51 protein-coding genes (1 of these 51 running past the window's edge) are annotated in these 57,671 nt (G+C 67.8%); 24 read left to right on the top strand and 27 right to left on the bottom strand.

From position 1 onward, the window contains the following. Positions 1 to 38 precede the first annotated feature (38 nt). Positions 39 to 752 (bottom strand): PIG-L deacetylase family protein, encoded by a 714-nt coding sequence (locus RIF23_RS07070; RefSeq protein ID WP_310911600.1) that lies wholly within the window; start codon positions 750 to 752, stop codon positions 39 to 41. A gap of 4 nt (positions 753 to 756) precedes the next feature. Further along, positions 757 to 1,542, bottom strand: coding sequence for a WbqC family protein (locus tag RIF23_RS07075; RefSeq protein WP_310911601.1), 786 nt, complete (start codon positions 1,540 to 1,542; stop codon positions 757 to 759). 351 nt (positions 1,543 to 1,893) lie between these two features. On the opposite strand from RIF23_RS07075, the gene RIF23_RS07080 reads away from it, so the two are divergent. Then, positions 1,894 to 3,561 (top strand): glycosyltransferase, encoded by a 1,668-nt coding sequence (locus tag RIF23_RS07080; RefSeq protein WP_407659438.1) that lies wholly within the window; start codon positions 1,894 to 1,896, stop codon positions 3,559 to 3,561. A 156-nt stretch (positions 3,562 to 3,717) separates the two neighbouring features. Then, complete coding sequence (locus RIF23_RS07085; protein ID WP_310911603.1) at positions 3,718 to 4,179, top strand: DUF3817 domain-containing protein; 462 nt, start codon at positions 3,718 to 3,720, stop codon at positions 4,177 to 4,179. Between the two features lie 20 nt (positions 4,180 to 4,199). Here the strand turns inward: RIF23_RS07085 and RIF23_RS07090 are convergent, their stop codons facing one another. Continuing rightward, positions 4,200 to 5,030: an SURF1 family protein gene (locus RIF23_RS07090; RefSeq protein ID WP_310911604.1), complete on the bottom strand. Its 831-nt coding sequence runs from the start codon at positions 5,028 to 5,030 to the stop codon at positions 4,200 to 4,202. Between the two features lie 422 nt (positions 5,031 to 5,452). On the opposite strand from RIF23_RS07090, the gene RIF23_RS07095 reads away from it, so the two are divergent. The 11 genes from RIF23_RS07095 to RIF23_RS07145 all read left to right on the top strand — a co-directional run bounded on the left by RIF23_RS07095 (position 5,453) and on the right by RIF23_RS07145 (position 17,632). After that, on the top strand, positions 5,453 to 6,220 hold the full coding sequence (locus RIF23_RS07095) for an alpha/beta fold hydrolase (protein WP_310911605.1): 768 nt from the start codon (positions 5,453 to 5,455) through the stop codon (positions 6,218 to 6,220). Positions 6,221 to 6,274: 54 nt separating this feature from the next. Continuing rightward, positions 6,275 to 6,826, top strand: a complete 552-nt coding sequence (locus RIF23_RS07100; RefSeq protein WP_310911606.1) for a fluoride efflux transporter FluC — start codon at positions 6,275 to 6,277, stop codon at positions 6,824 to 6,826. Next, positions 6,823 to 7,179 carry a fluoride efflux transporter FluC gene (locus RIF23_RS07105; RefSeq protein WP_310911607.1) on the top strand — a complete coding sequence of 119 codons (357 nt, stop codon included), beginning with the start codon at positions 6,823 to 6,825 and terminating at the stop codon, positions 7,177 to 7,179. Before RIF23_RS07100 ends, RIF23_RS07105 begins: the two co-directional genes overlap by 4 nt. A 514-nt stretch (positions 7,180 to 7,693) precedes the next feature. Then, positions 7,694 to 8,686, top strand: a complete 993-nt coding sequence (locus tag RIF23_RS07110) for an ABC transporter ATP-binding protein (protein WP_310911608.1) — start codon at positions 7,694 to 7,696, stop codon at positions 8,684 to 8,686. Beyond that, entirely contained in the window at positions 8,683 to 9,531 is an 849-nt protein-coding gene (locus tag RIF23_RS07115) for an ABC transporter permease (protein WP_310911609.1), read from the top strand. The genes RIF23_RS07110 and RIF23_RS07115 overlap by 4 nt, the downstream gene beginning before the upstream one ends. A 70-nt stretch (positions 9,532 to 9,601) precedes the next feature. Then, complete coding sequence (locus RIF23_RS07120) at positions 9,602 to 9,826, top strand: helix-turn-helix transcriptional regulator (RefSeq protein WP_310912080.1); 225 nt, start codon at positions 9,602 to 9,604, stop codon at positions 9,824 to 9,826. A gap of 520 nt (positions 9,827 to 10,346) precedes the next feature. Further along, the gene (locus RIF23_RS07125) at positions 10,347 to 11,885 is read left to right on the top strand and encodes an aldehyde dehydrogenase family protein (RefSeq protein WP_310911610.1); all 1,539 of its coding nucleotides are present in this window, start codon (positions 10,347 to 10,349) and stop codon (positions 11,883 to 11,885) included. A 14-nt stretch (positions 11,886 to 11,899) separates the two neighbouring features. After that, entirely contained in the window at positions 11,900 to 13,444 is a 1,545-nt protein-coding gene (locus tag RIF23_RS07130) for a GMC family oxidoreductase (RefSeq protein ID WP_310911611.1), read from the top strand. 73 nt (positions 13,445 to 13,517) lie between these two features. Further along, the gene (locus tag RIF23_RS07135) at positions 13,518 to 14,681 is read left to right on the top strand and encodes a quaternary amine ABC transporter ATP-binding protein (protein ID WP_310911612.1); all 1,164 of its coding nucleotides are present in this window, start codon (positions 13,518 to 13,520) and stop codon (positions 14,679 to 14,681) included. A gap of 1 nt (position 14,682) precedes the next feature. Further along, on the top strand, positions 14,683 to 16,653 hold the full coding sequence (locus RIF23_RS07140; protein ID WP_310911613.1) for an ABC transporter permease: 1,971 nt from the start codon (positions 14,683 to 14,685) through the stop codon (positions 16,651 to 16,653). Then, positions 16,646 to 17,632 carry an ABC transporter substrate-binding protein gene (locus RIF23_RS07145; RefSeq protein ID WP_310911614.1) on the top strand — a complete coding sequence of 329 codons (987 nt, stop codon included), beginning with the start codon at positions 16,646 to 16,648 and terminating at the stop codon, positions 17,630 to 17,632. Before RIF23_RS07140 ends, RIF23_RS07145 begins: the two co-directional genes overlap by 8 nt. A 49-nt stretch (positions 17,633 to 17,681) precedes the next feature. Here RIF23_RS07145 and RIF23_RS07150 read toward each other — a convergent pair whose 3' ends face one another. The 6 genes from RIF23_RS07150 to purS all read right to left on the bottom strand — a co-directional run bounded on the left by RIF23_RS07150 (position 17,682) and on the right by purS (position 22,538). Then, a complete protein-coding gene (locus RIF23_RS07150) occupies positions 17,682 to 17,915 on the bottom strand; it encodes a hypothetical protein (RefSeq protein WP_310911615.1) in 234 nt (77 codons plus the stop codon). Positions 17,916 to 18,001: 86 nt separating this feature from the next. Beyond that, the gene (gene purL / locus RIF23_RS07155; protein ID WP_310911616.1) at positions 18,002 to 20,302 is read right to left on the bottom strand and encodes a phosphoribosylformylglycinamidine synthase subunit PurL; all 2,301 of its coding nucleotides are present in this window, start codon (positions 20,300 to 20,302) and stop codon (positions 18,002 to 18,004) included. Positions 20,303 to 20,334: 32 nt separating this feature from the next. Next, positions 20,335 to 20,910 (bottom strand): hypothetical protein, encoded by a 576-nt coding sequence (locus RIF23_RS07160; protein WP_310911617.1) that lies wholly within the window; start codon positions 20,908 to 20,910, stop codon positions 20,335 to 20,337. Then, on the bottom strand, positions 20,907 to 21,617 hold the full coding sequence (gene purQ, locus RIF23_RS07165) for a phosphoribosylformylglycinamidine synthase subunit PurQ (RefSeq protein ID WP_310911618.1): 711 nt from the start codon (positions 21,615 to 21,617) through the stop codon (positions 20,907 to 20,909). Before purQ ends, RIF23_RS07160 begins: the two co-directional genes overlap by 4 nt. 71 nt (positions 21,618 to 21,688) lie before the next feature. Continuing rightward, entirely contained in the window at positions 21,689 to 22,204 is a 516-nt protein-coding gene (locus RIF23_RS07170; RefSeq protein ID WP_310911619.1) for an ATP-binding protein, read from the bottom strand. Positions 22,205 to 22,295: 91 nt separating this feature from the next. Further along, the gene (purS, locus tag RIF23_RS07175) at positions 22,296 to 22,538 is read right to left on the bottom strand and encodes a phosphoribosylformylglycinamidine synthase subunit PurS (RefSeq protein WP_310911620.1); all 243 of its coding nucleotides are present in this window, start codon (positions 22,536 to 22,538) and stop codon (positions 22,296 to 22,298) included. A 284-nt stretch (positions 22,539 to 22,822) separates the two neighbouring features. Here purS and RIF23_RS07180 point away from each other — a divergent pair, with 284 nt between their 5' ends. The 5 genes from RIF23_RS07180 to RIF23_RS07200 all read left to right on the top strand — a co-directional run bounded on the left by RIF23_RS07180 (position 22,823) and on the right by RIF23_RS07200 (position 29,169). Next, positions 22,823 to 23,422, top strand: coding sequence for a sigma-70 family RNA polymerase sigma factor (locus RIF23_RS07180; protein WP_310911621.1), 600 nt, complete (start codon positions 22,823 to 22,825; stop codon positions 23,420 to 23,422). 379 nt (positions 23,423 to 23,801) lie between these two features. Further along, entirely contained in the window at positions 23,802 to 24,875 is a 1,074-nt protein-coding gene (gene pdhA, locus RIF23_RS07185; RefSeq protein WP_310912081.1) for a pyruvate dehydrogenase (acetyl-transferring) E1 component subunit alpha, read from the top strand. 4 nt (positions 24,876 to 24,879) lie between these two features. Then, complete coding sequence (locus RIF23_RS07190) at positions 24,880 to 25,872, top strand: alpha-ketoacid dehydrogenase subunit beta (protein WP_310911622.1); 993 nt, start codon at positions 24,880 to 24,882, stop codon at positions 25,870 to 25,872. A gap of 11 nt (positions 25,873 to 25,883) precedes the next feature. Beyond that, complete coding sequence (locus RIF23_RS07195; RefSeq protein ID WP_310911623.1) at positions 25,884 to 27,338, top strand: dihydrolipoamide acetyltransferase family protein; 1,455 nt, start codon at positions 25,884 to 25,886, stop codon at positions 27,336 to 27,338. Between the two features lie 196 nt (positions 27,339 to 27,534). Further along, a complete protein-coding gene (locus tag RIF23_RS07200) occupies positions 27,535 to 29,169 on the top strand; it encodes an OmpA family protein (RefSeq protein ID WP_310911624.1) in 1,635 nt (544 codons plus the stop codon). Between the two features lie 191 nt (positions 29,170 to 29,360). On the opposite strand, the gene RIF23_RS07205 is transcribed toward RIF23_RS07200, so the two are convergent. From RIF23_RS07205 to dnaK, 8 genes are all read right to left on the bottom strand, one after another. Further along, positions 29,361 to 29,723: a hypothetical protein gene (locus RIF23_RS07205; protein WP_310911625.1), complete on the bottom strand. Its 363-nt coding sequence runs from the start codon at positions 29,721 to 29,723 to the stop codon at positions 29,361 to 29,363. A 593-nt stretch (positions 29,724 to 30,316) separates the two neighbouring features. Further along, positions 30,317 to 30,532, bottom strand: coding sequence for a DUF6458 family protein (locus RIF23_RS07210; protein ID WP_310911626.1), 216 nt, complete (start codon positions 30,530 to 30,532; stop codon positions 30,317 to 30,319). Between the two features lie 331 nt (positions 30,533 to 30,863). Next, on the bottom strand, positions 30,864 to 32,687 hold the full coding sequence (locus RIF23_RS07215; protein ID WP_310911627.1) for an acyl-CoA dehydrogenase: 1,824 nt from the start codon (positions 32,685 to 32,687) through the stop codon (positions 30,864 to 30,866). Positions 32,688 to 33,045: 358 nt separating this feature from the next. After that, positions 33,046 to 35,655, bottom strand: a complete 2,610-nt coding sequence (gene clpB, locus RIF23_RS07220; protein WP_310911628.1) for an ATP-dependent chaperone ClpB — start codon at positions 35,653 to 35,655, stop codon at positions 33,046 to 33,048. A 26-nt stretch (positions 35,656 to 35,681) separates the two neighbouring features. Then, positions 35,682 to 36,113 carry a heat shock protein transcriptional repressor HspR gene (locus RIF23_RS07225; RefSeq protein ID WP_310911629.1) on the bottom strand — a complete coding sequence of 144 codons (432 nt, stop codon included), beginning with the start codon at positions 36,111 to 36,113 and terminating at the stop codon, positions 35,682 to 35,684. Between the two features lie 6 nt (positions 36,114 to 36,119). Continuing rightward, the gene (dnaJ, locus tag RIF23_RS07230) at positions 36,120 to 37,280 is read right to left on the bottom strand and encodes a molecular chaperone DnaJ (RefSeq protein WP_310911630.1); all 1,161 of its coding nucleotides are present in this window, start codon (positions 37,278 to 37,280) and stop codon (positions 36,120 to 36,122) included. A 94-nt stretch (positions 37,281 to 37,374) separates the two neighbouring features. Beyond that, positions 37,375 to 38,172, bottom strand: coding sequence for a nucleotide exchange factor GrpE (grpE, locus tag RIF23_RS07235; RefSeq protein ID WP_310911631.1), 798 nt, complete (start codon positions 38,170 to 38,172; stop codon positions 37,375 to 37,377). Positions 38,173 to 38,204: 32 nt separating this feature from the next. Next, positions 38,205 to 40,061, bottom strand: a complete 1,857-nt coding sequence (gene dnaK, locus RIF23_RS07240; RefSeq protein WP_310911632.1) for a molecular chaperone DnaK — start codon at positions 40,059 to 40,061, stop codon at positions 38,205 to 38,207. 386 nt (positions 40,062 to 40,447) lie between these two features. Between dnaK and RIF23_RS07245 the strand changes: the two genes are divergently transcribed. Then, entirely contained in the window at positions 40,448 to 42,685 is a 2,238-nt protein-coding gene (locus RIF23_RS07245; protein WP_310911633.1) for a (Fe-S)-binding protein, read from the top strand. 187 nt (positions 42,686 to 42,872) lie between these two features. Here RIF23_RS07245 and RIF23_RS07250 read toward each other — a convergent pair whose 3' ends face one another. After that, complete coding sequence (locus tag RIF23_RS07250; protein WP_310911634.1) at positions 42,873 to 43,079, bottom strand: hypothetical protein; 207 nt, start codon at positions 43,077 to 43,079, stop codon at positions 42,873 to 42,875. A gap of 159 nt (positions 43,080 to 43,238) precedes the next feature. Next, positions 43,239 to 43,799 carry a gamma carbonic anhydrase family protein gene (locus RIF23_RS07255; RefSeq protein ID WP_310912082.1) on the bottom strand — a complete coding sequence of 187 codons (561 nt, stop codon included), beginning with the start codon at positions 43,797 to 43,799 and terminating at the stop codon, positions 43,239 to 43,241. 485 nt (positions 43,800 to 44,284) lie between these two features. On the opposite strand from RIF23_RS07255, the gene RIF23_RS07260 reads away from it, so the two are divergent. The 3 genes from RIF23_RS07260 (at position 44,285) to RIF23_RS07270 (ending at position 46,883) form a co-directional block, all read left to right on the top strand. After that, entirely contained in the window at positions 44,285 to 45,649 is a 1,365-nt protein-coding gene (locus tag RIF23_RS07260) for a DivIVA domain-containing protein (protein WP_310911635.1), read from the top strand. A gap of 116 nt (positions 45,650 to 45,765) precedes the next feature. Further along, complete coding sequence (locus tag RIF23_RS07265; RefSeq protein WP_310912083.1) at positions 45,766 to 46,215, top strand: GNAT family N-acetyltransferase; 450 nt, start codon at positions 45,766 to 45,768, stop codon at positions 46,213 to 46,215. A 137-nt stretch (positions 46,216 to 46,352) separates the two neighbouring features. Beyond that, positions 46,353 to 46,883: a C40 family peptidase gene (locus RIF23_RS07270; RefSeq protein ID WP_310911636.1), complete on the top strand. Its 531-nt coding sequence runs from the start codon at positions 46,353 to 46,355 to the stop codon at positions 46,881 to 46,883. 138 nt (positions 46,884 to 47,021) lie between these two features. Here RIF23_RS07270 and RIF23_RS07275 read toward each other — a convergent pair whose 3' ends face one another. From RIF23_RS07275 to RIF23_RS07305, 7 genes are all read right to left on the bottom strand, one after another. Continuing rightward, positions 47,022 to 47,399, bottom strand: coding sequence for a RidA family protein (locus RIF23_RS07275; RefSeq protein ID WP_310911637.1), 378 nt, complete (start codon positions 47,397 to 47,399; stop codon positions 47,022 to 47,024). A gap of 187 nt (positions 47,400 to 47,586) precedes the next feature. Further along, the gene (locus RIF23_RS07280; RefSeq protein WP_310911638.1) at positions 47,587 to 47,910 is read right to left on the bottom strand and encodes a hypothetical protein; all 324 of its coding nucleotides are present in this window, start codon (positions 47,908 to 47,910) and stop codon (positions 47,587 to 47,589) included. Positions 47,911 to 48,027: 117 nt separating this feature from the next. Then, a complete protein-coding gene (locus RIF23_RS07285) occupies positions 48,028 to 48,606 on the bottom strand; it encodes a superoxide dismutase family protein (RefSeq protein ID WP_310911639.1) in 579 nt (192 codons plus the stop codon). 87 nt (positions 48,607 to 48,693) lie between these two features. Next, complete coding sequence (locus RIF23_RS07290; RefSeq protein ID WP_310911640.1) at positions 48,694 to 49,065, bottom strand: STAS domain-containing protein; 372 nt, start codon at positions 49,063 to 49,065, stop codon at positions 48,694 to 48,696. 364 nt (positions 49,066 to 49,429) lie between these two features. Beyond that, the gene (gene meaB / locus RIF23_RS07295; RefSeq protein ID WP_310911641.1) at positions 49,430 to 50,434 is read right to left on the bottom strand and encodes a methylmalonyl Co-A mutase-associated GTPase MeaB; all 1,005 of its coding nucleotides are present in this window, start codon (positions 50,432 to 50,434) and stop codon (positions 49,430 to 49,432) included. Further along, positions 50,431 to 52,797 (bottom strand): methylmalonyl-CoA mutase, encoded by a 2,367-nt coding sequence (gene scpA, locus RIF23_RS07300; RefSeq protein ID WP_310911642.1) that lies wholly within the window; start codon positions 52,795 to 52,797, stop codon positions 50,431 to 50,433. The genes meaB and scpA overlap by 4 nt, the downstream gene beginning before the upstream one ends. Then, entirely contained in the window at positions 52,794 to 54,683 is a 1,890-nt protein-coding gene (locus RIF23_RS07305; protein ID WP_310911643.1) for a methylmalonyl-CoA mutase family protein, read from the bottom strand. The genes scpA and RIF23_RS07305 overlap by 4 nt, the downstream gene beginning before the upstream one ends. Positions 54,684 to 54,876: 193 nt before the next feature. Between RIF23_RS07305 and RIF23_RS07310 the strand changes: the two genes are divergently transcribed. Both RIF23_RS07310 and RIF23_RS07315 read left to right on the top strand, forming a co-directional pair. Continuing rightward, a complete protein-coding gene (locus RIF23_RS07310) occupies positions 54,877 to 56,433 on the top strand; it encodes a sensor histidine kinase (protein WP_310911644.1) in 1,557 nt (518 codons plus the stop codon). Between the two features lie 32 nt (positions 56,434 to 56,465). Beyond that, positions 56,466 to 57,149: a response regulator transcription factor gene (locus tag RIF23_RS07315; RefSeq protein WP_310911645.1), complete on the top strand. Its 684-nt coding sequence runs from the start codon at positions 56,466 to 56,468 to the stop codon at positions 57,147 to 57,149. A gap of 170 nt (positions 57,150 to 57,319) precedes the next feature. Here RIF23_RS07315 and RIF23_RS07320 read toward each other — a convergent pair whose 3' ends face one another. Then, a protein-coding gene (locus RIF23_RS07320; protein ID WP_310911646.1) for an amidohydrolase crosses the window boundary here: on the bottom strand, positions 57,320 to 57,671 show its 3' portion. The gene runs 842 nt beyond the window's last position; the window shows 352 of its 1,194 coding nt (coding positions 843–1,194); its start codon lies off the right edge, out of view — the gene reads right to left on this strand; it ends in the stop codon at positions 57,320 to 57,322.

Consider the following 57,671-nt stretch of genomic DNA (forward strand, 5'->3'; position numbering starts at 1 on the left):
CACCGAAACCGCAGAACCGACCGGTACGGCTGCCGGTCTCAGACCAGCAGGCGCATGACGTGGAACCCTTCGGCCAGTGCGACCCCACCCTGCATTCCGCGCAGGGTCGCCAGGCTGCGCAGGGTCGGTTCGGATCGCGTGTGGGGATGTTGGTGCATCTGTGTTCCATACAGACGCATTGCCGAGATCTTGGCGTCGAGGTCGGCGTCGCTCAGCTCCACGAGCAGACTGGGAGCGGGACAGCTGTCATACCGCCACTGGTCGGCCGCCTCCTCGTAGGACAACACCAGCCGGGGATGGTGCCGCAGCCGGGTGTTGGACGGCCGTAGGGCCGTATGCGCGGCCTCCGCCGTGACCTGGTGGTCCTGGTTGTAGCTGGTCCGGTGTGGCGCGACCACGATCGTGGGTTCCAGTTCGGCGACGGACAGCGAGCTGTACCGTTCGATGACACCGGCGAGGTCCACCCGGGCCACGGTGTCCAGGCGGAGGTGGTAGTCGTCGCCGGGAAAGGCGATGTCCCAGCTGTCCCAACCGAAATGGTCGGCCACCCGTTTGATTTCCCCGTATCGTTCTTCGGCGGTGGACAGGCCCGCCGGGGAGAAGTCTCTGGTGTCGCCGACGGTCAGGAACTGGACGTGCACGTCGGCCCCGGCCCGTTTGGCCTTGTTGATCAATCCCCCGCAGCCGAGGGTTTCGTCGTCCGGATGTGGGGCGAGGATGAGGATCCGTTCCTGGGACCAGTCGATGGTCATGAGTTCAGTCCTTCGTTCGGGGGATCCGATACTGGTCCGGACCGACGCCACTCGGCCCGGGGGACGGGTGCGTGGCGGGCGCCTGGGCACTATGGCGGGCAGCCCGCAGGATGTCGAGGGCGGCGGGACCTTCGTTGAAGAGCAGGTCCACCGCCGCCAGGCGGGGTCGGAACTCCGTGGACGGATTCCAGAACTGGGTGTAGCGCGGGTGGGCGAAGTTCTGCCACTCGACCGAAACGCCGTAGCGCGCGAACACCTCCTCGTCGACGTAGCCGCGGGCGCCATCTCCGGAGAGCATGGTGGTGGCTCCGACCTTGGCCGTGATCTGGGCCAGTAGCTCACTCTTCTGCCCGGGGAAGTCCCCCAGCTCGCTGGCGCGCACGACCGGGGTGGTGATGCCGAAGCAGCGCAGCAGTGCGTTGGTCGTGGCCAGGGCGAGCTCGTCCAGACGGTGCCACTCCCGGTCGTAGATCGCAGTGAACTCCGATCCGAACTCGTCCCAGAACGGAGCGTTCGAGTAGCAGTGATCTGCCATGCTCCGTCGGTGTTTGAGTCGCCACTGTTGGGAGTTGTCGATGTGTTTGTCCAGAATTCGTTCGTCTCGGCTGCGCTGCACAACCGGGACCGTGAGGAGGACCGGCCCGTTCTTGGATCCGAGGTAGTTGCGGTTCTGCCAGCCTTTCCGCTCGTACTGCACATGATCGAGGACGACGAACAGGTCGCAGCGATCAATCTTGTCGAGGTACCCCAGCCAGGGCAGGTAGTGCGGCTGGTGCATGGCGACGCGCACGGACGTTCTCCTCTGCGGCGCTTGGGACGGCAGGTCGTTCCGGGATGCCTGTTCGTCCGGTGGGCCAAGGCGTCACCAGAGTGACAGCTGATTCATTGATATGTCTGGGATTCCATTGAATTGAAGTGTTATCTGTGTCTTGGGATGCTGACTCCTTGAGTCACGCCACTATGTCCCCAATAGTGCCAACATCATCCGCCCGTCGGCATAGGATTCTGGTGGCCTATGTAGGCCGTCGGTTGGTGTGAACTGACTCCCTCGGTGACGCGTCAAATCAGGAGACCGTTTTGTCTGGATCGAGGGGCAACGCCCGCTACGTCCCGCGGAGGCTGTGTGCGTACCGCACGTTTCATCGGAGGCCTGACCACGGTCGTCCTCGCCCTGTCCCTGGCCGGTGGGCTGTTCACGCAGTGGATCCAGTTCGCGCTCGGGCTGGCGGGGAGCACCGTCCCGGCCGCGCTGTTCCTGTGGTTGGTCTTCGGAGTGAACCTCACCGTCTGGTTCCTGATCGGCCTCGTGCGCGCCGGTGACGACGGTGCGCGCAGCCTCGCCCGGCGACGACGGATCGCCGCGGCACGCCAACCGTCCGCCGTGACCGGGGCCTCCAGGATCCGCCAGCGGGCCGTACCCGCCACCGGGGCGGAGCGCACGTCGGGGGCGCCGCGTGTCCCGACTCCGACGCTGGGATATGCGCGTGGGTCCGCCCCCGGAGGCACGGGCGGAGACGATGTACACACCCCTTCGACGGCCCTGGCGCTGGCCCGCGCCGCCGGCGACGTGGGGCTGGGGCATTCACCCGCCGTGGACGATACCCGCGCGGCCCCGGCGGATACGCGTGCCGAGCGGCGAACACCGGCTGCGGCCGGACCGGACGAGGCGGATGCTGCACCCGCGCGGATCGCGGTGGTCATTCCGGCGCACAACGAGGAACCGGTGATCGGCGCCGCGGTGCGCTCCGCGCTGCGTCTGTTTCACCGGTGGGACATCTACGTCGTGTCCGACTCCTCGCGGGATGCCACCGCGGACATCGCTGCGGACACGGGCGTGAACGTGCTGGAGCTGCTCACGAACCGGGGCAAGGCGGGGGCCCTCGAAGCGGTGATCTCCGAGTTCGACCTGGTGAACAATTACGACGCCGTGGTCATTCTGGACGCCGATACCGAGCTGGACGAACACTACCTCCAGGGTGTGCGCCGGCAGATGGAGGATCCGCGGGTGGCTGCGGTCGCCGGGCTGGTTGTTGCCGAGTGGAAGCCCTGGGAACGCACCCTGCTGGGGCGGTTGATCTCCGCGTATCGGGACCGTCTGTATGTGATGTTGCAGTACCTGATGCGGTTCGGCCAGACCTGGCGCCACACCAGTACCACCTTCATCGTTCCGGGGTTCGCCAGCGCGTACCGCACCCGGGTGTTGCGCGAGGTGGACATCAATCCCAAGGGGTTGGTGATCGAGGACTTCAATATGACGTTCGAGGTCCATCGTCGGCGCCTGGGCCGTATCTCCATGGCACCGAACGCGCGCGCCGTGTGTCAGGATCCGTTCACCCTCGGCGACTACGTCCGTCAGGTGCGACGTTGGACTCTCGGGTTCTGGCAGACGGTTCGGCTGCACGGGATCTGGCCCAGCCTGTTCTGGTTCGCGCTCCTGTGCTACCTGGTCGAGGTGATGTTCGTCTCCGTGGTGCTACTGAGTGCCGCCGCTCTCGCCGTGTTCACCGCACTGCCCCTGGTGGTTGGGGATGTGGTGCTGGAGGTGGGGGCCTACGCGAGTGTCTACGAGTCGGTGACGGCGGTACTTCCGCTGCCGGTGCTGCTGGTGGGGTTGCTGGTTCCGGACTACGTGTTGACCTGCGTGTTGGCTGCACTTCGGCGTCGTCCGAGTTACCTGATCTACGGGTTGTTCTTTCTTCCCCTGCGGCTCATCGACTCCTACCTGATTCTGCGTACCCTGCCGCAGGCCTGGCGGGCGCGCTCGGACGGCCGGTGGAACAGCCCGGGCCGGAAGGCCGCGCGGCTCTGAGGGGTGCCCGTATGCACGGTTCCCGGCTCCGAGGCGGGTAGTCGGTTCCGGCCCCCACGAGCAGCAGGTCACGGTGCGGGCTTAGGCTCGGGGACAGGCCGGGTCTACGGGGGTTCTCCCGGTCGGTTGTTGTCTATCAGGGCGAGGTTTGCCGGCGTGTCCCAGAGAAGTGGCTCGATCAACTTCACCGTGTACCGGGTTCTGGCGTTCTTGGCGAGTGGCTGGCTGCTGCTGCTGACCTTCGTCGCGATGCCCGCGAAGTACCTGGTCGGGGCGGACGCGGCCTTTCCGCTGGTGCACCCGCCCGCGGCCGCGGCGGGATGGTTCGGTGACGACAGCCTGCTGATGACTCTGATCGCCGTGCCCCACGGCTACATCTATCTCGCCTACGTGCTGGCGGTGTTGTGGCTGGCCGTGGATCGGCGTTGGGGCGTCTGGGGCACGGTCAGCACGATGCTGGCTGGCACGATTCCGTTTCTCGGCTTCGTTGTGGAGCACCGCCTTGCCGTGAGGGAGCGGGAGCGGCTGCGTGGAACCGAGGGCGGTGCGGTTGCCAACGGTGACGAAGCTGGCGACGGGGGGCAGGCCGCGATGGTGTCCGGATCCGGCGGGGCGTAGCGGGCGCCGGCCGGCCCGGGTCAGGGCATCGGCGTGGGCGGGTTCGGGGCCGGGGTGTCGGGCCGCCCGTCCTGGTCGGCCGCGTCGTGTTGGAGGGCCGTGTCCCGTGCCTCGCGTCGGATCAGTGATCCCCAGAAGGCCAGCGCCACCACGGCGAACAGTCCCCACTGTCCCGCGTAGCTGAGATTGCGCAGGTTCCACTCGTACTTCTCCGGGGTCTCCACCGGTGGGGAGGTTTCCAGCTGTGGCGTGTCGGGTTCCGTCTGGGTGATCGAACCCTCGAAGAGCTGGTAGGGCCATTCGTTGATAAGGACGGCGGGAGAGACGCGCTCCACGTGTCCCTCGGGAATGTCCACCGGCGTGAATCCCTCGGTGGGTTCCTGCTGTGGTGGGGTCAGCCACCCCAGGACGGTTACCTCTCCCTCGGGTGGGGGTGGGGCATCGGCGCCGGAGGCGACCTCCTCGTCGGACAGCCAGCCCCGGATGACCGCGACCGCCGTGTCCGTTTCCGGGGCGGGTGCATCGGGAGGTGGGTCGACCACCACGGGCGCGACCACGTGGAACCCGGGCTCACCGGTTGTGGAGAGTCCGGGCGTGAGCCGTTGGTGATCCGCGTCGTAACGACCGGTGACCTGCACCGGCTGGTTCGCCCTGTCGGTGGGCAGGTACTCACCGGGAGACGTCACCGTGGCGACCTCCACGGGGTCGGCAAAGTTCTCCGCCATGGGCAGGGCGTCTCGTTCCGGTTCCTTGGCCGCGGCGTACTGCCAGTAGGCCCCCAGGGCGCAGCCCGCCACCACGAGCACCATGGCCAGGTGGATGCCAAGCCACCGGGGGGACAGAAGTCGCATAAGCACGGTTCCAGGCTATGTCGACCTGGGGCGATGCTGGCGCCACCCCCCGTGAGGCGGGCGGTTGGCCCCGACTTGGTCCGATCCAGAACTGAACCTGGTAGTTACTTTAAGTAATTATTAGTCACAGAGGGTTGTCCGAGTAGGTGGGGATGAGTACTCTGGTTATCAGCGAGCTGGAGATGAGCCCAGCAGCGACACGAAGCCACGGTGAGGTCGCGACTTCTGGGGGGAGGAGTAACGCGACCGTTCCCAAGGCGAGGGTCGCCTCCGTACTTTGAGGGGGGATGCGGAGGCGACCCTCGCGTTTTCGTGCGCTCCGGCCGCTCGTGCCAGCATCAGGCACCGATGTTGTGGAATCACCCACTGTGGACAGCGGCAGCCGGTACGCTTTTTCTCCCGCTGTCTCCGGGAGGTCACCAATGGCCGCCGTTCCCCTCGATTACCGGTTTGACGGGCCACGGTCCGCGCCGGTGGTACTCCTGCTGGGCGCGCTCGGCCCACAGTGGACCATGTGGGAACCACAACTGCCGGAGCTGACCCGGACCGCACGTGTCCTGCAAATCCACCATCGTGGGAGTGGGGCGTCGCCGGCCCCGCCGGGGGACTACACCCTGGAGGAACTGGCCGTGGACGTACGCGCGGTACTGGACCGCTGCGCCATCGACACGGTCAGTGTGGTGGGATGCGGATTCGGGGGCATGGTCGCGGTTCAGTTGGCCGTGTCCCAGCCGGAACGGGTGCGCCGGCTGGCTCTGGTATCGGCGAGCGCGCGGGTCACCGCCGGGCGTCAGTGGTGGCAGTACAGTGCCCAGGTGCGCGCCTCCGGAACCTCCAGCGTGGTCCCCGCACTGACCAAGCACTGGTTCACTCCCGCGTTCGACATGCAGCGCCCCGAGATCATCGACCGCCTCACCCGGGAGTGTGCAGCGATGCACGCCAACGGGTTGGCGGGCTGCCTGGCCGCGATGGCTGCCGCGGACCAGCGCTCGCTGCTGGCCAGAGTGCACATACCGGTTGTTGTCGTCGCAGCCGCGCACGACACCCTGACCCCGCCCGCACACGGCAAACGCCTCGCTTCGATGCTGCCGCGTGCCCGGTACGAGCGCATCCCCGGTGGGGCCCACCTGGTCAACATCGAACGCTCCGCGGCGGTCAACGAGGCGATGGTTCCGCATGTCGTCCGGTAGGGGACGGCGGTAGGCTGACCGCAGCTCAGCCCCAGGTCAGTCGAGGAGTCGCAGGTGAGTCACCGGGATCCCAACCGTCCGGGAGTCCCCGAGAACGGCCCTCGTCCGCAGGAGCCGATCGATTCCGACGTGGATCTGCACATCCCGCAGCATGTGCGGGAACTGCGCCGGACCCCCGGGGCGGTACTGGCCGCGATCGCGGTGGGGGGAGCCTGCGGGGCTGTGGCTCGGCATGGGATGGATGTGTGGTTTTCTCGTGATCCGGGTGATTTTGCTTGGGCGACGTTCCTGGTCAACCTGTCGGGATGCCTCCTGATCGGGGTGTTGATGGTGGTGGTCACCCAGGTGGTTCCGCATTCCCGATTGCTGCGTCCCTTCCTGGGGGTCGGTCTGCTCGGGGGCTACACCACCTTTTCCACGCACATCGTGGATGCCCAACTCATGTTGACGGCCGCTGAACCGGATGCGGCCGGGGCACTGCTGTTCCTGGCGGCCAATGTGGTGGGTGGCCTGGCGGCTGCCTGGATCGGTGTTGCCCTCACGGAACGCGTCCTGCGCCGGCCGATCGCCGCCGTAGCGGCACGTCAGCGTGGGGGCCAGACATGATGGTGGTGCTGATCGCTCTTGGCGGTGCTGTGGGGGCGGTCGCGCGTTACCTCGTCGACCGTTTCGTCCAGGCCAGGCACGACTCGGTGTTTCCGTGGGGAACCCATGTGGCCAATGTCCTGGCCTGCCTGCTGTTCGGATTCGTGGCGGCGCTCGGTCTGCCGCCGTGGCTGTTCACACTGTTGGCTGTTGGTTTCCTCGGGGCGCTGTCCACCTACTCCACCTTCGCCTACGAGACACTGCGGCTTGCGCAGAATCGCGCACGGCTGCTGGCACTCGCGAATGTCGCAGCCTCGGTAACCGCCGGCCTTGGCGCTGCCGTCCTCGGCACCGCTCTTGCCGACACTGTCTAGTTCCCCTCCCGCCGAGCGATCCGCCTCGGTATACGCATGGGATACGCTCGTGTCGCCGTGCAGGTCCGGCACCGTTGTGCACGAGGGAACGGCACGTTCCCATGCCGCGAGGGCGATTCGGACCAGGCCGGGGTGCTTTTCGCCGGGCCCGCGACAGACCCGTTGGCCGTCGTGCGGGGAGCGCCCCGGAAGCAGGACACCACCGGTGCCCACCAGGGCGCGACGCCTCCGGCGGCCGAGTCGACGCGTGCCGTTCGGCGATGACCGGGACCACAATGCCCTCCCCTCCGGTGGGTGGTGTGGTCTGGGTGTTTCTCGCGGCGCCGGGTGGCGTGTCCATCGCTGGCAGTCTTGCGCACAGAATCCACGCCTCCGCGTCATGGACCAGCTTCCGCACCGACCACGTGGCGCCATAGCTTGTTGATGCGCTCTGCGCCGGACACCTCGACCTGCCCGGATATGTATAACATGTACTATCGAACATAGCGTTTTATATATCGGATGGAGGACTTGGATGACATCTCGCCACGCGTCGGCGTCCACCGACGCAGAACACTCGCCACCGCCGGCGACGGTCAGGGTGCACAACCTCCGCATGCGGTACGGAGAGACCGAGGTCCTGCGCGGTGTGGACTTCCGTGTCGATCGTGGCGAGGTGGTGTGTCTCCTCGGGCCGAACGGAGCCGGGAAGACCACCACCGTGGAAGTACTGGAAGGTTTCCGGCGCCGTTCGGCCGGAACCGTGACGGTGCTGGACGAGGACCCGGCTCACGGCGGTGAGTCGTGGCGGGCCCGACTGGGCGTTGTGGTGCAGTCATGGCGGGATCACAGCCTGTGGCGGGTACGGGAACTGTTGGGCCACCTCGCCCGTTACTACGCGCCGTATTCCACTCCGCAGCGACCTCGCCCCCGAGACGTGGAGGAACTACTCACCACCGTCGGGCTTGCCGAGTACGCCCAGGCACGGATCAAGAATCTCTCCGGGGGCCAGCGGCGACGCCTCGACGTCGCTGTGGGGCTGGTCGGTAGTCCGGAGGTGTTGTTCCTGGATGAGCCCACCGCCGGGTTCGATCCGCAGGCGCGGCGGGAGTTCCACGATGTCGTCCATGAGCTGGCCGACCAGAGCACCACCGTTCTGTTGACCACCCACGATCTGGACGAGGCGGAGAAGCTCGCGGATCGGATCCTGGTCCTGGCTGGCGGACGGATCATCGCCGACGGATCCCCGGAGGCGCTCAAGCTCCGGGTGGCGGGTACGAGTGAGGTGCGTTGGATCCAGGGCGGGCGGCAGTTCGTCCACAGCACGACAGACGCGACCGGATACGTGCGGGAACTGCTTTGTCAGCACAGCCAGCACGGCCAGCACAGCCAGCACGGTGCGGACATTGAGGGTCTGGAAGTGCGCCGGGCCAGCCTGGAGGACGCCTACATGACGATGGTGCGCACCCATGAGTCCGGTGACTCCGAGACCGCGGTTCGCGCCTTCACCGAGGAGGTGGCCCCGTGACGAGGTGGACAACGGCTGTTCGGCTCGGCGTCGAACGCGGAGGAATCGAGGTCCGGCACGCGTTTACCAGTGGCCAGGAACTATGGAACAACTTCTTCTGGCCGGTACTGATGCTGCTGGTTCTCGTGTTCATGCGCGGGTCGACGGTCCCGGGCACGGACGTCGACCTGACGGTGATGGTCCTGCCCGGGATCGTGGGTGTGTTCATCGCCATGGCGATGTTGAACCTGGCGGGCCCCATATCACTGGACCGTGAGGATGGGACGCTGCTGCGTGCCAAGGCGACACCCCGTGGAATGGTGGGCTATCTGGTTGGCAGGATTCTCAAGGTGGCAGTTTTGACTCTGGCAGGTCTGCTCGCCTTCCTGGTACCTGGAGTGATGCTGGTTGAGGGGCTCCGTGTGGGTGACCCCAGCGCATGGCTGCACCTGTTGGCCGTCTTTACCCTCGGCATGGTGGCGGTGCTTCCGCTCGGTGCCGTTGTGGGGGCACTGTTCGCTAACCCCCGGAACCTGTTCGTGGTCTATATGCCGATGATGGCGCTGATCGCGGTCTCGGGTATCTTCTACCCGATCACCGAACTTCCGGCCTGGTTGCAGGGTGTCGCCCAGGTGTTTCCGGTGTACTGGCTCGGGCTCGGGGTGCGTGCCGCATTATTGCCGGACCAGATGGCCGCAGCAGAGATCGGTGGGTCCTGGCGGCAGCTGGAGATGGTTGGCGTGCTGGGAGTATGGGCGGCGGTCGGTTTGGTTCTCGCCCCGATCCTGATGCGGCGGATGGTGCGGGGGGAGTCCGGTGCCCGGGTTGCGGCCCGAAAACAGCAGGCCCTACAGGGATGGGTATGACCGGCAAGCCCTGGTGACCCGTAGGAGAGGACGATCGGCGATCAGCGAGACTGTCTACAACCGGATCGCCATGCTGCGAGCGGAGCGTGGTGTGTCCCGTCGCCAGCTTGCCGAGGCGCTCGGGGTGCACTACCAGACCGTGGGCTACCTGGAGCGGGGGGAGTACAGTCCCAGCCTGCACCTGGCTCTCCGTATCGCGGAGTATTTCGAGGTTCCGGTGGAGGTCGTGTTCTCCATCCGACCCTTCGCCCGGCTGGGCACCACAGGTGCCGGTAGCTCCGCGGCCGGAAGCTGACCGGTGATGGCCTTTCGGCGTCCGGTCGGTTGACCGCCGCGACATCCGGCTTCGCGGCCGGCGCCGGAGTGTGGGTTCAGCCCTGACCCGGGCGGGCGTGTCCAGCCCTAACCGTGTGTCCGGAACTGGCCGCTCGCGTCTGTGGGGATTGACGCCCTCTGCGGCCGTCCCCGATTCTGAGGAGGCAGCCAGGGAGTTGGCTCCGGGCCCGGGGAGTCCGACTGTCCTGGCTGGGCAGAAGGGTGTTGCCTCGCGGCATCCTCCGTCGCGGGACTCCTCCACCCGCGTGGTTCCCGCGAGTGTCCGTCCCGCTCGCGGGGCGTCGCCCACGAGTTCCCCTCCCTTCGTGGGCGACGCCACCCGCCCGTGGGTGACCCTCGCCACTCACGGGCGGGCTACCCCTCCAGGTTTTTCCGAGAATATCCCTGTTGTGTAGGGCTGTTGCGGTAATCGCATTTCATTGCCCGGGGATGCCGATGGCAAAGTCTTGGTGTTTGCCCTGGTTAGACTCGGGAAAGCCATGAACGTGACGCAAAATCCGAACCCACATATACAGTCAGCTACCTACGTTTCCGAGCCCGGTGCACGCTCCGCCACCAGCCATTTCATTGATGGCGAGTGGCGCGCCTCGATCGCCGGTGGGGTACGCGACATCCTCAACCCCTACGACGCCTCCGTGCTGGCGGTGGCCAGCGAGGGTGGTGCAGTCGACGCCGAAGCGGCAGTTGCCGCGGCCCGCCGGGCGTTCGACAACGGAGACTGGCGCACGCGCTCAGCCGCTGAGCGTGGCGAGATCCTGCGCCGTATCGCCGCGGGACTCCGACGTGACCGCGAGGAAATCGCCCTCCAGGAATCCCTCGACACCGGAAAGACCGTGGAAGAGGGGCGCATCGACGTCGACGACGTGACCGGCGTCTTCGACTACTACGCCGACCTCGCCACCAGCGACCCGGGACGGCTGGTGAACGGTCCCGAGGAGGTGCTCAGCCGGGTCGTCTACGAGCCGGTGGGTGTGTGCGCCATGATCACCCCCTGGAACTACCCACTCCTCCAGCTTTCCTGGAAGATGGCCCCCGCCATCGCGGCCGGCTGCACCATGGTGATCAAGCCCAGTGAACTCACCCCCGTCACCACCGGCAAGCTCGTCGAACTCGCGGTCGAGGCGGGGACCCCCGCTGGGGTGGTCAACCTCGTGTTGGGGGCGGGAGACCCGGTGGGTTCCGCCCTCGTCGACAGCCCGGATGTCGATCTCGTCTCCTTTACCGGGGGTCTACACACGGGACGGCGCATCATGGCCCGCGCTGCGGAGACCGTGAAGAAGGTGGCGCTGGAGCTCGGGGGCAAGAACCCCAACATTATTTTCCCCGACGTTGACCTGGACACCGCAGTCGACTATGCACTGATCGCCGGATTCTTCCACTCTGGGCAGGTGTGTTCGGCCGGAGCTCGGCTGATCGTGCACACCGACATCCACGACGCCTTCGTGGACGAGCTGGCCCGCCGCGCCTCCGACATCCGACTTGGCTGCGGGCAACACGAAGGTGTCGAATGCGGTCCGCTGATCTCGGCGGAGCACCGGGAGAAGGTGGAGCATCTCGTGTCCCGCGGGGTGGCCGAGGGTGCGCACGTGCTGTGTGGTGGCCACCGGCCCCAGAGCCCGGACCTGGCCGACGGCTTCTTCTACCGGCCGACCGTGCTCACCAACTGCCACCGCGGAATGGACGTGGTCCAGACCGAGGTGTTCGGCCCCGTCGTCACCGTCGAGAAGTTCCAGACCGAGGCCGAGGCGATCTCGCTGGGCAACGACACCGACTACGGACTCTCCGGTGGCGTGTGGACCAACGACACCGGTCGCGGTGAACGCGTCGCCGCGGGGCTCCGACACGGCACCGTGTGGATCAACGACTACGGCCCCTACATTCCCGCGGCCGAGTGGGGCGGATTCAAACGCTCCGGTGTGGGCCGGGAGTTGGGCCACGCCGGTCTGGACGAGTACCGCGAGGCCAAGCACATTTACCGCAACCTGAACCCGCAGCCACAGCGCTGGTTCGGTGAGTAGAAAGACCTGAACACGTGGAGCACACCGAGTTCGACTACGTCATCGTTGGCGGCGGAACCGCCGGTTCGGTCCTCGCGAACCGGCTCACCGAGGACCCGAACACGACCGTCTGTGTGATCGAGGGCGGCCCCTCCGACGTTGGCCTGGAACGCGTACTCCGGCTGCGGGAGTGGCTGGATCTCCTGGACAGCGACCTCGACTACGGTTACACCACCGTGGAGCAACCCCGCGGCAACTCCCACATCGTGCACTCGCGTGCGCGGGTGCTCGGGGGCTGTTCCTCGCACAACACCCTGATCAGTTTCCGGCCCTTTCCCCAGGACCTGGACGACTGGGTGGCTGCCGGTGCCGAAGGGTGGGACAACGCGACCGTGCAGTCCTACGCCGACCGGATCAAGTGCAACATCATCCCGGTCGCTCCGCAGGACCGGAACGAGCTCGTGCAGGACTGGGTCACCGCCTCGGCGAAGTCCACCGGAGTTCCGGTGGTGCGCGACTTCAACGCGCTCACCTCACACGGCGGCGGATTCAGCGAAGGGGTGGGCTTCCTGTCCATCGCCTATGATCCCTACACGGGACACCGGTCCTCGGCTTCGGTTGCCTACCTGCACCCAATTCTGGGGCAGCGACACAACCTCACCCTGCGTACCGAGACCTGGGCTCAGGAGCTGGTCCTGGACGGTGACCGGGCAACCGGTGTGCGGGTACGCACCCAGGACGGCCACCAGGAGACCATCCGGGCGCGCACCGAGGTGCTGCTGTGCGCCGGGGCGATCGACACGCCCCGGCTCATGCTGTTGAGCGGTCTCGGGCCGGCCGAGGAACTGCGTTCGGTCGGTGTGCAGGTCCGCCATGACCTACCGGGCGTCGGTGAGCACCTGCTGGACCATCCCGAGTCCATCATCATGTGGGAGACCACGAAGCCGGTGCCCGAGAACACGGTGATGCACTCCGACGGTGGCCTGTTCGTGCGCCGGGACAGCAGCGATTCCCGGCCCGACCTGATGTTCCACGTCTACCAGGTCCCCTTCGACGACAACACGGCCCGACTGGGCTACCCCTCACCGGGGCCACGCAACGCGATCTGCATGACCCCGAACATTCCACGCTCACGCTCCCGCGGCAAGCTGTGGCTCACCAGCGCGGATCCGGAGGTCCATCCCGCTCTGGACTTCCGGTACTTCACCGATGACGACGACTACGACGCCCGCACGATCGTGGACGGCATCCGCATCGCCCGCGAGATCGCCGCCACCGAACCCTTCGCGTCCTGGATTTCCCGTGAGGTCGCTCCCGGACCACAGGTGCAGTCCGACGAAGAGCTCTCGGAGTTCGGACGCCGTGCGGCGCACACCGTGTACCACCCCGCAGGCACCTGCAAGATGGGCGCGCCCACCGACACCACTGCGGTGGTCGATCCCCAGTTGCGGGTGCGTGGCCTCTCGGGTCTGCGCGTGGTGGACGCCTCGGTGTTCCCGACGATGCCGTCCCCCAATCCCATGGTCACGGTTCTGGCGGTCGCGGAGCGTGCCGCCGACCTGATCCGGGCGGACGCCTAAGGAAACGGAGGGAACGCCGAAACCTGCCTCGCTCGGCTGACCAGAGCGACCCCAACCCAGGAGATACAGGAGTATGAACCCCGCACCAGGTAGTAGCTCGGAGCCCCCCGTGGACACAGAGAGTGACGACGGCGCTGGTGGCGACCACAAGATCTCGGTCCGCGGCCTGTGGAAGATCTTCGGTCGGCGCGCCGACACGATCCTCGGCACCCCCACCGCGGAACTCGACCGCGACACCATCCATGCCCAGACCGGCTGCACGGTGGCGGTGCGTGACGTTTCCTTCGATGTCCGTCCCGGTGAGATCTTCGTGGTCATGGGCCTGTCCGGCTCCGGAAAGTCCACACTGGTGCGCTGTCTCACACGGCTGATCGAACCCACGGGCGGACAGGTCATCCTGGACGGCGCCGACATCGGCACTGCAACCCAGCAGGAGCTGCGGGAACTGCGCCGGCACAAGCTGGCGATGGTGTTCCAACACTTCGGACTGCTCCCCAACCGACGGATCATCGACAATGTCGCCTATGGCCTGGAGGTTCAGGGCATAGGCCGGGCCGAGCGATATGCCAAGGCCCGGGAGATGATCGAGATGGTTGGCCTGTCCGGGAGCGAGAAGGCCAAGCCATCCCAGCTCAGCGGGGGTATGCAGCAGCGGGTTGGTCTGGCCCGTGCGCTGGCGGTGGATCCGGAGGTCGTGCTGTTCGACGAGCCGTTCAGTGCCCTGGACCCGCTGATTCGCCGGGACATGCAACAGGAGGTGTGCCGGCTCCAGCGGGAGCTGGGGATGACAGCGGTGTTCATCACCCACGACCTCTCCGAGGCACTCAAGCTCGGGGACCGGATCGCCATCATGCGGGACGGTGAGCTCGTCCAGGTCGGCACCCCGGAGGAGGTTGTCGCAACTCCCGCCGACGACTACGTGCGGGACTTCACCTCCGATGTGGCGCGCACAACGGTCCTGACCGTGCGGTGGCTGATGCGGCAACCGTTCGAGTCCGAGCGGCTGGATGGGCCGGTGGCGGCCCCGGACACCATCGTCTCCGACATCGTTCCGGTGCTGGCCTCGTCCACTGCCCCGGTCCGGGTGATGGACGACGGCAAGCTACTCGGCTACGTGGGCCGGGACGACGTACTTCGGGCCATCGCACAGGAGCAGGCCGACGACGTCGGCAAGGTCGGCGTCGACGAGGTCACGGACAGTGCACCCGCCACCGACCACAGCACCGCGGAGGCGTGACATGGCCACCGCAACCCCGATCGGAACCGCAGATACAGCCGAATCCGCAGCGGACCCGGCGTCGACAGCGCGCAGACTGCCGGACTGGACCCGGCGCCCGGGAGCCCAGATGGCGGGGGTACTGCTCCTGCTGGTGGCCGGCTACCTGGTGGCGCGCGTCGTCGACCTGCCCGCCTGGCTCGGCACCTTCCCGGATGCCCTGGGGGCCTGGATCATGGCCCGCCTGGACGCCGTCTACGAGTGGGTGGTTGCCAATCGCAACGCGAGCCCGCTGTTCCTGTACTTCCTGAACTACATCTCGGTTGGTCTCGGATCGGCCGTCTCCTGGATCAACCAGGGGCTTACCGCGCTCAGCTGGCCGGGTGTCGTCCTGCTGGGGTCCCTCGCCGCCTGGCGGGTCGCCGGATGGCGGGTCGCACTACTGGTGGTGGCCACATTCGGGGTCTTCGGACTCACCGGGTTGTGGAACGAGGCGATGACCACCCTGGCGTTGATCATCACCTCGGTGGCGCTGGCACTGCTGGTCGGCATCCCGATGGGTATCCTGGCCGGTCGCAGCGACCGGTTCCACGCACTGATCCGGCCGGTTCTGGACTTCATGCAGATCATGCCGGCGTTCGCCTACCTGCTGCCGTTCGTGTTGTTGTTCGGCATCGGCAACCCGGCCTCCGCGGTTGTGACCACCGTGTATGCGATTCCACCGGCGGTTCGGATCACCGCGATGGCCATCCGACAGGTGGATCCGGGGGCGGTGGAGGCCACCACCTCGCTGGGCTCCACCTCCTGGCAGCTGCTCACCAAGGTGCAGCTGCCCATGGCCAAGCGCACCATCCTGCTCGGTGTGAACCAGACGATCATGCTGGCGGTCTCCATGGTCGTGATCGCTTCGGTGATCGGAGCCGGTGGTCTCGGTGACGCGATTTACGACGCCCTGGCCAAGGTCAACGTCGGCGAGGCGTTCACCGCCGGTCTGGCCATCGTCATGCTGGCCATCGCCATGGACCGGGTGACGGGCGCGGCCGGGCACGGGGCACACACCCCCGACATTCCCCCGGCGCTGCGGATTCCCACGCTGCTCGGTGGCGGCCTGGTGGTTGCCCTGGGTGCGGTGATCGCCTGGATGCTGGACGTGGATGGCTGGCCGGACGCGTGGTCCTTCGACCTGGCCTCCCCGGTCAACGCCGTGAACGAGCAGATCCAGGCGACGATCGGCGATGCCAGTGCCGCGGCGGGCACCCTGCTGTTGGAATGGGTACTCAACCCCCTGAGCGCGCTGCTCACCCAGACACCGTGGGTGATCGTGGTCCTGTGTGCCACCGCCATCGGCGCGGTCGTCGGTGGTTGGCGCATTGCCGCGACCGCCGGCCTGTCCATCCTGGCCACGGGCCTGCTCGGGGTGTGGGACAACAGTATGGACACCCTCTCCCAGGTGTTGGTGGCCGCTGCCGTCACCATCGGGCTGGGTGTGGTGATCGGCGTGCTTGCCGCACGCAGCGACGTGTTCGCCGCCATCCTGCGTCCGATTCTGGATGCGATGCAGACGCTGCCGCCGTTCGTTTACCTCATCCCCGCGGTGGCGTTGTTCAGTGTGGGCCGGGTCCCCGCCCTCGCCGCGGCAGTGGTGTTCGCACTTCCGCCGGTGATTCGCCTGGTCAATGACGGGATCCGGGGCGTCTCCGGCAACGCGATGGAGGCGGCCCGGTCCCTCGGGTCGACCTCCTGGCAGCTGCTCACCAAGGTGCAGCTGCCACTGGCCCGGTCCTCGCTGCTGCTGGCCGTCAACCAGGGAATCATGATGGTCCTCGCGATGGTGGTCATGGGGGCGCTGGTCGGTGCCGGTTCCCTGGGCTACGACGTCGTGTTCGGTCTGGCCCAGAACGAGTTGGGGCTGGGGCTGACCTCGGGACTCGCCATCGTGTGCCTGGGACTGTTCCTGGACCGCGTTACTCAGGGGAGGAAGTCCAATGCGTGAGCCGTGGACCGCCCGGACCACCCGCTCGCTGCGGGCGGGCGCGGCCGTGGCCGTGTCCACCGCGGTGCTGTCCTCCTGTGCCGTGCAAACCACCGCACTGGTGCAGGACCCGGGAACCGTCCGCATCGCACTGAATGGATGGGTTGGCTACGAGGCCTCGGCCGAGGTGCTCGCCCACCTACTCGAGGAGGAGCTGGACTACGAGGTCCAGCTGATGCGGCTGGACGAACAGCCCTCCTGGCAGGCCCTGGACCAGGGCGTGCTGGACGTGATCGTGGAGAACTGGGGGCACGAGGACCTCCTCGAACTCTACGGGCCCGACGGCAACGGCACGGTCATCGACGGCGGGCCGAACGGTAACGAAGGCAAGATCGGCTGGTACATGCCCGAGTACCTCGTCGAGGAATATCCCGGAATCAACACCCTGGAGGGGCTGCACGAGCACGCGGAGGTGTTCCAGACCGCCGAGACCGGGGATGCGGGGGAGTTCCTGGCCGGCGATCCCGGGTTCGTCACCCAGGATCAGGGAATGATCAACGCCTTCGACCTGGACTACGAGATTGTCTACGCCGGCTCCGAGGCGGCTCAGATCACTGAGGTCCGCAACAGGTACGCCAATGAGGAACCGGTGCTGTTCTACTTCTACGAGCCGCAGTGGTTGTTCAACGAGCTGGACCTGGTGCGGGTGGAGCTGCCCGAGTACGAGGAGGGCTGCGCCGACGATCCCGAGTACGTGCCCTGCGACTACCCGGTCTACGATCTGAACAAGATCTTCCGGGTCGGCTTCGCGGTGGACGGTGGTCCCGCCTACCAGCTCGTGGACAACTGGACGTGGACCAACGCGGACCAGAACGAGGTGGCCGGCATGATCGCGGACGAGGGCATGGACCCGGCCGAGGCCGCCGAGGAATGGGCCAACGACAACCCGGACGTTTGGCAGGAGTGGATCCCCGACGGAACCGCCGAGGACCACAACTAACGTCCGGGGAGGACGACAGCCAGACGGCAGCTGACTGGGTCGGTGTCTGCTACCTCCGCTCACCGCGGATGCGGGCACCGACCCAGTAGACGTTGAGTGCGGCCACGAAGGTGCCGGCACTCAGCACCACGGTCAGCGGTACGGACGCGGCCCAGACCCAGGCCAGCACGGCGCCGGTACCGAGAACGGCGACTCCGAAGAGCGCCAGACCCAGCCGCATCCACAGTGCGCTCGCGGGGCGGTCATGGCTGCCGAACGCCCCGCGTACGCCGTCACGACCCACGGCCGTCGTCCTCCCGTGTCGAGATGTTCCTACTGCCGGCGATACCCGCCGGGGCGCCGGCACTAACCGGTCCGACGCCACGCGCCTCAGCCGTCGAACAGGGCAGGCAGGGTGGCTGTGTGCGCGGCTGCCAGTTCGGACAGTGGGACGGTGAACTCGCCGCCGGTGTGCGTGACGCTCAGGCTGGCGCCACCCACCGTCCCCAGAGCTGTGGACACAACACCGTGTTCCCGGCACAGCTCCCGCAGGCGTTCCTCCTGCGGGCTGTCCGCCGCCACCGAGACCAGCACGCGGGCCGCCGACTCGCTGAAGAGGTCCTCGAAGGCGTCCCCAGGAAGGTGCACCGTGCAGCCCACGTTGCCCCGCAGGCAGGATTCGGCCAGGGCGACCCCCAACCCGCCGTCGGAGAGGTCGTGGGCCGACAGGAGGAGTTCTTCCCCGGCCGCCCCGGACAGGATCCGGGCCAGCGCCTCCTCAGCGTCCAGGTCCACCTGTGGGGGATGCCCCCCCAGGTGTCCATGGACCACCTGGGCCCAAGCCGACCCGTCCAACTCCGGACGGGTCGTACCGAGGAGATAGATCCGCGCCTGGTCCGGGCTCGTCGGGAACGCGCTCGCCAGCCGGGTGTGCACATCGTCGATGACACCCAGCACACCCACCACCGGTGTGGGGTGGATCGCGCTGTCGCCGGTCTGGTTGTAGAAGCTGACATTGCCCCCCGTCACCGGGGTGCCGAGTCGTTGGCAGGCGTCCGCCAGGCCACGCGCGGTCTCCGCGAACTGCCACATCACCCCCGAATCCTCGGGTGAGCCGAAGTTGAGACAGTCGGTCACGGCCAGCGGACGTGCTCCAGTGCTCGCCACGTTGCGGTAGGCCTCGGCCAGGGCGAGTTGGGCGCCGGCGTAGGGGTCCAGGCGCGAGAAGCGTCCGTTGCCATCGACCGCGAGGGCGATCCCTCGGGCGCTGTCCTCGGACACGCGGAGCACCCCGCCGTCGTGGGGAGTCGCGAGCACGGTGTTCCCGCGCACGTGGCTGTCGTACTGCTGTGTGACCCAACGTGGGTCGCACACCCCGGGGGAGCCCAGCACCCGCAGCAGCTGCTCGCGCAGCTCACCGGGGCCCGGGCGCTCCAGGTGCGTGGCCGAGTCCCGCTGGAGGCCGTCCTGCGTGGCGGGGCGGGCATAGGGACGCTGGTACACGGGCCCCTCGTCCGCCGCGGTACGTGGCGGAAGATCGACGATGGTCTGCCCCTGCCAGGTCATCACCAGGCGGCCACCACGCTCGTGCTCCTCGGAGGACACGTCGGTGACCTCGCCGATCACGGTGGCCTCCACCCCCCACTTGTCGCAGATCGCCGCGAAGCGGTCCAGCTTCTGCGGCGTCACGACCGCCATCATGCGTTCCTGCGACTCGCTCATCAGGATCTCTTCGGGGGTGAGTCGATGATCACGCAGCGGGACTTTGTCCAGCGAGATCCGCATGCCACCGGTGCCCCCCGCGGCGAGCTCCGTGGTCGCACAGGAAACCCCCGCGGCCCCAAGGTCCTGAATTCCCTCCACCAGGTCGTTCGCGAACAGCTCCAGGCTGCACTCGACCAGGAGCTTCTCCAAGAACGGGTCCCCGACCTGGACACTGGGCCGCTTCGCCTGACTCTCGTCCTCGAAGGTCGCGCTCGCGAGTACCGAGGCCCCGCCGATGCCGTCCGGCCCGGTGGGTGCCCCGAACAACACCACCAGATTTCCGGGGCCCGCGGCCTGGGCGAGCTTGATGTCCTCGTGGCGCAACACCCCCACGCACAGGGCGTTCACCAGGGGGTTTCCCGCGTACCCGGGGTCGAAGCCCAGTTCGCCGCCGATATTGGGGAGTCCCAGGCAGTTGCCGTAGAAGGAAATTCCGGAGACGACGCCGGGCAGGACCCGGGCGGTGTCCACAGCGTCCGCGGGACCGAAGCGCAACGCGTCCAGCACGGCGACGGGGCGGGCTCCCATCGTCAGAATGTCCCGCACGATCCCACCAACACCGGTCGCGGCGCCCTGGTGGGGTTCCACATAGGACGGGTGATTGTGGGACTCGATCTTGAAGGTCACCGCGTGTCCATCGCCGACGTCCACGACACCGGCGTTCTCGCCCATCCCGACCAGCAGCGCATCCGTGTGCGGCGCCTTGTCGCCGAACTGGCGAAGGTGGGCCCGTGAGCTCTTGTAGGAGCAGTGTTCGCTCCACATCACCGAATAGATGGCGAGTTCCGCCGCCGTGGGGCGACGGCCCAGGATGTCCCGGACCCGCGCGTACTCGTCGTCGGCCATCCCGAGTTCCGCATAGGGCTGCGGAGTGTCCGGACTCCCCTCGGCGGTGGCGACGGTGTCGATCAGGGGCACCTCAGGCATGTGCGGTTGTTTCCGTTCGCTCGTGCTGGTGGCTAGTGCTGGGCATTCAGGATCACGAGGTGGGCCACGTCGTCCTCACCCGCGGGTTGTGGTGAGCCCTGGACGACGACCTTGCTGTTCGTGAGTGCGGCATCCTCCCAGTCCACACCCTCGGGATCCTCTTCGCCGGGAGGAAGAAGGAGCGCGAAGTCCCCGTCCAGCAGCGTGGTGTAGACCGTATCGATGGCCTCGTCCCCGTCCAGGTCCGCACTCTCGACCCCGGCCACGCGTCCGCACTCGGTGGCGTCGCATTCCTCACCGAGGTCGGAGTACTTGATTTGGTCCGGTGGTGAACCAAGGACGTTGAGCTCCGGCGCGTCGGCGAGGTCCTCTGGGGGACCAGGGTCCTGCGCACCCCCGGGCAGGTCCTGCGGCGGAGGTTGTTGGGGGGCGTCCCGCGCCGTTGGGGGACCAGGGTCCTGCGCACCCCCGGGCAGGTCCTGCGGCGGAGGTTGTTGGGGGGCGTCCCGCGCCGTGATCAGCCCGACCGCTCCGGTGACAACGAGTCCGAGAATGCAGATTCCCACCAGGATTTTCATCATGGTGCGGGTGCGCAGCAGCGACATCATGGTGTTCCCAGCGGCAAGGCGGGTTCGGGCTGTCGGTCCAGGTGGTCCAGCACGGAGGTGAACACGCCCAGGCCGTCGGTGGAGGGGCCGGTCAGTGCCTCGACGGCGTGCTCCGGATGCGGCATGAGCCCCACCACGTTGCCGTGCTCGTTGGTCACGCCGGCGATGTTGCGCCGGGAACCGTTCGGAGCGTCACCCACGTAGTAGGCCACCACCCGCCCGTCGCGTTCCAGGGCGTCCAGCGTGGCGTCGTCGGCAACGAAGTTGCCCTCCCCGCTCTTCAGGACGATGGTCAGCTCCTGGTCCGCAGAGTAGGCACGTGTCCAGGCCGTTTCGGCGGTTGCGATCCTGATCCGCTGTTCGGTGTTCACGAAACGCAGCGACGCGTTTCGGGTGAGGGCCCCGGGCAGTAGCTGGCTCTCGCACAGGATCTGGAAACCGTTGCAGATTCCCAACACCGGCAGGTTCCCGGACTGAGCGGCAGGAATGACCTCCCGCATCACCGGGGAGAAGCGGGCGATCGCGCCGCAGCGCAGATAGTCGCCGTAGGAGAACCCTCCGGGGAGAACCACGGCGTCCACCCCGGCGAGGTCGGGGTTGCCGTGCCACAGGGCGACAGGTTCGGCACCGGCGAGGCGCACGGCGCGCGCCGCGTCCACATCATCGAGGGAACCTGGGAAGGTGACGACGCCCACACGGGCAACCATGGGTAGTCTCCGAAGTCACGCAGGGTACGGGTATGCCTGGCCTCCCTGGCGGGAGCCGGGCGCCTTCGAGACTACCCGCTGACCATAGGGAAGATGGATCCGGAGCCCGGGGCGCCCAGCGGGCAGGTGCCACTGGAGTCAGGGGCGGACGCGGGCCGTTCCCGGGAGCTGTGCTGGCGTGGTGGTCGCGGTTGGGACGGGAACCGCTTGTGGAGGTAGACCCGAGTCCCACCATTCCCGGCGGTACGAAAGCCCACCTGGTCCACGAGGCCGTGCATCAGCAGGATTCCCCGGCCCGATTCAGCCTCGATCGGGGGAGGGGTAGGGCGGCCGATATCGAAGGCGCGGCCGGAGTTGCTGATCTCGATGTCGCAGAACTCCCATTGGATTCGAGCGCAGACCAGGTATCCGGAGGCGCCGTCCCCATGTTCCACCACATTGCCGCACGCCTCCGAAACCGCGGCCAGAATGTCGTTGCGACTTTCGGTGTCCACCCCACTCGCATCCAGGGCAGCCCCGAGGAAATCCCGCACCACGGCGACCGTGCAGGCCTTCCGTGGAAGTTCGATCGAGAAACGCTCGTCCATCGGTCGCCCCTGAGCGTCGATTGCTACACCGGCGATTCTTCCCGGTCGGAAATTAATGAAACCGGGTCTGTGGAGCGATGGTCGGTCCACCCTAGTGGACGTGCACCTCGAAGTCCTCGATTACCGGGTTGGCGAGCAGGGTTTGAGCTATCTGTCGGATGTCCGTCATCGTCTGTTCGTCCGGTTCTCCGTCCACCTCAACCTCGAAGCGTTTGCCCTGGCGAACCTGGGAGATGCCGGTGAACCCGAGGCGTTCACAGGCCCCGGCGATGGCCTGGCCCTGAGGGTCCAGGATCTCCGGCTTCAGCATGACGTTGACGATGACGCGGGCCACGTGTCCTCCAGAGGTGTGTTGTCGGTCACCGTGCCTCCCGTGCTCGTCTGGGAGACGGTGCTGGGGACACGGTCGGGGGCCGAACATGCGCGGTTCGCAGGGTACGGCACTGTGGGGGCCGTTCGGCCGTCCTCGCCGGCCGTGGTCGCCGTGCCCGCCCGTCCGCGCGGCATGGCGCGCCCTGGCCAGTGACCGGAATCACCCCGTGCCTGGTCATCATTAGCGGGCTCTGTGCGCGTCTGACTGGATGGTAAGGATCTTCGGTCGTCCCACAGGGGGAGAACTTGACGACCATCGAGCTCGAGCGCACCAACGACGGCGCAACGGGCACCAGCGACCACCCCGACTTCGCGTCCGCCGTGACGCCCTACCTCGACCAGCTGTATCCGGCGGCCCTGCGGATGACCCGGAATTCCGCGGATGCCGAGGACCTGGTTCAGGAGGCCGTAACGAAGGCGTTCGCCAATTTCCATCAATTTCGCCCGGGTACCAATCTCCGGGCATGGCTGTACCGTATTCTGACCAATACCTTTATCAACGGATACCGGAAACGGCAGCGCCAACCAGCCCAGGAGCCCACAGAGGAGATCAAGGACTGGCAGATTGCCGCTGCCAACATGCACTCCGCGACCGGAGGGCGCTCGGCGGAGGCGGAGGTTCTGGACCGTCTCCCGGACAGCGACATCCGCCGGGCCCTGGCTCGGCTCCCCGAAGAGTTTCGCCTCGTGGTCTACTACATCGATGTGGAGGGCTACTCCTACAAGGAGGTGGCCGAGCACATGGGGACGCCACTGGGCACTGTCATGTCTCGGCTGCACCGGGCGCGCCGCCAGCTACGGGAGAGCCTCGCCGCGCACTCGGACCGGTTCCAGCGCGCCGCCTGAGCCGCCCCGTTCACCCGGAGTTGTGCCCCGGCCTCGGTTCGCGACGGGCAACAGTAGGACGGTCGGCTAGTTCACTTCCTATGCTTCTCGGAGATCGCAAAGCTCGGTGTGAGCTCTTGCGCGCCCCATAGTGCGTTCTGTCACGATGGCGGTAGGGCCACCCGCGTCGACCCAGCACCCCGGGTCAGCGGGTGGATAGCCGGCCGAGGAGCGGCCACCCCGCGCCATCGGCCCCGAGACCCGAGGAGCGCTTCAGGTGTCTTCCAACCAGTCGCGTGACGCGCGCACGACAACGCGTCGACGAGCCAGCGGAACCCGCAGTCGCACGTCCACCCGCCAGTCGGGCACCGGTGCGGCTCCCGAGGAGCAGCCCGAGCTCGTGCAACTGCTCTCCGAGAACGGGGAGTTTCACGAGCATCCCGAGTATCCACTCGACCTGGATTCCGAGCAGCTGCGCGCGCTCTACCGAGATCTGGTGCTGGTGCGGCGCATCGACAGTGAGGCGGTGCTGCTCCAGCGCACCGGAGAGCTGGGCCTGTGGGCTTCGCTGCTGGGGCAGGAAGCGGCGCAGGTCGGATCCGCCCGGGCACTGCATTCCCAGGACATGGTTTTTCCGTCCTACCGTGAGCACGGTGTGGCCTGGTGCCGCGGAGTGGAGCCCCGCCAGCTGTTGGAGATGTGGCGGGGAGTAAGTAACGGCGGCTGGGATCCCGCCAAGTACGGTCTGCACCTGTACACCATCGTGATCGGCAGCCAGGCGCTACACGCCACCGGCTACGCCATGGGTGTGCAGCGAGACGGCGCCATCGGCCCGGACGGCTCGGCCGTCATCGCCTACTTCGGCGACGGCGCCACGAGCCAGGGCGACACGAACGAGGCCTTCGTCTACGCGGCCGTCAACAACGCGCCCGTCGTGTTCTTCTGCCAGAACAACCAGTGGGCCATCTCCGAGCCGATGGAGCGCCAGAGCCGGGTTCCCCTGTACCAGCGGGCCGCGGGATTCGGGTTCCCCGGTGTGCGGATCGACGGCAATGACGTCCTCGCCTCCCTGGCGGTGACCCGCCGGGCCTTGCAGGAGGCCCGGGAGGGGAACGGTCCACGCCTGATCGAGGCCTTCACCTACCGGCTTGGCGCCCACACCACCAATGATGATCCCAAGCGCTACCGTCCGTCCGAGGAGGAGGAGAAGTGGCGCCAACGCGATCCCATCGCGCGGCTGCGCACCTATCTCACCCAGGCCGGGATTGCTGATGAGGCGTTCCTGACCGGGGTGGACACCGAGGCGGAGGAGCTCGGGGAACGCCTGCGTGCCGACTGCCGTGGACTGCCCGATCCGGAACCCACACAGATCTTCGCCGAGGCCTACGCCGAACCGCACCGTCATCTGGAACGGCAACGGGCCGAGTTCGTCGACTATCTGGCCTCGTTCGAGGGTGCGGAAGGAGAGCGGTAGGACCATGGCAAGCACACTGACACTTGGCAAGGCGCTCAACGCCGGCCTGCACCGCGCCATGTCGGCCGACCCCAAGGTTCTGGTCATGGGGGAGGATGTCGGGCAGCTCGGCGGAGTGTTCCGCATCACCGACGGCCTGCACGCGGAGTTCGGAGCACAGCGCGTCATCGACACCCCGCTCGCGGAGTCCGGGATCATTGGTACCGCGATCGGGCTCGCCCTGCGTGGCTATCGCCCCGTCTGTGAGATCCAGTTCGACGGCTTCTTCTTCCCGTCGGCGAACCAGACGTTCACCCAACTCGCGAAAATGCGGCAGCGGTCCGGGGGCACGGTGAAACTGCCCGTCGTCATCCGGATTCCGTACGGAGGCGGGATCGGAGCGGTGGAGCACCACAGTGAGTCTCCGGAGACGTACTTCGCGCACACTGCGGGATTGCGCGTCGTCAGCTGCGCGAACCCGGAGGACGCCTACTGGATGATCCAGCAGGCCATCGCCTGCGACGACCCCGTGGTGTTCTTCGAGCCCAAACGCCGGTACTACGAGAAGGCGACCGTGGATACCGAGTCCGGACACGGATCGGACCTGTCCACGGTGACCCCCATGGGGGACGCTCAGGTGGTGCGCTCGGGAACGGATGTCACCGTGGCGGCCTACGGGCCCATGGTCAAGACCGCACTCCAGGCCGCCGAGGCCGACGAGGAGCATTCCCTGGAAGTGGTGGATCTCCGCTCGTTGTCCCCGATCGACTACGACACGCTGTTCGCGTCGGTTCGCCGTACCGGACGCCTGGTGGTGGTGCACGAAGCTCCCCTCACCCTGGGCATGGGGGCCGAGATCGCCGCGCAGGTCACCCAGCACTGCTTCTACCACCTGGAGGCGCCGGTACAGCGGGTCACAGGATTCGATACTCCCTATCCGCCCTCCCGGCTGGAGGAGCACTATCTGCCGGACCTGGACCGGGTGCTGGACGGGGTCGACCGCGCGGTGGCGTTCTGAAGGGGTGGAGTGTGAGCGAGCAGAGTCAGCTGGAACAGTTCCATCTTCCCGACGTGGGGGAGGGGCTTACCGAGGCGGAGATCCTCACCTGGCACGTCCAGCCGGGGGACGAGGTCACGGTGAACCAGATCATCGTGGAGGTGGAGACGGCCAAGGCCGCGGTCGAACTGCCCACCCCGTTCGCCGGGACGGTACACGAGCTCCTTGCCGCCGAGGGAGCCACGGTTGACGTTGGATCTCCCATCATCACGGTGAATACCGGTGGGGGTGCCGCGACGGGCGGTGGCGGTGTACCGGAGCAGGACGCCACCGAGGAGCAGCCGGAGAAGCCCCTGGTCGGCACCGGAGCGAAGGAGGGCGCAACCCGCAGACGGGCCCGCAGGCGCCCGGCCGCGACCAACGGGGACGCCCCACCGGCGCCCGCGAGGGACCGGTCCGGGGCCGAGGGTGTACCCGCCGCCGTTGATGGAGCCGCTGCCGCGACCGGCGGCGCTGGGACAGGTGCGCGAGGGGCCGACGACACCCCGGCCTCCGGCCGGGTGGTGACACTGGCGAAACCGCCGGTGCGCAAGCTTGCCAAGGATCTGGGGGTGGATCTGGCCGCCGTGACCCCCACCGGGGACGGTGGGGTGGTGACGCGTGCGGACGTACACCGTCACCACGAAGCCACGAGCACGAGCACGAGCGCGAGCGCGAGCACAGCCACGACCGGCGCCGAGGCCCAACAGGCACCGCAGGCGGTGGCCACGGATGGTGGTAGGGAGGGTAGGGAGGAACGTATCCCGGTTCGTGGGGTGCGTAAGCACACGGCGGCTGCCATGGTGCGCAGCGCCTTCACCGCCCCGCACGTGACCGAGTTCCTCCAGGTGGATGTCACCGAGACCGTGGCTGCGGTGGAGCGGCTTCGCCAGCGGCCGGAGTTCTCCGAACGCAAGGTATCCCCGCTGCTGTTGATCGCCAAGGCGCTGCTGGCCACGGTGCGACGCCATCCCGGCCTGAACGCCTCCTGGGACGACGAGGCCCAGGAGATCGTGATCCGGCACTATGTGAACCTGGGCATTGCCGCTGCGACCGAGCGTGGGCTGGTCGTGCCGAACATCAAGGAGGCACAGGACAAGTCCCTGCCCGAGCTGGCCGACGAGATGCAGCGCCTGACCGAGACGGCGCGTCGAGGCGCGACCTCCCTCGCGGAGTTGAGTGGGGGCACCATCACCATCACCAATGTGGGGGTGTTCGGTGTCGATGCGGGAACACCCATTCTGAATCCCGGTGAGGCCGCGATTCTGGCCTTCGGGCAGATCCGGGACATGCCGTGGGTGCACCAGGGGGAGCTGGCGGTGCGCAAGGTGACCACGCTGTCCCTGTCTTTCGACCACCGCATGGTGGATGGCGAGCTCGGCTCCAAGGCGCTGAGGGACATCGGGGCGATGCTGGAGGATCCGCTCACGGCTCTGGCCTGGAGCTGATCCCGGCCCTGCCGCTGTGTGGGGTGCCGGAAGTCGTCGGGTGGGCCGAAGGAGACATCGGTCCACCCGGTCCCGCCGGTCACCGCGATCGCGGTGACCGGCGGGACGGCTTCGAGGACGGAGTGGAACCAGCCCGCGCTCCGGAGACGTCAGAGTTCGTGGCCAACGGCGTGACGTCAGTGAACGGAGACCAGCAATGTCCCCTCGAGTCCCGCTGCGGACAGTGACCGTGCCACTGTCCCTGTTCGCGAGTGGCGCGCTCCTGATGAGTGGGTGCGGGCTTGCCAACCAGCTGACCGGAGACGACTCGGAGCCGGGTCCGGATCCGGAACCGGAGGAGAGCACCGAGGAGGAGACGGACGAGGAGTCCGACCTGGCCCAGCCCGGGCACGACCCCCTGGTTCGCGAGGGGCGCCTGTTTCTGGACACGGGGCAGGACGGTCGGATCCGGCTGGCGATCAACGCCCTCCAGCGCACCGACGACGTCACCGTGCTGGACTACGAGCTCACCTTCGTGGACCAGTTGACGGGGACCAACGAAAACCTGTCCAGTATTCCCCGCATTGTGGATCCCGTATCGGGGCAGGTCTACGAACCGCTCCTTGACGAGGATGACGCGGCCTACGGCACCTACCCGGGGGATCGGGACCTGTATCCCATCTTCGAGGAAGCGCCCAACGTGTGGCGGCTGTACTATCCCCGGATTCCCGACCATGTCGAACATGCGACGTTCGTCGGATACGGCATGGGGCACATGTCCGGGATTCCGGTGGCGGATGTGGATGAGCCCGCGCAGCTACCCACGCCCAACTTCGATGACTATGACGACATGGATCCGCCGGCCCCGGGGACCGACATCACCTATCCGGACCATGCGCCGCCCGCCGACGTTGCGGGTGAGCCCATCAGTATGGAGAGCTTCGTCGACTCCGGAGTCGCCTCGACCACCCGGGACGGCGACTCCGAGACCATCTCCCTGCATTCGGACGTGACCTTCGACCACGACGAGGCCACCCTCAGCGGCGACGCCGAGGAGATCGTGCAGGAGGCGGCCAAGACCATCGAGGGGAACATCGACCCGGACGCCACCGACATCACGGTCATCGGGCACACGGACAGTACCGGTTCTGACGACTACAACCAGGACCTCTCCGAGGAACGGGCCGAAACCGTGCGGGAGCTGCTGGAGGAGGAGCTCGGCGACGACTTCACCTTCGAGGTGGAGGGACGTGGCAGTGGCGATCCGATCGCCGACGAGAGCGGATCCGACGAGGAGGAGGCCCAGGCACGGAACCGGCGCGTGGAGTTCTCCTACGAGGTCGACTCCAGTGCGCAGGGCGCCGCTGACGGTGACGACGAGACCCTGGACGCCGGAGACCGCAATATCGCCGATCCTGCGCGGTTCCAGGAGGAGGACGGTGAGGTCGTGGCCACCGCAACGGAGGACGACGTCCAACTGGACGTACATCCACTCGTTCGGGACGGCGCCTACCTGTGGGGAACGGTCTCGCTGACCAACACCTCCAACGAAGCGCTACGTCCGGACATGACCGATGAGGACGCCCTGCCGGAAGGTGGGCCGGAGCAGTTCAGCGAGGGGACTCTGGGCGGGTTCCAGCTCCTGGAACCGGACACCGATCTCGTGCGCTATGTCGCACAGGTGAAGTACGACGAGGATGAGTACGACGCCTTCGCGGAAGAGGTGCACGAGCTACAGCCGGGCGAGGACTACCGGACGGTGGCGTTGTTCCCGGCGCCGCCGAAGGACGTGGACGAGTTGACGCTGCGGGCCGGACCGTTCGGCGAACTGGACGGAATCCCGATCGAGTAGACCGGAGCGCGGGTCCGGGTGACGGGGTGGTTCTGCCCGGGTGGATTCACCCCGTCCGCTCAGTCCGCTCAGTCCGCTCAGTCAGCTCGCTTCCAGCGGCCACAGGGGCACACGAGACCGCTGTGCCCCCGATGGGGTGGGGTCTCTCCCTCGCCCCGCCGGAGTGCGGGGGAAGCGCTACAGGAGGCGCCTCAGGCCGCTGTGGAGACCGGGCGTGGAAGGCCGCCGGAGAGCAGAGGGATTCGGCGAAGTTTGGCGGCACAGCCGGCGGGGTCGTTGGCCGGATGGGAGACGGTTCCGCCGGCGGCGTCGTTCCAGATGAACTTCCCCTCACGACACCAGACGTTGACGCCCCGTCCGATGGAGATGACCGCTACGTCAGCGGAGCCGGAGTGGTACATCGGGCGGAGGGTGCCCGTGGTGAGTTCCTGCCACAGCTCCGACACCGCCTGGTCCGCTCGAAATCGAGCGTGCCTGGGTGCTCGCTTGACCCGCATCGCCTCGGTCACTTTGGCGAGGCGCGCCCGCGGGTTGTTCAAGCGGGGATGGCTCAAGGAGTCTCCTCGATCAGCGTGGAACCCGGTCGCGCTGAACCGGTCCTAACCGTCACGGTACCGGTCGTTACCGCGCAGTTATCCTTGCGAGTTCGGATAGTAGCAGGGTTTGTCGGTTGCTGGGGCGGTTCCGTCAATGTAACCCACGTCACACCACATATCGTGTGCCCCAGTGGCGCACGGTTTTCTCTCCCTGCACACGAGTCCAGTCCGTTCGGAGATGTCCTGGACCGTCCGAAATACTATGGCGTCCGACTATCGGTTGGTGCGGATCCGGGGGAGACTGGATCCGGCGCCGGGAGCTGCGAAAGCCATAACGCCCTGCGGCGTCGGCGTTCGGCGCCCTGCTGGCGCCTCAATGCGGTATGCCACAGTGCGCGATATCACGGGCGTGCACTGCTACGCGGCGCCCCTCCTCTTTGCCTCCCCCATCGGCCTTTCACGTCCCCCATCGGCTTTTCGTGGCGCTCATGGTGTGGGGGCCGGCCCCGAGACGCCCGAACCGCCGCGATCCCACCCCCACAGCCTCCGACCGTGCCACCCGAGGTTGTCGGCGCAGCGGCCCGCCCGACAGGCGTTCCCTGAAGCCCGGCCTAGGAGCGCTGATTGTTCTGCGGGGGGCGTTCCCCGTCCACCGTCTGGCCCCGGCGGGTCAGGGGATACACCAGGGTCAACACGACGATGGCGCCACCGGCGATCATCAGGATCGCGCCGATGACGTCGAGGTCGATGCCCTCAACGTCGGCGGTGATACCGAAGTGCAGGATAGCGCCGATGACCGCCAGGAATACGCCGAGCCCGATGCCCATCGGTGCCCCTCCGCTCCGTGTCGCTACGCGCGGTGCCCGCTGTCGTCCCGGCTGGCGTCCCCGAGTCCACCGTGTGGACCGTGTGCCGACGCCAGCCTGTCACGTACTCGATTACCCGTTTCTGGGGACGACATTACTCCACACTGACTGTGTGGTCCCAGCGATGTTTCGCCACGGGGCCGCACGGCGGCGGAGGTATGGATCGCCATGGTGCCGGCACCGCCACCGGCACCATGGCGGTGGCGATACGGGACGACGAGCGAACGGTGGGGGTGGCGACAGCCTACGCGCCACCCCCACCGTTGAGCTGTGCCCCTGACCGGGCCGAAACTCAGAAGGCCGAGGTCGGCAGGTCCATCAGCTCGGTGGTGACACTCTCGGCGATCTTGCGGTCGGCCGTGACGTGCGGCAGGACGGTCGCGGCGAAGTGCCGGGCGGCGGCGACCTTACCGGCGTAGAAGTCCTGGTCCTCCTGGCTGGCGCCGTCGATGCTGGACAGGGCCACCTCGGCCTGACGCAGCAACAGCCAGCCCAGAACCACGTCGCCCAGGCTCATCAGCAGCCGGGTGGTGTTGAACCCGACCTTGTAGATCTCGGTGCTCTCCTCGGCGGAGCGCATTGCGTCGCCGACCATGTGCTCGACCATCTTCTGCACGTCGGCGGCGGCCTCGGCCAGTGCGGACCGCTCCATCTTGAGCTGCCCGTTTCCGGCCTCGCTGGCGGCGAACTCCTGGATCTGGCCCATGAGCGTGCCCAGGGCGGCACCGTTGTTCTTCACGATCTTGCGGAAGAAGAGGTCCTGTCCCTGGATCGCCGTGGTCCCCTCGTAGAGGGTGTCGATCTTGGCGTCCCGGATGTACTGCTCGATCGGGTACTCCTGCAAGTAGCCGGAGCCACCGAGGGTCTGGAGGGACTCGGCGAGCAGTGCGTAGGAGCGCTCGGACCCCACCCCCTTGACCAGCGGGAGTAGCAGGTCGTTGAGGGCGTCCACCTCGCTGGTGTCCGCACCCTCGTGCTCGGCCAGCTGCACCGCGTCCTGCTGGGTCGCGGTGTAGAGCATCAGGGCCCGCAGCCCTTCGGCGTAGGCCTTCTGGGTCATGAGGCTCCGCCGGACGTCCGGGTGCTGGGTGATCGGCACCCGCGGGGCAGTCTTGTCCGAGGCCTGGGTCAGGTCCGCGCCCTGCTTACGCTCCTTGGCGTACTCCAGAGCGTTGAGGTAGCCGGTGGACAGGGTGGCGATCGCCTTCGTGCCGACCATCATCCGGGCGTACTCGATGATCAGGAACATCTGCCGGATGCCGTCGTGCTTATCGCCAACCAGGTAGCCGATGGCCGGGTGCTTATCCCCGAACGTGAGCTCACAGGTGGTGGAGGCCTTCAGGCCCATCTTGTCCTCCACCCCGGTGACGTAGGCGCCATTGCGCTCACCCAGGGAACCATCCTCGTTGACCAGGTACTTGGGTACCAGGAACAGGGAGAGCCCCTTGGTGCCCGGGCCGTGCCCCTCGGGGCGGGCCAGCACCAGGTGGAAGATGTTCTCGGTCATGTCCTGCTCGGCCGAGGTGATGAAGCGCTTGACACCCTCCAGGTGCCAGGTGCCGTCGGGCTGTTCCACGGCCTTGGTGCGGCCGGCGCCGACGTCGGAGCCCGCGTCCGGCTCGGTCAGCACCATGGTGGCGCCCCAGCCGCGCTCGATCGCAAGCTTGGCGAATTCCTTCTGCTTCTCGTTGCCCTCCTGGTAGAGGACGTTCGCGAAGCCAGGGCCGGCGGAGTACATGTGGATCGAGGGGTTCGATCCGAGGATGAGCTCGGCGGCGGCCCAGACCAGGGAGCGGGGGGCGCCGAGTCCACCCAGCTCCGGCGGCAGGTCCAGGTTGTACCAGCCGGCGTCCATGTAGGTCTGGTAGGAGCGCTTGATGCTCTCCGGCATCGTCACGCTGTTCGTGGCTGGGTCGAATTTGGGGGGGTTACGGTCGCCGTCCTCGAAGGACTCGGCGAGTGCTCCGGTGGCGAGGCGGTTGACCTCGTCCAGGATGGTGCGTGCGGTGTCCTCGTCCAGCTCCTCGAACGGGCCGGATCCCAGCACGTCCTGGCGCCTGAACACCTCGAACAGGTTGAATTCGAGGTCCCGGAGGTTGCTCTTGTAGTGCGTCATCGGCGCGCTCCGCAGATTCGTGGTCGCGTGGCCGCGTGGTCACACACGTCCCGTCTTGTACTGGTTGGTAACAAGCTTATGTTACTAGCCAGTAGCACCGCTATAGCCTGAGCGGACATGTGGTGGGAGGAACATCACATTGACGGCAGTGGGGTGTATCTGGATAGAGCTGCGCGGATGCGTGGGCCTCCGGTTCCTGCCGCCCGGCATGACCAGCACAGGCGTGCGCATTCCCGCCGCGGCGTACGTGCGGCGCGGCCCGGTTCCTCCGGTGCGATGCCGCGTACCGGCACAAGCGCGGGGCTTGGGACACGTCCCAAGCCCCGCGCCGGCTTCGTGCTGTTCGCGGCGACGCCGCCTACACCGCTGCGGGCTCGGCGCGCTTGGCCTGCACCGTCAACCGGTCGCTGGCGCTGTCCAGGTCCACCAGCACGGTGTCTCCGTCGCGCAGCTCACCGGAGAGCAGCTCCTTGGACAGTGGATCCCCGATCGCGCTCTGGACCAGACGCCGCAGTGGACGCGCCCCATAGACCGGGTCGTAGCCCGTCAACGCGAGCCACTCCCGAGCGGCCGGAGTGACCTCCAGGTCCAGGCGCCGCTCGGCCAGCCGGTTCGCCAGCCGTTGCACCTGGAGGTCCACGATCCTGGTCAGCTCGGTGGTGGACAGTGCGTCGAACATAATCACGTCATCCAGCCGGTTCAGGAACTCCGGCTTGAACGAGGCCCGCACGACCTCCATCACACGGTCCTTGCGGGCAGCATCGTCCATGCTCTGATCCACCAGGAACTGCGAACCCAGGTTGGAGGTGAGGATCAGCACCGTGTTGCGGAAGTCGACCTGTCGGCCCTGGCCGTCGGTCAACCGTCCGTCGTCCAACACCTGAAGCAGGGTGTCGAAGACCTCCGGATGCGCCTTCTCCACCTCGTCCAGCAGCACCACCGTGTACGGCCGACGCCGCACCGCCTCGGAGAGCTGCCCGCCCTCTTCGTAGCCCACGTACCCGGGTGGCGCACCCACCAGGCGGGACACCGAGTGCTTCTCCGAGTATTCGCTCATGTCGATCCGGACGATCGCCCGCTCGTCGTCGAACAGGAACTCCGCCAGGGTCTTGGCCAGCTCGGTCTTACCGACCCCGGTCGGTCCCAGGAACAGGAAAGACCCGGTGGGGCGGTCGGGGTCGGACACTCCGGCGCGGGCGCGACGTACCGCATCCGACACGGCCGTCACCGCACGGCTCTGCCCGATCAGCCGCGAACCGAGTTCCTCCTCCATGCGCAGCAGCTTGGAGGTCTCACCCTCCAACAGTCGGCCGACGGGGATGCCTGTCCACGACGAGACGACGTCCGCGACGTCGTCGGCCTCGACCTCTTCCTTGACCATCGTGGTCGGGGAGCTCTCCGCCTCCTTCTCCGCGGTGAGCGCCTCCTCCAGTTGCTGCTCCAGCTGGGGAATCTCCCCGTACATCAGTCGGGACGCCTCGGTGAAGTCGCCGTCTCGCTGGGCACGTTCGGCGCGGCTGCGGGCCTCGTCCAGCCGTTCCTTGAGGTCACCGACTCGGTTCAGGCTGGCCTTCTCCTCCTCCCACCGGGCGTTGAGCGCGTTGAGTTGCTCCTGCCGGTCGGCGAGGTCGGCCCGGAGGCGCTCCAGCCGCTGCTGGCTGGCCTCGTCGGACTCCTTGGCCAGCGCCATCTCCTCCATTTTGAGACGATCCACGGTGCGTTGCAGCTCGTCGATCTCCACGGGCCGGGAATCGATCTCCATCCGCAGCCGTGAGGCGGCCTCGTCGATCAGGTCGATCGCCTTGTCCGGCAGGAACCGCGCCGTGATGTAGCGGTCGGACAGGGTGGCGGCGGCAACCAGTGCCGAGTCGGCGATCTGTACCTTGTGATGGGCTTCGTAGCGTCCCTTGAGACCGCGCAGGATCGCGATGGTGTCCGTCGCGGAGGGCTCGCCCACCTGGACCTGTTGGAAACGGCGCTCCAGCGCGGCGTCCTTCTCGATGCGTTCGCGGTACTCGTCGAGGGTGGTGGCGCCCACCATGCGTAGCTCGCCTCGGGCCAGCATCGGCTTGAGCATGTTCCCGGCGTCCATCGAGCCTTCGGCGGATCCGGCACCCACCATGGTGTGCAGCTCGTCGATGAACGTGATGATCTGCCCGTCGCTCTCCTTGATCTCGTTGAGGACGGCCTTGAGGCGCTCCTCGAACTCGCCGCGGTACTTCGCGCCGGCCACCATCGCGGACAGGTCCAGGGCGATCAGGCGCTTATCCCGCAGCGACTCGGGTACGTCGCCGGCCACGATGCGTTGGGCGAGCCCCTCCACCACCGCGGTCTTTCCGACGCCCGGTTCTCCGATCAGTACCGGGTTGTTCTTGGTGCGGCGGCTGAGCACCTGGACGACCCGGCGGATTTCGGTGTCTCGACCGATCACGGGGTCCACCTGGCCCGAGCGTGCCCGCTCGGTGAGGTCCAGGCCGTACTTCTCCAGAGCCTGGTACGTCTCCTCGGGGTTTTCCGAGGTCACGCGGCCACTACCGCGCACCTGCTGGAAGGCTTCCAGCAGGGCCTCGGGGGTGGCGCCGGCGTCGGTCAGGATCCGGCCGACCTCGCCGCCGTCCGCGGCGATCCCGACCACCAAATGCTCGGTCGAGACGTACTCGTCTTCCAGCTGCTGGGCCCGCTGCCCGGCAGTGTTCAGCACCCGGATGAGCTGCCGGGAGCTTTGCGGGGCGCCGACCGTGCTTCCCTGGGCCTTCGGTAGGCCCGCGACCGCCTGCTCCACCTTGTGCTGTATCTCGTCCGGGGGCGCACCGACCGCCTTCAACAGTGGACGGGTGATGCCCTCCCCCTGGTCGAGAAGTGCGGCCATCAGATGCGCCGGCTCGACCTGCGGACTGCCGTCCGAGGTTGCACGCCGCACCGCACCGGACAGCGCCTCCTGGCTCTTCTGCGTGAACTTGTAGTCCATGGATTCCTGCCCCCGTCTGCCGTGTCTTACTGGTCCGGAGCGTTGTCAGGGGGTGGCGCGTTGCTGACGATGGTGACCCGGGCCTGCCGTAGGGGGAGGAGCTCCGCACCGGTGGGGGGATTGGGGCTCCCTCGGCGTGCCACCGCGCTGCGCGCGGCGGCGAGCTCGTTGTGCAGGTGGTACACGGTGTCCCGGAGCTCGGCCACCTCACGTTCGAGTTCCAGGATGCGCTTGATACCGGCCAGGTTGATCCCCATCTCCTGGGACAACCGTTGGACCTCGCGGAGCTGCTGGATGTCCCGCATCGAGTAGCGCCGCCCGCGACCACTGGCCCGGCCCGGGGACACCAGCCCCAGCCGGTCGTACTGGCGCAGGGTCTGCGGATGCAGCCCGGACAGCTCGGCGGCCACCGAGATCACGTAGACCGGTGTGTCATCGCCAAAAGTGGGGGAGGTCATGGCAGCTCAGGCCCCCTTCGCCCGCGCTTCGAGGTCTGCGCGTGGATTCTGGTCCGACGTTGCGGAACGGTAGGCCTCCAGGGCCTCCCGCGCCGCACTGTTCAGATTCTGCGGCACCGCCACCTCGACGGTGACGAGCAGGTCCCCGGTCGTCCCGTCCCGGCGCTGGGCACCCTTACCCCGAACACGCAGGGTGCGGCCGTTGGGGGTTCCGGGGGGGATCTTCACCGTCACCGGGAATCCGTCCAGGGTCGGCACCCGGATCTCCGAGCCGAGGGTTGCCTCGGGGAAGGTCACCGGGACGGTGATCGTCAGGTTGTCGCCCGATCGACCGAACACTTGATGCGGCTGCACGTGCACCACCACGTAGAGGTCTCCGGCCGGTCCCCCGCGTTCTCCCGGCGCTCCCTTACCTTTGATTCGGATTCGCTGCCCGTCGTGTACCCCCGCGGGGATGCGGGCCTGCACGGTGCGCGTGCTCTGCCCACGTCCACTCCCGTTGCACACGGGACAGGGGTCGTCCACCACGAGGCCACGCCCGCGGCACTGCGGGCAGGGCTCCGACATGGAGAAACCGCCGAGGTTGCGGCTCTTGTGGCCGGTCCCCTCACAGCTGGGACACACCCGGGGGGTGGTTCCCGTCTTCGCGCCGCTGCCCCGACAGGCGCTGCATGCGGCGTCGGCGGTGAGCCGGAAGGAGCGCGTAACCCCCCGTACGGCCTCCTCGAAGCTAAGCTTCGCCTCCGTCTCGACGTCGGCGCCGCGTCGTGCCTGGGTCGTTCCGGTGCGGCCACGGCCGCCGAACAGGCCCCCGAAGATGTCGCTGAGCCGCTCCCCACCGTGGGGACTCCCGGTTCCTGTGCCCTGGCCGAACAGGTCACCCAGGTCGAACCCACCGGCTCCGGTGCTCCCGCCCGGACGGTAGGAGCCACCGAACAGGGAACGCGCCTCGTCGTACTCCTTGCGCTTCTGCTCGTCGGACAGGACGTTGTACGCCTCGGAGATCTGCTTGAACTTCTCCTCGGCCGTGTCGTCCCCCTTGTTCGCGTCGGGGTGGTACTTGCGGGCGAGTTTGCGGTACGCCTGCTTGATTTCGTCCTGCGTGGCCGTCTTTGAGACTCCCAGGACCTGGTAGTAGTCGTTTTCGAGGTAGTCCTTGGTGCTCATCGACGTTTGCCTTCTCCCCGATCTTCGTGACCTGTCCGCACGGGCGCGTGCCCTGGGCCAACGCCCCGGGTCCAGGGGACCCGGGGCGTCTCGTTCACTCTCGTTCCCCCGCTTGGGGGTTCGAGGCGTCGGTGTCCGCGGTGGACGATTCCGGCCCCGACTCCGGTGTCGGAGTGGGCGGTTCCTCGTCCGCCACGTCCGTCGTGGCAGCTGTCTCCTCCGCGGCGGGCCCGGTGACGACCACCCGAGCCGGCCGGATCACCCGTTCCCCGATGCTGTAGCCCGGCTGGAACACCTCCAGCACGGTCTGTGTCGTGGCATCGGGCGAGGGCACCATGGTCAGGGCCTCGTGCACGTTGGGGTCGAACTCGTCGCCGGGCTGGGCGTACTTGGTCAACCCCATCTTGCTCGCGACCGACTCCAGTGCCTCACCCACGGACTTGAAGCCGCCGGTGAGCTCGTCGTGCTCCCGGGCTCGACCGATGTCGTCGAGCACGGGCAGCAGCTCCCCCATCAGCTGGGCGACGAGCTGTTCCCGCATAGACGCCCGGTCCCGCTCGACCCGTTTGCGGTAGTTGGCGTACTCCGCCTGGAGCCGTTGTAGGTCGGCGATGCGTTCCGCGAGCTGACGTGCGGTGTCATCACCAGCCTCGGCCGCCTCAGCGGTCGCGGCGTCGACAGCTGGCTCGGTGCCACCGTCGGTGTCGGCGGTGATATCGCCACTGGCCGCCGCGTCCCCGGCCGGGGGCTGCTCCTGCTGGGCAGACCCTCCCGGCTGGGAGCTGGCCGAGCCGTCCACCGGCACTCGCAACTCTCCCGTCTCTGGGTCGATGCGCCGCGTGTCGCGGATCACGGGCTCCTCGCGCTCGTTGTCCTGTTCCGGCAGCGCCATGACTTACGCCTCCCTCTCGTGCCTGCCGGACACTAGGCGTTCCCCCGGTTCGTGTTGTCGTCGTCGACGACCTCGGCATCCACCACGTCGTCGTCCTGGGCGGTTCCGGCGTCCGAGGCCGCTGCGTCGGCGGTGGCCCCGTCGGCTTGGCCCTGACCCTGGCCGTAGATGGCCGAACCGATCTTCTGGCTGGACAGCGCCACCTTCTCGCTCGCGGAGCGGATGGCCTCGATGTCCGTGCCTTCGAGTGCGTTCTTCAGTTCGCTGAGCGCCCCCTCGGTTTCGGACTTGACGTCCTCGGGGATCTGCTCCGCGTTGTCCTGGATGACCTTCTCGGTCTGGTGCACCAACGACTCGGCGTTGTTGCGGACCTCGGCCTCCTCGCGGCGCTTACGGTCCTCCTCGGCGTACTGTTCGGCCTCGCGGACCATCTTGTCGATCTCGTCCTTGTCCAGGGCGGATCCCCCGGTAATGGTGACCGACTGCTCCTTGCCGGTGCCCAGGTCCTTCGCGGTGACGTTGACAATGCCGTTGGCATCGATGTCGAACGTGACCTCGATCTGCGGGGTCCCGCGGGGTGCCGGCGGAATCCCGGACAGGTCGAAGACGCCGAGCTTCTTGTTGTACTGCGCGATTTCGCGCTCACCCTGGTACACCTGGATCTGCACCGAGGGCTGGTTGTCGTCGGCCGTGGTGAAGACCTCGGAGCGCTTGGTCGGGATGGTGGTGTTGCGCTCGATCAGCTTGGTGAACACCCCGCCCTTGGTCTCGATGCCCAGCGACAGCGGGGTGACGTCCAGAAGTAGGACGTCCTTGACCTCGCCCTTGAGGACACCGGCCTGGAGGGCGGCGCCGATCGCGACGACCTCGTCCGGGTTGACGCCCTTGTTCGGGTCCTTGCCGCCGGTCAGCTCCTTGACCAGATCCGCCACTGCGGGCATCCGGGTGGAGCCACCGACCAGCACGACATGGTTGATCTTGTCGACACTGATTCCCGCGTCCTTGATGACCTGGTGGAACGGCGTCTTCACCCGCTCCAGCAGGTCGCTGGTCAACCGCTGGAACTCCGCGCGGGAGAGCTTCTCCTCCAGGTGCAGCGGGCCCTCGGAGGATGCGGTGATGTAGGGCAGGTTGATGTGGGCCTCGCTCGAGCTGGACAGCTCGATCTTGGCCTTCTCCGCGGCCTCACGCAGGCGCTGGAGTGCCATCTTGTCCTTGGAGAGGTCGACGCCGTTGGAGTTCTTGAACCGCTCCACGAGCCAGTCGACCACGGCCTGGTCCCAGTCGTCCCCGCCGAGGTGGTTGTCACCGTTGGTGGCCTTCACCTCGACCACACCGTCGCCGACCTCCAGCAGGGAGACGTCGAAGGTTCCACCACCGAGGTCGAACACCAGGATGGTGTTCTCGTCCTCCTTCTCCAGGTGGTAGGCCAGAGCGGCCGAGGTCGGCTCGTTGATGATGCGTAGGACGTTCAGCCCCGCGATCTGGCCGGCCTCCTTCGTGGCCTGGCGCTGGGCGTCCGAGAAGTACGCGGGAACGGTGATCACCGCGTCGGTGACGTCCTCGCCCAGGTAGGCTTCGGCGTCCCGCTTGAGCTTCTGGAGTACGAACGCGCTGATCTGCTGCGGGTTGAACGACTTGTCATCGATCTCGGTGGACCAGTCGGTGCCCATGTGCCGCTTCACCGACCGAATGGTCCGCTCCACGTTGGTGACCGCCTGACGCTTGGCCACCTCCCCGACCAGGACCTCCCCGTTCTTCGCGAAGGCCACGACGGACGGCGTGGTCCGGGCGCCCTCAGCGTTAGCGATGACTGTGGGCTCGCCGCCCTCCAGGACCGAGACGACCGAGTTCGTCGTCCCCAGGTCGATACCGACCGCACGTGCCATGAGTCTTGTCCTCCGTCAAGGGTTGAGTCTTACAGACGCAATAGTGCGCCATCGTGGTGAGTCCTGTCAAATCACTTGAGTCAGTCTCACTCAAGATTGGCTCGTGGAGTGCAACGCGGGTGCCACGGGGATTGTTCCCAGTTGCCGGCCGTGATCTGTCCTGGTCTGGATCAGCCAGGGAAAACTCTGGGAAAAGGTGCGATGACGCGCGGAGACGGGGGTGCTCGACTGACTGTGGGGTGGCGATAGCTAGGGTGGTCCGCATCATGGGCAGCGCTGTGCGGGCTGGCCGTGGACAGCGCCGTGCTACTCGCTAGTAACATGGCTTGCGCCTCCGGTGTGTGGCGTACCGGAGCTGACGACAGCAGTAGGGGAGGCCACGGACAATGCAGCCTTTGTACGTGACCCTGGGCGTCATCACGTCGGTCGCCGCCGTGGTCGCGTTCACTCTGTTCGCACTGGGGATTCGCCAGATCGTGCGGACGTTGCGAGTGGGCCGAGCGGCGGAGCCCGGGCGTGGCGAGTCGCTGGGGCGGCGGCTCGCGATGACGCTGATCGAGGTCCTGGGGCACACACGGATGCTGAAGCGGCCCTGGGTCGCGGTGGCGCACTGGTTCGTGATGATCGCGTTCCCGCTGCTGGTGTTCACCGTGATCGAGGCGCACGGGGAGACCTTCGATCCGCACTTCGCGCTTCCGGTCATCTACGACTGGACGGTCTACGGACTGGCGATCGAGCTGATCACGGCCGCGGGTCTGGCCGGCATCGTGGGCCTGACGATCTACCGGCTGCTGAACGGTCCCGGACGTCGGGGCCGAGACTCGCGGTTCTACAACTCCCGCACCTGGACGGCCTACTACGTGGAGGCCTACCTGTGGGGGCTGTTGCTGTCGATCTTCGTGATCCGCGGTTTCAAGGTCGCCATGGACGACTTCCCGTTCCCTGTGTGGGCGACTCCCGTGTCCCACGCGGTGGGGTCCGTGCTACCGAGCGAGGCTGCTGTTGCCGAACCGGGCCTGGCGCTCGTGGCAGCATTCAAGCTGTTGATCAGCTACTCGTTCTTCGTGGTGCTGTACGCCAAGCTGACCATGGGAATCGGTTGGCATCGCTTCCTCGCACCGGTCAACATCTTCTTCAAGCGGGACGCCGACGGGGAACCCACTCTGGGTCCGCTCAAGCCGATGATGGATGCCTCCGGAAAGAAGCCCCTGGACTTCGAGGAGGCCGATCCGGACGAGGATCCATTCGGCGCCGGCAAGATCGAGGACTTCACCTGGAAGGGCTTGCTGGACTTCACCAGCTGCACCGAGTGTGGCCGCTGCCAGTCGCAGTGTCCGGCGTGGAACACCGGCAAGCCGCTGTCCCCGAAGAAGGTCATTCTCGACCTCCAGCAGCACGCCTACGAGAAGGCGCCCTACCTCCTCCAGGGCATGAACCAGGAGTCCATGTCCCAGCAGGGTGACGACAGCCACGCGAACGTGGATGCCCTCGCCCTGCTGGAGAAGCCCCTTGTCGGAACCGAGGAGGAGGGTGGTGTCATCCACCCGGACGAGTTGTGGGCCTGCACCAACTGTGGGGCGTGTGTGGAACAGTGCCCGGTGGACATCGAGCACATCGACCACATCATGGACATGCGCCGCTACCAGGTCATGATCGAGTCCAACTTCCCCTCCGAGGCCAACACGCTGCTGAAGAACCTCGAGAACAAGGCCAACCCCTGGGGGATGGCCGAGGACCGGCGACTGGACTGGGTGCAGGAACTCGCCGAGCGCGAGGAGGACCCGATCGAGGTCCCGGTCGTGGAGGACAGCCTGCCCGAGGACACCGAGTACCTGTTCTGGGTGGGTTGCGCGGGCGCACTGGAGGATCGGGCCAAGCGCACCACCAAGGCGATCGCCGAACTCCTCGACATCGCGGGAGTGAAGTACGCGGTACTGGGTGGTATGGAGGCCTGCACCGGAGACCCGGCCCGCCGGCTGGGGATGGAGTACGTCTTCCAGATGCTGGCCCAGCAGAACGTGGAGACCCTCAACGAGGTCGGCGCGACCAAGATCGTGGCCAGCTGCCCACACTGCTTCAATACCCTCGGCCGGGAGTATCCACAGCTCGGTGGACACTACGAGGTCATTCACCACAGCCAGCTGCTGGCCCAGCTCGTGGACGAGGGGCGCCTGACCCCGGTGAACTCCATTGAGGAGAACATCACCTACCACGACCCCTGCTTCCTCGGCCGGCACAATAAGGTCTACACCCCACCCCGGGAGATCATGTCCCAGGTGCCCGGGGTGAAGACCCAGGAGATGCACCGGCACAAGGACCGTGGGTTCTGCTGCGGCGCCGGCGGGGCCCGCATGTGGATGGAAGAGCGCACCGGCAAGCGCATCAACACCGAGCGTGTGGACGAGGCACTGGGCACCAACCCGGACACCGTGTCCACCGCCTGCCCCTTCTGCCAGGTCATGCTGGGAGACGCCATCAACGAGAAGAAGTCCAGCGGCGAAGCCAAGGACTCCCTGCACGTCGTTGATGTCTCCCAGTTGCTGATCCGCTCCATCAAGGGCGACGCCGACGGCCAGGGCAGCGACGACGGTGCCACCACCGCCGGCCAGAGCAGCGACGGCTGAGCCGTCCACCCGGCGGGGCCGCATCCCAGGCGGGATGCGGCCCCGGCCTGTTGTGGAGCCGGTCCGCTCGTCCGAGCACCGATGGGCAGTATCCGCATCCCCATCCTCGCCCTCGCGAGCTGTCAGTACGACCGATCGGGCTCGCTCGTCCCCACGCGGGTTTCGGCCGATACGGACGGGTACGGCCTTAGGACGGTGTTCGGGGCGGGCACACACCCGTCGGTCCCGAATGGGTACCCACCCCAGGGGTGACCCCGAGAATCTCGTCGATCCGCTCCTGGCTCAACGCGGCGTCCGTTCCGGCAACCGCCGCGAGCACCTCGGTGTAGAGGGTGATCTCGGCGAGCGCGACGTCGTCGTGCAGCCCGGAGGCCGTGTGCATGTCCGGACCCATCGCGTTCACCTCCCACCCGATTGCCTACGCAGAGTGACGCCACGTCTCCGTGGGCGACAGGCCAGTATCCTGTCAGGCTAGGCGTCGCGGGGGTGCGGGCACATGACCCATCGGAACCATTCTGGTACCAGACGGGCAGGGGGGTGTGGGCCCGGCGCGCTACGACTCTGCGGGGTGCCACTGGGTCCGGGCATGGTCCTGGGAGAGCCGATGGTAGGTCTCCGGGGTGTCCGCGAAACCGGCGCGGTCCTCCTCGGTCAGTTCCCGAACCACTCGTCCGGGGACCCCGGCGAACAGCACGCCTGCGGGAACCTGCTTCCCGGGGCCGACAAGCGCCCCCGCGGCGACAAGGGATCCCGTACCCACCGTCGCTCCACCGAGAACGACCGCTCCGATACCGATGAGCGCCCCGTCCTCCACGCGGGCACCGTGCACCATCGCCTTGTGGCCCAGGCTCACCCGGTCACCCAACACGGCCGGCTCGCCGGGGTCGGCGTGGAGGCAGCACAAGTCCTGCACGTTGCAGCGACGGCCCAGCACGATCTCCTCGCTGTCGCCCCGCAGAACCGATCCGTACCACACGCTCGTTTCCGATCCGATCCGCACCCGCCCGGTGACGATCGTCCCCGGTGCTAGCCAGGCATCCGGGCTGATGTCCGGGTGTCCGTGCGGGGTACTGCCGATCCAGGCAACCGGGGCGTGTGCCGCGGCGTCATACATCTCGATCCCCCAACTCCGGTTCAGCAACAGTACGGTGCCCAGATCCCGCATAACGTAGGGAGTGGACTCAGCCGATGAAATCACGGGCAGTGAGGATGACGCGGTGGTGGGGTGGTCCCGGTTGGTGCCCCAGCCCGGTTGTGTGCGCGTGGTAGTACGGATGGCCCCGAGTTTCCACTGCCGCGCATGGCCCCCCGTGCTGGGGACGACGGGTGGTTTTTGTCGTCCACGGTGGAAAATTCGGTCGCTACGGTGTTCATACCGGATCACGGGAACAATCCCCGGCGAGACGGGCCACCTCCGACCCGTCGTCCGCTGGGAGAACGCAGGTCTCGGCCGTCGGTTGGCCACCCGACCGAGGGTCGGGGCAACACAACGGCTGCCGAGCCGAGAGTGGCGCTGTACGACCACGGCGGTACCGCCGTGGCGAGCATGTGGAGTCAGCGGCGGGTGTGTCCACCCACCGTCAACTGGTTGGTTGGGATATGAACGAATACAGCAGCGAGGTAGTGCCGATGCGGGAAGACGCCTTTCCGCCCGCGAAGAAGGGCTACGATAAGCGCGCCGTCGACGACTACGTCCGTACCCTCAGTAAGCAGAACGCCGACCTGCGGGAACGCTTGCACCGGTCGCACGACGAACTGGAGCGAACCCGCGAAGAGGTCGCGGCTCTGCGTAAGCAGGTCGAGGTCAAACCGGAGCACGAGCAGGTCAGCGAACGGATGGCGGAGATCCTGCGTCTGGCCGAGGAAGACGCCAAAGAGAAGCGGGCACAGGCGGACCGCGAGATCGAGCAGATTCGAAACGAGGCCAAGGAGGCCGCGGACAAGCTCACCAAGGACGCCCAGGCACACGCGGACCGGGTCCTGGGCAGTGCCCGGGAGCAGGCCCAGGAGCTGGTGGGGTCGGCCAAGCAGGAAGCCGAACAACTGCGTAGCCAGGCGCAGCAGGACGCTGAGCGTCAGGTCACCGAGGCGCAGCAGCGGGCACAGCGGGTGAACGAGAGTACGGAGGCGCGGCTCACCTCGCTGACCGCGACGCACGCCGAGGCCGTGCGGCGGTTGACCGACATGCGGGACACCCTGGCCGACCTGCTCACCTCGGAGCAGGACGCGGGGCCGCTCGACCCCGAGTCGGCCGCCACAGGCACGGACCAGCAGGCCCCGTCGGCCCAGCAGACCCAACAGCCCCAGCAGGGGCAGAAAAACCAGCCGAACCATCAGGAACGGTCCGCGGGCGCACAGCAGGGGCAGTCCCAGCAGGGGCAGAAGAAGCAGCCCACCCAGCAGACCCAACAGGCCGCGCCGACGGGTTCCGCGACGCAGGAGTCCAGCACATCCACCGACGGCCCCGCTGCGAGTGTGGAGCAGGAGGAGTCCACGGTCCGGATCTCGCCGAAGCAGCAGTCCAAGCAGAGCCAGCAGACTCAGGGCGGCGCGGCGGGGGACCAGTCCGGCGCCGCTGGGCAGACTCCGGAGCAGGAGGAGTCCACGGTCCGGATCTCGCCGAAGCAGCAGTCCAAGCAGAGCCAGCAGACTCAGGGCGGCGCGGGGGACCAGTCCGGCGCCGCTGGGCAGACTCCGGAGCAGGAGGAGTCCACGGTCCGGATCTCGCCGAAGCAGCAGTCCAAGCAGGGCCAGCAGGAGCCCCAACAGTCGGCGGTGCGCAACACGCCCTCGCGCTCCGGAGGGGCCACGGACGGGAATCAGGACGAGACCCCGGCGGGAGGGGGAGACCCGGGCATCACCGGGATCTACCAGCAGCCGGCCACGAGCGGCCATACCGCGTCGGACGCCCATCCCCAGGGCGAGGACGGTGAGGCCGAGGGCGTACGGATTATCCGCCCGTAGTTCCACACCGATCCACTCGCTGCTCATGGGGGGCGCGCTGGGCGCCCCCCATTCCGGTCCGTTTCCTCCAGGGGCCGCCAGGTTTGCTGGATAGGTCGGCTACGATGCCGAACGCCATGATTATCCGTTCGGCGATCCGGTCTGACCTCGGTGCGATCCTGCGACTGCTGCGGGAGCTCGGGGATGAGACCCCCACCCACCCCTCCGCGGTGCGCATGTCCTCGGCCGCTGTGCGGGCCTGGACCCGGATCGAGACAGACGAGGACCGTACGGTGCTTGTGGCCGAACGCCGTGGGCAGATCATCGGTACGCTCGACCTGCTCCTGGTGGCCAATCTGACGCACGACGCCAAGCCGTGGGCGCTGGTGGACAATGTGGTGGTGGAGGCTGGCAGTCGTCGTGGCGGGGTCGGTCGGGCACTCGTTGACGACGCCGTCGACCGTGCCGCCCGCGCTGGGTGCTACAAGGTCGAGGTGCTGTCCCACGAGCGGCGTCACGGCGCACACGCCTTCTACACCACGTTGGGGTTCGACAACACGACCGAAGGTTTTCGTCGCTATCTGTAGTCAGCGTCAGCTGATGTGTCGACACGCCACAGCTTCCGCGCTCCGGTTTCTCGCTCCACGCATGTGTTTCCCTTACGCAGAGTAATTGAGTTTGGGTATATCGTGCCCAACCTGCCGGAGATTGCGGGGGAGTGACCATGTCCGCACATCCGTCCTTATCAAGCCGGTTCTCGTTCCCGATCTGCCGCGGTATTCGGGCTGTGACCAGCCTGTTGACCGTGGTCACGGTCGTCGCTGGCCTGGGGCTCGCCAACGCCGGGGCCACCGCGGCGAGTACCGCACCACCTACCCAACCGACCGTGGCTGCCAGCGACGTGGCCTCTGGCGCCGTCTCGCACGCGCGCAGCAGGGTCGGGGCGCCGTACCGATTCGGTGCCAGTGGCCCCAACTCGTTCGACTGTTCCGGACTCGTGCAGTGGTCCTACGCTCAGGCGGGACACAGCCTGCCGCGCACCACCAGCAGCCAGGTCTCCCGCGGAAGCGCTGTGTCGCGCTCGCAGCTGCGCCAGGGTGACCTGTTGTTCTTCTACTCCAGTCGGAGTCACGTGGGCATCTATGTCGGGGGAGACCGCATGGTGCATGCACCCAGCTCTGGGGGACAGGTGCGGGTGGATCATCTCTCCGGCTACTGGAACAGTGTCTTCAGCACGGCCCGACGCGTTGCCTGAGCCGTGCCGGAGCCGGGGTGACGAAGTTCCGGCGCCGGCCACGGAGGGGCGCACGCCCCGGCCAGCGGGTGTGCACGCGTTTATCCGGCCATAACGGCATCGGTGGGTGGCCCTCGCTCCGGAAGCCGGACGCGAGGGTCACCGCAGCGGCGCCACCGCGTCCACGGTCACCAGGACGTCCAGGAGGTCGGAGCCGACGGTGGTTCGGGCGGGCCCGGGAGGCGTGAAGAGCTCGGCGAAGGCCGCGTCGAACTCGGCGAAGTCCTGGTTGATGTGCTGGAGATACACGGTGCACCGCACCACGTCATCCAGGGTCAGATCGTGTTCGGCAAGGATTGCGCGAATGTTTTCCAGGGCCTGGCGCGTCTGCCCGGACACCGTCGGGGCCACGCGCCGCGAACCTGGAGCGTGCGGAGTGCATCCGGATGTGAACAGGAAACCACCAGCAACGATGCCCTGGCTACATGTGCCGACCGGGGCTGCCGCTGCCCCGGTGCGCACCTCCCGTCTGGTCATCGAGCTCCTCCAGCTGCGGGCCTGGGGCGGGGTGTGTGCCGCATTGTCCGGGCACGTCCCCCGGGGGATGCCGCCCGCCGCGCCGGTCGCCCAGCCAGCCATAGCGGGAGGCCGTTGGCGCAGCGGGCGGACGTGATCCCGCCCGCCCGGACAACCCCCGGTCCCGAAGGCATGACCCCGTTGCTCCCTAGCCCAGGACAACCGACCCCACGGCCGTCGGGGTGGAGTACTCCACCGTGCCCTGTCCGGTATCCAGGATCCGTGATCCCTGGCAGTGCGGACCCGTGAACAGGACAAACGTGGTGTCGGAGTCGGTGCTGAGCGCGACGAGTCGACCGGAGCCCTCGGTGACCTGGTGGCAACCGGTGCCTTCGATGTGCTGTTGGTGCCCGGAATCGAAGGTCAGGGTGGCACGCGGGGTGCCGGTGGCGCCGGCGCCGTCGGTGTCCTGACGGACCGCGCCCGCAATGGCGGCGGACATTGTGGCGAGGGAAGCGGGACGAACAGGCACGGTACACCTCGTAGATACTGAGAGTGATTAATCAGTACGTTAAGTATCTAACGTTGATGTGGGTGTACCCGGAAGGTTTGGTCCCGGTGTGTCGTGTGTTCGCGGGGTCCCTGCCGCTCAGAACTCTGTGGTGATGCAGGCCAGACGGTCTCCGGCGGTGCCCGCAACCCCCTCGTCCGTGGCGGTGTGCTCCGCGTGCAGCACCACCGAGTTCGCTGCACCGGCACGGGGTTCCCAGTCCACAGCGTGTTCGACGCTCGCGGAGCCGTCCTCGTCGGTGGTGAAGTCCAGCCAGATCTCGTTGTCGGGGTTAGCGTAGTCCGGGTCTGTGGATACGGCGTCCTCGTCGTCGCTGTCGGCAACGGCGGGATCCTCCTCGTGCTGGTAATGCGGACCCGAATCCCCGGGGTCGTCGCCACACGCGTCCGTGTGCACATGCGCACCGAAGTCGCGGCTGCCCTCCAGACCGGCAACCTCCAGGGACACCTCGAATCCGCCATCATCCAGGGGCGCCGCGGATACGGTGTACTCCGCGCCGGGCGGCACCGCGTCCTCGTCGTAGGTCACGCCCTGACTGTCCGCGGGTGCGGGTTCGAACACGCCGTCCTCGGTCATTGCCGAAACGGGGTCGTCCTCGCACCCGGACAGCACAACTCCGACGCACAGCAGGCCAAGTGCCGGACCGGCCATTCGCATTGGCTACCTCCGCGTACGACAGCAACGCACTGGTTCACTCCCTAGAGTGAACCATACGTCACGCGGAGTTCGGATCCCGGGCGGTGCTCAACCCGCCTGGCGACGCCCTTCCACAGCCTCCATTGCCACGACGGCGGCGGACACGGTCGGATGGACGGCCACCTGACGGTGGAGGCCGACCAGGCGCAGCACCTTGTTCACCCGGTCGTTCGGCGCCGCCAGGGCGAGACCTCCGCCCTTCTCCGAGACCGTACGGTAGGCGCTGATCACTGCGTTGAGTCCACTGGAGTCCATAAACTCCAGACCGGACAGGTCGATGATGAGCCACGGGCCGTGGACGTTAACAGCCGTCTCGATGGTTCCCTGGAGGTCGTCAGCGGTCGCGATGTCGAGTTCTCCCTCGACCATCACGATCACGCTGTTGTTCTCGACCCGGGTATTCAGCCCAAGCCTGTTCACGTTGTCTCCTCCCAGCCCCGCCATTGGGGGGTCCCCTTATCGCCGTACCGGGGCGATCAACGCAGCGGACTCGTGGTACGCCGCGACCTCACAGACCTGCGCCTCCCGCGGCCCCTCCAAAGCGTGGATGAGGCGCAGAGGTCCCGCCGGGACACATCGTGTTCTGAGTGCCCGTGAGGCTTCGAATACACACCGTACTGGCTGTATCAGCATCCGGAAATGCCGATGGTTCGGTTATTTTCTCAGTCACCCGCGGTTTTGACCATGCCCGCGGACCTCGGATGATGTGTCCCGTCTGCCGGAAGCGCGGTACCACACGCGGGGCGAAGTGGACCGGCCCGCCGCCCGGGAGTAGCCCGCCGGGCTAACTGATGCCCAGAGCCCGCAGGACGCGGTTCGCGGCGGTTTGGGCCGTAAGCTCCCCACCGCGGACTCGCTCCTCCAGTTCGGGGGTGAGCTTGGCCACCTCCGGGTCGCGCTGGAGCCGGTCCAGGATCGCCTCTCGCACCGTCTGCCACAGCCAGTCCACCCGCTGCTGGGCCCGACGCTCCTCCAGCTCCCCGGTCTCGACCATCGCCTCCCGGTGCCGCTCGACGGCCTCCCACACCTCGTCCAGCCCGGTCTCCTCCTGGCCACTACAGGTGAGAACCGGAGGGTTCCAGTTCGCCTCGGCCGAGCGCACCAGCCGCAGGGCCCGGGCGAGCTGACGCGCCGCGCGTCGGGCGTCCTGCTGTTGGGGCCCGTCCGCCTTGTTCACCGCGATCACGTCGGCGAGCTCCAGGACACCGCGCTTGATGCCCTGGAGCTGGTCCCCCGTGCGGGCCAGGGTCAGGAACACGAACGTGTCCACCATGTCCGCCACGGCCACTTCGGACTGTCCCACACCAACGGTCTCCACCAGGACCACCGAGTAGCCGGCCGCCTCGACCAGCGTCATGGTCTCCCGGGTGGCGCGGGCCACGCCGCCGAGCGTGCCCGCCGTCGGGGAGGGGCGGACAAAGGCACGCTGGTCCGTGGCCAGGCGCGCCATCCGGGTCTTGTCGCCGAGAATGCTGCCGCCGCGGCGGGACGAGGACGGGTCGACCGCAAGGACCGCCACCCGGTGCCCCTGGTCCACCAGGTGGCTGCCCAGCGCGTCCACGAGAGTCGACTTGCCGACCCCGGGAACCCCGGACAGTCCGACCCGGTGTGCGCCGCCGGCGTGTGGCAACAACCGCCGCAACAGTTCCTGAGCAGCCTCGACGTGGTCCGCCCGGCGGGACTCGACCAGAGTGATCGCCCGCGCCAGGACCGTGCGGTCCCCAGAGAGCACACCCTCGGCATAGGTGTCCACATCGGGCTGCGGGCGTCGCGGAGATGGGGAGTTCACCGGTCGTGCCCCAACTCCCGCCCCAGCCGTTCCACCAGTTCCGCGGCCGCGTCCGGGATCACGGTTCCGGGGCCGAAGATCGCGGCGGCGCCGGCCTCGCGCAGTGGCTCCTCGTCCGCGGGGGGAATCACTCCTCCCGCAACGATCATGATGTCCGGCCGGTCGAGGGCGTCCAGCTCGGAACGCAGCGCAGGAACCAGCGTCAGGTGTCCGGCCGCGAGGGAGGACACCCCCACGATGTGCACGTCGGCTTCCACCGCCTGCCGTGCCACCTCGGCCGGGGTCTGGAACAGGGGACCTACATCCACGTCGAAACCCAGGTCGGCGAACGCTGTGGCGATGACCTTCTGGCCCCGGTCGTGCCCGTCCTGCCCCATCTTCGCCACCAGGATTCGAGGGCGTCGCCCCTCTGCCTCGGTGAAGTGTTCCACCTGCTGGCTGACGCTCGCGACCGTGTGGGTCTGCGTACCCTCCTGCGCGCCCGGATCGGTCGCGTTGCCCGTGTGGGCGGCTTCGTCTCGGTACACCCCCGAAATGGTATGCACCTGACCCGAGTGCCGTCCGAACACCCGCTCCAGCGCGGCGGACATTTCCCCGACCGTGGCCATGGCGCGTGCCGCGTCCACCGTCCGGGCGAGCAGGTTGTCCCGCAGATCCGCGTCGTCGCCACCCGCCGCGAAGCCGGCCTCGGCGGCCCGTTGGGCGGCCGCGGTGAGGCGCTCCAGCGCCTCCTCGGTGGCTGTGGAGTCCCGCTCGGCCCGAAGCCGTTCCAGCTTGGCGAGCTGTTCGGCCCGCACCCGGCTGTTGTCCACGGCCCGCACCTCGATGCCGGCGCTGCTGGCGTCGTGCTCCGGGCGGTAAGTGTTCACCCCGATCACCGGCTGGCGGCCCGAGTCGATGCGGGCCTGGGCACGGGTGGCGGCCTCTTCGATCCGTGCCTTCGGGATTCCGGCGTCCAGGGCCGCAGCCATCCCGCCGGCCTCCTCGACCTCCCGGAGGTGCTCCTGGGCGCGACGGGCGAGGTCGGCGGTGAGCCGTTCCACGAAAGCGCTGCCGCCCCAGGGATCGATGACCCGGCGGGTTCCGGTTTCCTGCTGCAACAGCAGCTGGGTGTCCCGAGCGATGCGTGCGGAGAAGTCCGAGGGCAGCGCCAGGGCCTCATCGAGGGCGTTGGTGTGCAGGGACTGCGTGTGGCCCTGGGTCGCGGCCATCGCCTCCACACAGGTACGGGTCACGTTGTTGAACACGTCCTGTGCGGTCAGCGACCATCCGGACGTCTGGCAGTGCGTGCGCAGGGACAACGAACGCGGCTTCTGCGCACCGTGATCCCGGACCAGCCCGGCCCACAGCAGGCGGGCGGCCCGCAGCTTGGCGACCTCCATGAAGAAATCCATGCCGATCGCCCAGAAGAACGACAGCCGGGGAGCGAAGGCGTCCACGTCCAAGCCGGCGGCGGTGCCCGCACGCAGGTACTCCACCCCGTCGGCCAGGGTGTAGGCCAGCTCCAGATCGGCCGTGGCCCCGGCCTCCTGCATGTGGTACCCGGAGATGGATATGGAGTTGAACCGCGGCATCCGCGCCGAGGTGTAGGCGAAGATATCGGAGATGATCCGCATCGAGGGCTGTGGCGGGAAGATGTAGGTATTGCGGACCATGAACTCCTTGAGGATGTCGTTCTGGATGGTCCCGGCCAGCTGTTCGGGGGCGACCCCCTGTTCCTCCGCCGCCACGATGTACAGCGCGAGCACCGGAAGTACCGCACCGTTCATGGTCATGGACACGGTCATCTGGTCCAGCGGAATCCCGTCGAACAGTTCCCGCATGTCCAGGATCGAGTCGATCGCCACCCCGGCCATACCGACGTCGCCGGTGACCCGCGGGTGGTCGGAGTCATAGCCGCGGTGGGTGGCCAGATCGAAGGCGATGGACAACCCCTTCTGGCCCGCGGCGAGGTTACGCCGGTAGAAGGCATTGGACTCCGCCGCGGTCGAGAAGCCGGAGTACTGCCGGACCGTCCACGGCTGGGTGGTGTACATGGTCGGGTACGGCCCACGCACGTACGGCGGAATTCCGGGGTAGCTGTCGACGAAGCCCAGCCCCGCCCGGTCCGCCGCCGTGTACAGGGGACGCAGCGACACACCCTCGGGGGTGGAGGTCTCCAGCGCGTCCACGCCCTTGCCCGTGGTGGCGAACACGGCCTGTTCCCATCGGGCTCGGTCGTCGGTTTCGGGGGACTCGGGGGACGCGGCGGACGCGGCGGAGGCAGCAGAGTCAGCGGAGGCGTGCTCCGCACCGCCGTGCAGCCCCACGGTCGTGAAGTCGGGGATCCGCGCCGTGCTGGACGGTTCGGGTGCCGCCGTCATGTGTCCACCCCCAGGGTTGTGTGCAGTGTGCGCAGCAGTTCGAGCGCGGCGCCCGCGGCGTGCACGTGCCCGTCCGTGTCCTCGGGTATACCCGGCCCGTCCGGGTGGCCCGCGACGAGTACCGTGTTGGCCCCGGCCGCCCGCAGTGCCGCCACGGTGTCCGTGGCGAGTTCCGCGTATGCGGCGTCGCTGCCGCACAGGCAGGCGATCCGGGTGCCACTGGCGGCGAATCCCTCCGCCGCCGCTGCCGCACTGGTCAGCTCCCCACCGGGAATGGTGTCGATTCCACCGGCAGCGAGCAGGTTCGCCACCTCGGTGGCGCGGGCCGTGTGCCCGGCCTGTGGGCCGAGCGTGGCCAGGAAGACCGCGGGCCGGTGGCCCGTGGCGGCCTGATGGTTCTCCGCCCGGTCCCGAAGTTCTTCGAAGTCCGCGGCGTAGCGGCGAAGCGGCAGGATCGCGTCCGGTGCCGTGGGTTCCGGCGCGGGGTCCCGCTCCAAGAGCGCTTCGGCGAGTTCGGGAAACGCGCTCACGCCCGTGATTGGGTCCCGGCGATGGGCGAGGTGGTCCCGGCGCTGTTCCCACACGGTGTGCACCATCTCGGTGACCTGGCCAGAGGAGAGGGCCTCGGGCATCCCGCCCGCCGCCTCGATCCGCTGCATAACCTGCCAGGCGGAGTCGGCCAGATCGCTGGTGAGCTGTTCGACGTAGCCGGAGCCACCGGCGGGGTCGATCACCCGCGCCATGCCGGACTCGTGCAGCAGCAGCGCCTGCACGTTGCGGGCGATTCGGTACCCGTCGGTGCTGGGACGGCCCAGGGCACTGTCGAACGGATGCACGGTGATGGCCGTGGCCCCACCCACGGCCGCCGCGAGGCAGGCCACGGTGGTGCGCGGAATGTTCACGTAGGGCGCGCGGCGGGTCAGCATGGCACGGGAGGTCACGGCGTGCTGCCGCATCCCGCGTTCCGACTCCGCCAATCCGCAGGCTTCGGTGACGCGGTGCCACAGAGTGCGGGCGGCGCGCAGCTTGGCGATGGTCAGGAACTGGTCGGCGCTGGCGGCGAAGCGGAACTCCAACTGGCGCGCGGCCGTGGCCAGGTCGAGACCCGCGTGGGTCAGCAGCCGCAGGTAGGTGATGCCGCTGGCCAGGGCGGCCCCCAGTTCGATCCCCTCGGACGCACCCGCGTCATGGTAGGCACGTGCGTCCACGGCAATGGTGTGTAGCTGGGGATAGCGCCGTGCATAGCCGGCTGCCAGCGCGGCCGTATCGGCCAGTTCGTGTGCCCCGGGACCGGTGGCGCCGCTCGTCGCGGCGACCGTCAGGGGGTCCAGCCCGAGGTTTCCCCGGACCGCGTCCTCGGGGAGGCCGTGGTCCGCGTAGGCCCGCAGCAGGGCCTCGGCAGCCTCGGGGGCGGCTGCACCGGCGCTCAGGGTGACCGGGGCGACGTCCAGGTCCACGTCGGTCAGGGCTGTTTCGATGCCCGTGGCGGGAATCCCGCCGGGGCCCACGGCCAGCCACACCGAGGTAACCCCGCCCTCCAGGTCGGCGCGGATCGCGTCCCGCGCGGTTTCGGCGTCCGGGTGGGCGTGCCACTGTCGGATGTCCCAGCCCTCGGTGAATCCCTGAGGGGACGCGCCCCGGGTGAACGGGGCCAATCCGGGATAGCCCGGCGGCGCACCGGGCGTGTCGTACAACGGGGCGATTTCCAGCCCGTCGTAGGTGGTGCTGGTGAGGGCCTGCTCCACCGGGCCGTCCGCGGGTGGCTCCAGGCCACCCTTACGCAGAACCCCGGTGACCAGGGAGCGCCACTCGTCCCGCGAGGGGGTAGGGAATTCAGGAAAGCCCAGGCCACTGGGGCTGTCGACCGTGTTTTCGTGCGCCCGCATACCCGAGATGGTAGGGAATCGGGTTCGGTTCGTGCACCAGCGGGGTCGGCTTGGTCGGGGTACTACCTCCGGGGGAGTTCCAGATCCCGCTGCGGAGGCACGACGTGGGCGGAAGCCACGGCCTACGGTGGAAGCACCGCAGGGCAGCATCATCCACGCCTGCGGCGGGAGCGGCACCGAGGTGGGAACGGGCGTGACAGCAGGGCGGGAGCGGCGCGCGTCCACGATGTGGGCGAGACTTCGAGCATGGGGCGCACTCGCGGGCACCGCGGTGTACGAGGCCCTGGTGCGGGGGCCGGAACTCGCCCCCGGGGAAACCGGGGGCGACCGCGGGGCACACCCACATCGGGGACGTATGGTCCTCGGCGTGTGCCGCGCGATCGCGGGAGACTCCCCCACGGCCGTCGTCGCAGTGCGCTGCGTCATGGCGGCAATGATCCTGGCCAGCGGGGTGGGAATCCTGCTGTACCTCCTGCTGTGGTTCGTCCTCCCGTCGGAGCTGACCCGGTCCGAGCCCGAGGGCCAGACGGAACGTCCCGCCGCCCATGGCCTGCTGCGTGCCACCCTCCGCTGGGCCACCGTGCTGCTGGCAAGCGGGGTCGTGGCTGCCACATCCACCCAGCAGCTGCTGATGTCGCAGGTCGCATGGCCTGCGGCCCTCGGCGGCGGCCTGCTTGTGGGCGTGCCACTCCTCTTCGTGCTGCACGCACCACTGCCGGCCTGGCGCGTCTTGGCCCTGGGCAACCTGCTGGCGGTCGTGCTGCTGGGACTCCAGGGCCCCGCCGCGGTGCCCCAGGACACCGCCTATCCCATCGCCCTGTGGCCCTGGCCGGTGACCGGGCTACTGGCTCTGGCCGTGGCGCTGTACCTGGTGGCCACGCGTCTGCCGGCGCGGGTCACCGTCGCGGTAGGGGGCCTCACGGTGTGCGGGGTGCTGCTCCCGGCAGCGGTCCTGGTGGGGACGCCCGGGTGGCAGCCGGTCTGGCTGGGGGCACTGGTCGGGGTCATCCTCGCCTACGGCCACACCGTGCGGGGGCGGCGTGCGGCCCGCCGCGACCTGGAGCGCGAAACCGAGCTGCGACGTCAGGACCAGGCCCGCCAGGCCGTACTCAAGGAGCGTTCCCGGATTGCGCGGGAGCTGCACGACGTCGTCTCGCACCACATGTCCATGATCGCGATCCAGGCGGACGCCGCCCCCTATAAGCATCCTGAACTCTCGAGCGAGGCGACGGCAACGTTCCACACACTGCGGGACACCGCACGGGAGGCGCTCGGGGAGATGCGGCGCGTGGTGGGTCTGCTGCGCGAGGACACCGAGCATGCCGAGCGCGACCCCCAGCCGGGGCTGGCGCAGCTGGAGACACTCGTCGCAGGGGTGCGGGCCGCGGGTGTGGCGGTGGATCTCCGGGTACGTTCCCCCGATGTGCCGCTGCCGGACGCCGTGGACGTCTCGGTGTACCGGATCGTGCAGGAGGCGTTGAGTAACGCGAGCCGGCACGCGCCCGGTGCCGCGGTCGAGGTGCGAGTGGAACCCGCCGGGGGGCAGCTGGTGGTATCGGTACGGAACGGGCCGGGCAGCCACGTGGACACGCCCGCGGCGCCGGATCCGGGCGGTGGACACGGCCTGGTGGGGATGCGGGAACGCGTGGTGATGCTGGGCGGGAGCCTGCGTACGGGGACGCTGCCGGACGGAGGATTCCAGGTCGTCGCCCAGCTTCCGATCACCGTGTCCACGGGGAGTGGCGGCTAGCGCATCCGGGTGGGTTGGCTAGATTGACCCACGTGACTATCACGGTTGTCGTGGCGGACGATCACGCCATGGTTCGGGACGGGATCGCCACCCTGCTGGACGCCGCCCCGGACATCGAGGTGGTGGGCCAGGCCGCGGATGGCGCCGAGGCCGTGGAACTGGTGCGTGAGCATCGCCCGGACGTGGTGGTGATGGACGTGCGGATGCCGGTGATGGACGGGCTCACGGCGACGCGGCGCATCACCGAGCTGGATGGTTCCACTGCGCCCGCACCCACCCGCGTTGTCGTACTGACCACGTTTGACCTGGACGAGTATGTCTACGATGCCCTTGCCGCGGGGGCCAGTGGCTTTCTGCTGAAGGACGCCCCCATGGAGGAGCTCCGTTCGGCGGTACAGGTCGTCGCGAACGGCGACGCGCTACTGGCGCCGGCGGTCACCCGCCGGGTCATCGCGGAGATCGCCAGTCGGCGTAGGCAGCGCAGCACGGTCGCGAACCCCGCTGCGGTGACCCAGCTGACCGCTCGAGAAGTCGACGTTCTGCGCCAGATCGCCCGCGGTCGTTCCAATGCCGAGATCGCGGCGGAACTGTACCTGGCGGAGCAGACCGTCAAGACCCACGTCGGGCGGATTCTCACGAAGCTGGATCTGCGGGACCGCACCCAGGCGGTCGTGTTTGCCTACGAGAACGGGCTGGTGTCCGGCGGGTCCGGGTAGGTGCCGGGGCCGCACCGTAACCCTGCACCCCCGTCGGCCTGGTTGTGCGTGCTCCTATTGGCCTTCGAGAGCTGGTGGATCGCGTTGATGCCCAGTTCGCTGGCCACCACCTGGGCATCGTTGCGGGTCTCGCCGTCGGTGCTGCGTTGGCCGAGTGCCGGCGCCGTGGGTCACCCACCGGTGGCTCGCCGTGCCCGCACTCCAGCCCGGAGCCGGGCGCGCTGCGCCTCGTCCCGCGCCGCAAGCGCCGCCGTGTGCGCGAGTGCGCGTGCCCCGTCGCACACGGCCTGGTCGGCTGAGGGGCTGGCACAGGCGTCGGTGAACTCCGGCTGGTGATTGACGGCGGTACCGCTGTCGATGTGGATGGTCGGGTGGATCGAGGGCAACACCTGGCTGACGTTGCCCATGTCGGTGCTACCCAGGGGCGGGTCTGGCTCCTCGGCCGGGTGGGCCGGGGTGCGTCCGGTGGTGTGGATCGCCGTATGGTAGGCCCGCGCCAGCCACGCGTCTGGGGTGAGGTTC

The sequence above is a fragment of the Lipingzhangella rawalii genome (assembly GCF_031628175.1).
In the GTDB taxonomy this organism is placed as follows: domain Bacteria; phylum Actinomycetota; class Actinomycetes; order Streptosporangiales; family Streptosporangiaceae; genus Lipingzhangella_A; species Lipingzhangella_A rawalii.

Coding starts and splice junctions, on each gene's coding strand:
- RIF23_RS07070 (WP_310911600.1), bottom strand. CDS start 752: ATGACCATCGACTGGTCCCAGGAACGGATCCTCATCCTCGCCCCACAT.
- RIF23_RS07090 (WP_310911604.1), bottom strand. CDS start 5,030: ATGCGACTTCTGTCCCCCCGGTGGCTTGGCATCCACCTGGCCATGGTG.
- RIF23_RS07095 (WP_310911605.1), top strand. CDS start 5,453: ATGGCCGCCGTTCCCCTCGATTACCGGTTTGACGGGCCACGGTCCGCG.
- RIF23_RS07105 (WP_310911607.1), top strand. CDS start 6,823: ATGATGGTGGTGCTGATCGCTCTTGGCGGTGCTGTGGGGGCGGTCGCG.
- RIF23_RS07110 (WP_310911608.1), top strand. CDS start 7,694: ATGACATCTCGCCACGCGTCGGCGTCCACCGACGCAGAACACTCGCCA.
- RIF23_RS07120 (WP_310912080.1), top strand. CDS start 9,602: ATGCTGCGAGCGGAGCGTGGTGTGTCCCGTCGCCAGCTTGCCGAGGCG.
- RIF23_RS07125 (WP_310911610.1), top strand. CDS start 10,347: ATGAACGTGACGCAAAATCCGAACCCACATATACAGTCAGCTACCTAC.
- RIF23_RS07135 (WP_310911612.1), top strand. CDS start 13,518: ATGAACCCCGCACCAGGTAGTAGCTCGGAGCCCCCCGTGGACACAGAG.
- RIF23_RS07140 (WP_310911613.1), top strand. CDS start 14,683: ATGGCCACCGCAACCCCGATCGGAACCGCAGATACAGCCGAATCCGCA.
- RIF23_RS07145 (WP_310911614.1), top strand. CDS start 16,646: ATGCGTGAGCCGTGGACCGCCCGGACCACCCGCTCGCTGCGGGCGGGC.
- purL (WP_310911616.1), bottom strand. CDS start 20,302: ATGCCTGAGGTGCCCCTGATCGACACCGTCGCCACCGCCGAGGGGAGT.
- RIF23_RS07160 (WP_310911617.1), bottom strand. CDS start 20,910: ATGATGTCGCTGCTGCGCACCCGCACCATGATGAAAATCCTGGTGGGA.
- purQ (WP_310911618.1), bottom strand. CDS start 21,617: ATGGTTGCCCGTGTGGGCGTCGTCACCTTCCCAGGTTCCCTCGATGAT.
- RIF23_RS07170 (WP_310911619.1), bottom strand. CDS start 22,204: ATGGACGAGCGTTTCTCGATCGAACTTCCACGGAAGGCCTGCACGGTC.
- RIF23_RS07190 (WP_310911622.1), top strand. CDS start 24,880: ATGGCAAGCACACTGACACTTGGCAAGGCGCTCAACGCCGGCCTGCAC.
- RIF23_RS07200 (WP_310911624.1), top strand. CDS start 27,535: ATGTCCCCTCGAGTCCCGCTGCGGACAGTGACCGTGCCACTGTCCCTG.
- RIF23_RS07210 (WP_310911626.1), bottom strand. CDS start 30,532: ATGGGCATCGGGCTCGGCGTATTCCTGGCGGTCATCGGCGCTATCCTG.
- RIF23_RS07215 (WP_310911627.1), bottom strand. CDS start 32,687: ATGACGCACTACAAGAGCAACCTCCGGGACCTCGAATTCAACCTGTTC.
- clpB (WP_310911628.1), bottom strand. CDS start 35,655: ATGGACTACAAGTTCACGCAGAAGAGCCAGGAGGCGCTGTCCGGTGCG.
- RIF23_RS07225 (WP_310911629.1), bottom strand. CDS start 36,113: ATGACCTCCCCCACTTTTGGCGATGACACACCGGTCTACGTGATCTCG.
- dnaJ (WP_310911630.1), bottom strand. CDS start 37,280: ATGAGCACCAAGGACTACCTCGAAAACGACTACTACCAGGTCCTGGGA.
- grpE (WP_310911631.1), bottom strand. CDS start 38,172: ATGGCGCTGCCGGAACAGGACAACGAGCGCGAGGAGCCCGTGATCCGC.
- dnaK (WP_310911632.1), bottom strand. CDS start 40,061: ATGGCACGTGCGGTCGGTATCGACCTGGGGACGACGAACTCGGTCGTC.
- RIF23_RS07245 (WP_310911633.1), top strand. CDS start 40,448: ATGCAGCCTTTGTACGTGACCCTGGGCGTCATCACGTCGGTCGCCGCC.
- RIF23_RS07250 (WP_310911634.1), bottom strand. CDS start 43,079: ATGGGTCCGGACATGCACACGGCCTCCGGGCTGCACGACGACGTCGCG.
- RIF23_RS07255 (WP_310912082.1), bottom strand. CDS start 43,799: ATGTATGACGCCGCGGCACACGCCCCGGTTGCCTGGATCGGCAGTACC.
- RIF23_RS07260 (WP_310911635.1), top strand. CDS start 44,285: ATGAACGAATACAGCAGCGAGGTAGTGCCGATGCGGGAAGACGCCTTT.
- RIF23_RS07265 (WP_310912083.1), top strand. CDS start 45,766: ATGATTATCCGTTCGGCGATCCGGTCTGACCTCGGTGCGATCCTGCGA.
- RIF23_RS07270 (WP_310911636.1), top strand. CDS start 46,353: ATGTCCGCACATCCGTCCTTATCAAGCCGGTTCTCGTTCCCGATCTGC.
- RIF23_RS07275 (WP_310911637.1), bottom strand. CDS start 47,399: ATGACCAGACGGGAGGTGCGCACCGGGGCAGCGGCAGCCCCGGTCGGC.
- RIF23_RS07285 (WP_310911639.1), bottom strand. CDS start 48,606: ATGCGAATGGCCGGTCCGGCACTTGGCCTGCTGTGCGTCGGAGTTGTG.
- scpA (WP_310911642.1), bottom strand. CDS start 52,797: ATGACGGCGGCACCCGAACCGTCCAGCACGGCGCGGATCCCCGACTTC.
- RIF23_RS07305 (WP_310911643.1), bottom strand. CDS start 54,683: ATGCGGGCGCACGAAAACACGGTCGACAGCCCCAGTGGCCTGGGCTTT.